The 56156-nt window shown below is 51.6% G+C and carries 57 protein-coding genes and 1 pseudogene (1 of these 58 cut by a window edge); 31 read left to right on the plus strand and 27 right to left on the minus strand.

The genetic code is table 11. The annotated features are described in order from the left end of the window. The 6 genes in view from E5C26_RS02610 to E5C26_RS02635 are tightly spaced (at most 13 nt apart) and all read right to left on the minus strand, a layout consistent with a single transcriptional unit that may run on beyond the window. A protein-coding gene (locus E5C26_RS02610; protein WP_135314929.1) for a primase-helicase zinc-binding domain-containing protein crosses the window boundary here: on the minus strand, nucleotides 1-1640 show its 5' portion. The gene continues 694 nt to the left of window position 1, outside the view; 1640 of the gene's 2334 nt are visible here — the first part of the coding sequence; the start codon lies at nucleotides 1638-1640; its stop codon lies off the left edge, out of view. Between the two features lie 13 nt (nucleotides 1641-1653). After that, on the minus strand, nucleotides 1654-1992 hold the full coding sequence (locus E5C26_RS02615; RefSeq protein WP_135314930.1) for a DUF5375 family protein: 339 nt from the start codon (nucleotides 1990-1992) through the stop codon (nucleotides 1654-1656). Continuing rightward, the gene (locus tag E5C26_RS02620) at nucleotides 1989-2252 is read right to left on the minus strand and encodes a hypothetical protein (protein ID WP_135314931.1); all 264 of its coding nucleotides are present in this window, start codon (nucleotides 2250-2252) and stop codon (nucleotides 1989-1991) included. Before E5C26_RS02620 ends, E5C26_RS02615 begins: the two co-directional genes overlap by 4 nt. Continuing rightward, entirely contained in the window at nucleotides 2249-2797 is a 549-nt protein-coding gene (locus E5C26_RS02625; protein ID WP_071844582.1) for a host cell division inhibitor Icd-like protein, read from the minus strand. The genes E5C26_RS02620 and E5C26_RS02625 overlap by 4 nt, the downstream gene beginning before the upstream one ends. Before the next feature lie 5 nt (nucleotides 2798-2802). Continuing rightward, nucleotides 2803-3048 (minus strand): hypothetical protein, encoded by a 246-nt coding sequence (locus E5C26_RS02630; RefSeq protein WP_046374608.1) that lies wholly within the window; start codon nucleotides 3046-3048, stop codon nucleotides 2803-2805. Continuing rightward, on the minus strand, nucleotides 3045-3305 hold the full coding sequence (locus E5C26_RS02635) for a helix-turn-helix transcriptional regulator (RefSeq protein ID WP_046374609.1): 261 nt from the start codon (nucleotides 3303-3305) through the stop codon (nucleotides 3045-3047). Before E5C26_RS02635 ends, E5C26_RS02630 begins: the two co-directional genes overlap by 4 nt. Nucleotides 3306-3850: 545 nt before the next feature. Between E5C26_RS02635 and E5C26_RS02640 the strand changes: the two genes are divergently transcribed. From E5C26_RS02640 to E5C26_RS02660, 5 genes are all read left to right on the plus strand, one after another. Continuing rightward, complete coding sequence (locus E5C26_RS02640) at nucleotides 3851-4576, plus strand: NAD-dependent aldehyde dehydrogenase (protein WP_135314932.1); 726 nt, start codon at nucleotides 3851-3853, stop codon at nucleotides 4574-4576. Beyond that, nucleotides 4573-4827: an ogr/Delta-like zinc finger family protein gene (locus E5C26_RS02645; protein ID WP_135314933.1), complete on the plus strand. Its 255-nt coding sequence runs from the start codon at nucleotides 4573-4575 to the stop codon at nucleotides 4825-4827. The genes E5C26_RS02640 and E5C26_RS02645 overlap by 4 nt, the downstream gene beginning before the upstream one ends. A 454-nt stretch (nucleotides 4828-5281) precedes the next feature. Further along, nucleotides 5282-7363: an ATP-dependent nuclease gene (locus tag E5C26_RS02650; RefSeq protein ID WP_135314934.1), complete on the plus strand. Its 2082-nt coding sequence runs from the start codon at nucleotides 5282-5284 to the stop codon at nucleotides 7361-7363. Then, a complete protein-coding gene (locus E5C26_RS02655) occupies nucleotides 7356-9026 on the plus strand; it encodes a UvrD-helicase domain-containing protein (RefSeq protein WP_135314935.1) in 1671 nt (556 codons plus the stop codon). The genes E5C26_RS02650 and E5C26_RS02655 overlap by 8 nt, the downstream gene beginning before the upstream one ends. A gap of 427 nt (nucleotides 9027-9453) precedes the next feature. Beyond that, on the plus strand, nucleotides 9454-10218 hold the full coding sequence (locus tag E5C26_RS02660; protein ID WP_167796599.1) for a glycoside hydrolase family protein: 765 nt from the start codon (nucleotides 9454-9456) through the stop codon (nucleotides 10216-10218). Between the two features lie 41 nt (nucleotides 10219-10259). On the opposite strand, the gene E5C26_RS02665 is transcribed toward E5C26_RS02660, so the two are convergent. After that, nucleotides 10260-10961 (minus strand): hypothetical protein, encoded by a 702-nt coding sequence (locus tag E5C26_RS02665; RefSeq protein WP_135314937.1) that lies wholly within the window; start codon nucleotides 10959-10961, stop codon nucleotides 10260-10262. Between the two features lie 145 nt (nucleotides 10962-11106). Next, nucleotides 11107-11583, minus strand: coding sequence for a helix-turn-helix domain-containing protein (locus E5C26_RS02670; RefSeq protein WP_135314938.1), 477 nt, complete (start codon nucleotides 11581-11583; stop codon nucleotides 11107-11109). A gap of 413 nt (nucleotides 11584-11996) precedes the next feature. Between E5C26_RS02670 and E5C26_RS02675 the strand changes: the two genes are divergently transcribed. Both E5C26_RS02675 and E5C26_RS24745 read left to right on the plus strand, forming a co-directional pair. Further along, nucleotides 11997-12632, plus strand: coding sequence for a carbonic anhydrase (locus E5C26_RS02675; RefSeq protein WP_135314939.1), 636 nt, complete (start codon nucleotides 11997-11999; stop codon nucleotides 12630-12632). A gap of 164 nt (nucleotides 12633-12796) precedes the next feature. Next, nucleotides 12797-12883 (plus strand): annotated as a pseudogene (locus tag E5C26_RS24745) (type II toxin-antitoxin system RelE/ParE family toxin); the annotation flags it as partial. A 277-nt stretch (nucleotides 12884-13160) separates the two neighbouring features. Here E5C26_RS24745 and E5C26_RS02685 read toward each other — a convergent pair. Continuing rightward, nucleotides 13161-13541 (minus strand): hypothetical protein, encoded by a 381-nt coding sequence (locus tag E5C26_RS02685; RefSeq protein ID WP_135314940.1) that lies wholly within the window; start codon nucleotides 13539-13541, stop codon nucleotides 13161-13163. A gap of 197 nt (nucleotides 13542-13738) precedes the next feature. Between E5C26_RS02685 and E5C26_RS02690 the strand changes: the two genes are divergently transcribed. The 3 genes from E5C26_RS02690 (at nucleotide 13739) to E5C26_RS02700 (ending at nucleotide 16113) form a co-directional block, all read left to right on the plus strand. Then, nucleotides 13739-14158, plus strand: a complete 420-nt coding sequence (locus tag E5C26_RS02690; protein ID WP_135314941.1) for a putative T6SS immunity periplasmic lipoprotein — start codon at nucleotides 13739-13741, stop codon at nucleotides 14156-14158. A 328-nt stretch (nucleotides 14159-14486) separates the two neighbouring features. Further along, entirely contained in the window at nucleotides 14487-14783 is a 297-nt protein-coding gene (locus E5C26_RS02695) for a helix-turn-helix transcriptional regulator (protein WP_135314942.1), read from the plus strand. 4 nt (nucleotides 14784-14787) lie between these two features. Beyond that, nucleotides 14788-16113, plus strand: a complete 1326-nt coding sequence (locus E5C26_RS02700) for a type II toxin-antitoxin system HipA family toxin (protein WP_135314943.1) — start codon at nucleotides 14788-14790, stop codon at nucleotides 16111-16113. Nucleotides 16114-16368: 255 nt separating this feature from the next. On the opposite strand, the gene E5C26_RS02705 is transcribed toward E5C26_RS02700, so the two are convergent. Continuing rightward, a complete protein-coding gene (locus E5C26_RS02705) occupies nucleotides 16369-17451 on the minus strand; it encodes a DNA cytosine methyltransferase (protein WP_135314944.1) in 1083 nt (360 codons plus the stop codon). A 237-nt stretch (nucleotides 17452-17688) separates the two neighbouring features. On the opposite strand from E5C26_RS02705, the gene E5C26_RS02710 reads away from it, so the two are divergent. Then, nucleotides 17689-18597, plus strand: coding sequence for a NaeI family type II restriction endonuclease (locus E5C26_RS02710; protein ID WP_135314945.1), 909 nt, complete (start codon nucleotides 17689-17691; stop codon nucleotides 18595-18597). 73 nt (nucleotides 18598-18670) lie between these two features. Then, on the plus strand, nucleotides 18671-19132 hold the full coding sequence (locus E5C26_RS02715; protein WP_135314946.1) for a very short patch repair endonuclease: 462 nt from the start codon (nucleotides 18671-18673) through the stop codon (nucleotides 19130-19132). Here the strand turns inward: E5C26_RS02715 and E5C26_RS02720 are convergent, their stop codons facing one another. Both E5C26_RS02720 and E5C26_RS02725 read right to left on the minus strand, forming a co-directional pair. Beyond that, the gene (locus E5C26_RS02720; protein WP_135314947.1) at nucleotides 19133-19825 is read right to left on the minus strand and encodes an HNH endonuclease; all 693 of its coding nucleotides are present in this window, start codon (nucleotides 19823-19825) and stop codon (nucleotides 19133-19135) included. Between the two features lie 267 nt (nucleotides 19826-20092). Then, nucleotides 20093-20419: a hypothetical protein gene (locus E5C26_RS02725; protein WP_135314948.1), complete on the minus strand. Its 327-nt coding sequence runs from the start codon at nucleotides 20417-20419 to the stop codon at nucleotides 20093-20095. A gap of 411 nt (nucleotides 20420-20830) precedes the next feature. On the opposite strand from E5C26_RS02725, the gene E5C26_RS02730 reads away from it, so the two are divergent. From E5C26_RS02730 to E5C26_RS02740, 3 genes are all read left to right on the plus strand, one after another. Further along, nucleotides 20831-21235, plus strand: coding sequence for a putative T6SS immunity periplasmic lipoprotein (locus E5C26_RS02730; RefSeq protein WP_135314949.1), 405 nt, complete (start codon nucleotides 20831-20833; stop codon nucleotides 21233-21235). An 80-nt stretch (nucleotides 21236-21315) separates the two neighbouring features. Further along, entirely contained in the window at nucleotides 21316-21873 is a 558-nt protein-coding gene (locus tag E5C26_RS02735) for a type IV secretion protein Rhs (protein WP_135314950.1), read from the plus strand. Between the two features lie 2 nt (nucleotides 21874-21875). Next, entirely contained in the window at nucleotides 21876-22295 is a 420-nt protein-coding gene (locus tag E5C26_RS02740; protein ID WP_135314951.1) for a putative T6SS immunity periplasmic lipoprotein, read from the plus strand. An 81-nt stretch (nucleotides 22296-22376) separates the two neighbouring features. Here the strand turns inward: E5C26_RS02740 and E5C26_RS02745 are convergent, their stop codons facing one another. Beyond that, a complete protein-coding gene (locus E5C26_RS02745; protein ID WP_135314952.1) occupies nucleotides 22377-23807 on the minus strand; it encodes a 6-phospho-beta-glucosidase in 1431 nt (476 codons plus the stop codon). A gap of 27 nt (nucleotides 23808-23834) precedes the next feature. Continuing rightward, nucleotides 23835-25286, minus strand: a complete 1452-nt coding sequence (gene ascF / locus E5C26_RS02750) for a PTS cellobiose/arbutin/salicin transporter subunit IIBC (protein ID WP_135314953.1) — start codon at nucleotides 25284-25286, stop codon at nucleotides 23835-23837. Between the two features lie 286 nt (nucleotides 25287-25572). Here ascF and E5C26_RS02755 point away from each other — a divergent pair, with 286 nt between their 5' ends. Continuing rightward, nucleotides 25573-26586, plus strand: coding sequence for a LacI family DNA-binding transcriptional regulator (locus tag E5C26_RS02755; protein ID WP_135314954.1), 1014 nt, complete (start codon nucleotides 25573-25575; stop codon nucleotides 26584-26586). A gap of 105 nt (nucleotides 26587-26691) precedes the next feature. Here the strand turns inward: E5C26_RS02755 and E5C26_RS02760 are convergent, their stop codons facing one another. The 8 genes from E5C26_RS02760 to E5C26_RS02795 all read right to left on the minus strand — a co-directional run bounded on the left by E5C26_RS02760 (nucleotide 26692) and on the right by E5C26_RS02795 (nucleotide 36650). Further along, nucleotides 26692-28125 carry a 6-phospho-beta-glucosidase gene (locus tag E5C26_RS02760; protein ID WP_135314955.1) on the minus strand — a complete coding sequence of 478 codons (1434 nt, stop codon included), beginning with the start codon at nucleotides 28123-28125 and terminating at the stop codon, nucleotides 26692-26694. A 23-nt stretch (nucleotides 28126-28148) separates the two neighbouring features. After that, nucleotides 28149-29657: a PTS transporter subunit EIIC gene (locus E5C26_RS02765; protein ID WP_135314956.1), complete on the minus strand. Its 1509-nt coding sequence runs from the start codon at nucleotides 29655-29657 to the stop codon at nucleotides 28149-28151. A gap of 117 nt (nucleotides 29658-29774) precedes the next feature. Then, the gene (locus E5C26_RS02770; protein ID WP_135314957.1) at nucleotides 29775-30533 is read right to left on the minus strand and encodes a MurR/RpiR family transcriptional regulator; all 759 of its coding nucleotides are present in this window, start codon (nucleotides 30531-30533) and stop codon (nucleotides 29775-29777) included. Nucleotides 30534-30833: 300 nt separating this feature from the next. Beyond that, the gene (gene yjiA, locus E5C26_RS02775; protein WP_135314958.1) at nucleotides 30834-31796 is read right to left on the minus strand and encodes a GTPase; all 963 of its coding nucleotides are present in this window, start codon (nucleotides 31794-31796) and stop codon (nucleotides 30834-30836) included. Nucleotides 31797-31808: 12 nt separating this feature from the next. Beyond that, a complete protein-coding gene (locus E5C26_RS02780) occupies nucleotides 31809-32012 on the minus strand; it encodes a YbdD/YjiX family protein (protein ID WP_004953088.1) in 204 nt (67 codons plus the stop codon). A 66-nt stretch (nucleotides 32013-32078) separates the two neighbouring features. Next, complete coding sequence (locus E5C26_RS02785) at nucleotides 32079-34259, minus strand: carbon starvation CstA family protein (RefSeq protein WP_135314959.1); 2181 nt, start codon at nucleotides 34257-34259, stop codon at nucleotides 32079-32081. Between the two features lie 243 nt (nucleotides 34260-34502). Continuing rightward, nucleotides 34503-35213: a trehalose-6-phosphate synthase gene (locus E5C26_RS02790; protein ID WP_135314960.1), complete on the minus strand. Its 711-nt coding sequence runs from the start codon at nucleotides 35211-35213 to the stop codon at nucleotides 34503-34505. A gap of 63 nt (nucleotides 35214-35276) precedes the next feature. Beyond that, nucleotides 35277-36650, minus strand: a complete 1374-nt coding sequence (locus E5C26_RS02795) for a glutamine synthetase family protein (RefSeq protein ID WP_135314961.1) — start codon at nucleotides 36648-36650, stop codon at nucleotides 35277-35279. Between the two features lie 194 nt (nucleotides 36651-36844). Here E5C26_RS02795 and E5C26_RS02800 point away from each other — a divergent pair, with 194 nt between their 5' ends. Further along, complete coding sequence (locus E5C26_RS02800; protein WP_135314962.1) at nucleotides 36845-37183, plus strand: hypothetical protein; 339 nt, start codon at nucleotides 36845-36847, stop codon at nucleotides 37181-37183. 182 nt (nucleotides 37184-37365) lie between these two features. Here E5C26_RS02800 and yncE read toward each other — a convergent pair whose 3' ends face one another. The 4 genes from yncE to E5C26_RS02815 form a co-directional block, all read right to left on the minus strand. Next, nucleotides 37366-38442, minus strand: a complete 1077-nt coding sequence (gene yncE, locus E5C26_RS02805) for a 7-bladed beta-propeller protein YncE (RefSeq protein ID WP_135314963.1) — start codon at nucleotides 38440-38442, stop codon at nucleotides 37366-37368. A 340-nt stretch (nucleotides 38443-38782) separates the two neighbouring features. Further along, nucleotides 38783-39181 carry a hypothetical protein gene (locus tag E5C26_RS24750; RefSeq protein ID WP_135314964.1) on the minus strand — a complete coding sequence of 133 codons (399 nt, stop codon included), beginning with the start codon at nucleotides 39179-39181 and terminating at the stop codon, nucleotides 38783-38785. After that, nucleotides 39181-39324: a hypothetical protein gene (locus E5C26_RS24590; RefSeq protein ID WP_167796591.1), complete on the minus strand. Its 144-nt coding sequence runs from the start codon at nucleotides 39322-39324 to the stop codon at nucleotides 39181-39183. The genes E5C26_RS24750 and E5C26_RS24590 overlap by 1 nt, the downstream gene beginning before the upstream one ends. Further along, nucleotides 39311-40213, minus strand: a complete 903-nt coding sequence (locus E5C26_RS02815; RefSeq protein WP_167796600.1) for a LysR family transcriptional regulator — start codon at nucleotides 40211-40213, stop codon at nucleotides 39311-39313. The genes E5C26_RS24590 and E5C26_RS02815 overlap by 14 nt, the downstream gene beginning before the upstream one ends. A 169-nt stretch (nucleotides 40214-40382) precedes the next feature. Between E5C26_RS02815 and E5C26_RS02820 the strand changes: the two genes are divergently transcribed. The 6 genes from E5C26_RS02820 (at nucleotide 40383) to E5C26_RS02845 (ending at nucleotide 46141) form a co-directional block, all read left to right on the plus strand. Next, the gene (locus E5C26_RS02820; protein WP_135314966.1) at nucleotides 40383-41081 is read left to right on the plus strand and encodes a CoA transferase subunit A; all 699 of its coding nucleotides are present in this window, start codon (nucleotides 40383-40385) and stop codon (nucleotides 41079-41081) included. A 10-nt stretch (nucleotides 41082-41091) separates the two neighbouring features. After that, on the plus strand, nucleotides 41092-41745 hold the full coding sequence (locus E5C26_RS02825) for a CoA transferase subunit B (RefSeq protein ID WP_135314967.1): 654 nt from the start codon (nucleotides 41092-41094) through the stop codon (nucleotides 41743-41745). A 23-nt stretch (nucleotides 41746-41768) separates the two neighbouring features. Further along, the gene (locus E5C26_RS02830; RefSeq protein ID WP_135314968.1) at nucleotides 41769-42950 is read left to right on the plus strand and encodes an acetyl-CoA C-acetyltransferase; all 1182 of its coding nucleotides are present in this window, start codon (nucleotides 41769-41771) and stop codon (nucleotides 42948-42950) included. Nucleotides 42951-42967: 17 nt separating this feature from the next. Continuing rightward, the gene (locus tag E5C26_RS02835; RefSeq protein ID WP_135314969.1) at nucleotides 42968-43891 is read left to right on the plus strand and encodes a 3-hydroxyacyl-CoA dehydrogenase family protein; all 924 of its coding nucleotides are present in this window, start codon (nucleotides 42968-42970) and stop codon (nucleotides 43889-43891) included. A 72-nt stretch (nucleotides 43892-43963) separates the two neighbouring features. Then, the gene (locus E5C26_RS02840; RefSeq protein WP_206194227.1) at nucleotides 43964-45358 is read left to right on the plus strand and encodes a GntP family permease; all 1395 of its coding nucleotides are present in this window, start codon (nucleotides 43964-43966) and stop codon (nucleotides 45356-45358) included. A gap of 12 nt (nucleotides 45359-45370) precedes the next feature. After that, nucleotides 45371-46141, plus strand: coding sequence for a 3-hydroxybutyrate dehydrogenase (locus E5C26_RS02845; RefSeq protein WP_135314971.1), 771 nt, complete (start codon nucleotides 45371-45373; stop codon nucleotides 46139-46141). 23 nt (nucleotides 46142-46164) lie between these two features. Here the strand turns inward: E5C26_RS02845 and E5C26_RS02850 are convergent, their stop codons facing one another. Continuing rightward, complete coding sequence (locus E5C26_RS02850) at nucleotides 46165-46983, minus strand: AraC family transcriptional regulator (RefSeq protein WP_206194229.1); 819 nt, start codon at nucleotides 46981-46983, stop codon at nucleotides 46165-46167. 122 nt (nucleotides 46984-47105) lie between these two features. On the opposite strand from E5C26_RS02850, the gene E5C26_RS02855 reads away from it, so the two are divergent. The 8 genes from E5C26_RS02855 to E5C26_RS02890 all read left to right on the plus strand — a co-directional run bounded on the left by E5C26_RS02855 (nucleotide 47106) and on the right by E5C26_RS02890 (nucleotide 56100). After that, nucleotides 47106-47984: a helix-turn-helix domain-containing protein gene (locus tag E5C26_RS02855; protein ID WP_135314973.1), complete on the plus strand. Its 879-nt coding sequence runs from the start codon at nucleotides 47106-47108 to the stop codon at nucleotides 47982-47984. A gap of 166 nt (nucleotides 47985-48150) precedes the next feature. Further along, complete coding sequence (locus tag E5C26_RS02860; protein WP_135314974.1) at nucleotides 48151-49071, plus strand: L,D-transpeptidase family protein; 921 nt, start codon at nucleotides 48151-48153, stop codon at nucleotides 49069-49071. Between the two features lie 375 nt (nucleotides 49072-49446). Then, the gene (locus E5C26_RS02865; RefSeq protein ID WP_135314975.1) at nucleotides 49447-50451 is read left to right on the plus strand and encodes an Rpn family recombination-promoting nuclease/putative transposase; all 1005 of its coding nucleotides are present in this window, start codon (nucleotides 49447-49449) and stop codon (nucleotides 50449-50451) included. 297 nt (nucleotides 50452-50748) lie between these two features. After that, nucleotides 50749-51156, plus strand: coding sequence for an ExbD/TolR family protein (locus tag E5C26_RS02870; RefSeq protein ID WP_135314976.1), 408 nt, complete (start codon nucleotides 50749-50751; stop codon nucleotides 51154-51156). Between the two features lies 1 nt (nucleotide 51157). Next, nucleotides 51158-51904, plus strand: coding sequence for an energy transducer TonB family protein (locus tag E5C26_RS02875; RefSeq protein WP_135314977.1), 747 nt, complete (start codon nucleotides 51158-51160; stop codon nucleotides 51902-51904). 39 nt (nucleotides 51905-51943) lie between these two features. Further along, the gene (locus tag E5C26_RS02880; RefSeq protein ID WP_135314978.1) at nucleotides 51944-54187 is read left to right on the plus strand and encodes a TonB-dependent receptor family protein; all 2244 of its coding nucleotides are present in this window, start codon (nucleotides 51944-51946) and stop codon (nucleotides 54185-54187) included. A 19-nt stretch (nucleotides 54188-54206) separates the two neighbouring features. Continuing rightward, a complete protein-coding gene (locus tag E5C26_RS02885) occupies nucleotides 54207-54857 on the plus strand; it encodes a MotA/TolQ/ExbB proton channel family protein (protein WP_135315134.1) in 651 nt (216 codons plus the stop codon). Continuing rightward, complete coding sequence (locus E5C26_RS02890) at nucleotides 54850-56100, plus strand: phospholipase D-like domain-containing protein (RefSeq protein WP_135314979.1); 1251 nt, start codon at nucleotides 54850-54852, stop codon at nucleotides 56098-56100. The genes E5C26_RS02885 and E5C26_RS02890 overlap by 8 nt, the downstream gene beginning before the upstream one ends. Nucleotides 56101-56156: the final 56 nt, after the last annotated feature.

Consider the following 56156-nt stretch of genomic DNA (forward strand, 5'->3'; position numbering starts at 1 on the left):
GAGAACCCGACCACGGAGGCGCGTTCCCGTGAGGATTCCAGCGTATCAATGGTGGCCGAGGTGGTGTTGTCTTTCCCCGCCAGCAGGCTGGCTATGGCGGCCATCACGCTTTTGCCACTGCCGCCGGGGCCGGTGACTTCAAGGAACAGTTGCCAGTCATACCGGTTCGCCAGCACCATAAACAGCGCGGCGAGAATGCGCGCCTGCTTGTCGGGTTGCTGCCCGGCGGCGCGCGTCAGCCAGCGCCAGAAGTGCGGGGCGTGGTCGGCCAGATTTTCCCCGGCCTTGGGTAGCGTGTAGTCCACGCTGTTGACGGTACGCAGCCAGTGCGTTTTCTGGTGCGCGCTGAATTGCCCGGTGGTGGTATCAAATACCCCGTTACGAAAGCCAATCAGGTGCCGTGCTGGCGTGCCCATTTGCGGCACCATCAGCCTGAGCGTGTCCAGAATGCTGTTGATACCCGCCGCCGAGAACGGTGCGCGGATTTTCTGGAACAGCGCGGCAATTTCGCGGCTGAGTACCCGGTACGGTAACACCTGCCATGCGCCGTTTTCATAGCGGCACAGGTCTTCACCGACCTGTGGCACGGCCAGCAGATGCTGGTAGTGCTCCGCCAGCAGTTCGGCCTTTTCACTGGCGCTCATGGCTTTCAGGTCGGCATCGCTGAGCGTATCAAACGGGCTGGGTTGCTTGGGCTGGCTGAAGGCCGCCAACTGCGCAAGCGCGGCCAGCTTGCCCTGTTGCAGGTAAACGTCGTTCCAGTCGCCGGTTTCTGACGGCAACGCCGATTTGCCGCCGCTCAGTTGTGCGGCCTCGGCGGCACGGGCCTGCCCGGTGCCGTTCTCGTCATTGTCGGCCGCCAGCAGCAACAGCGCGTCAGGGTAGTGGGTGCGCAACTGCTGCGCCATCGCGGGCAGGATATTGGCGCTAAGGGCAACACAGACGCTTTCTCCGGTCAGGTGATGCACAGTCAGGCCGGTGGCGTAGCCCTCGGTCAGCCAGATAACGGCATTATCCTGCCCCGGCAGGAAGTGGCCGGCGTGTTTTGTTTGCCCCCCGGCCAGCGTGCGTTTGACGCCTGCGGCATTAATTAACTGGACGTTGACGACATCCCCGGTACTGTCGGTCAGGGGGATCAGCAGATCGCCGGGCTGGTAAGTGATACCGCCCACGCGCAGTGACGGCCCCTGTAATGTCAGGGCGTCAGTGTCCGGCCAACCCTTGGCGGTCAGATAGGCATTCCCGACCTGCTTCTGGGCACAGTTGAGTAACTGTCTGGCCTGTTTTGCCGCATGGTGGTGTGCCTGTGCTTTGTCTTGTTGTTCCTGTTGGGGGTTGTATTCGGGCAACGCACTGCCCGACGGCTCACCCAATACCCCGGCCACCTTCACAGCGGCCTCTTTGGCGGTCACGGCCAGCGCCTTTTCGACCAGATTAAGGCCATCGCCACCGCCGCACTGGTTACAAAACCATGTGCCACGGCCCTGCAGATTATCAAAGCGAAAGCGGTCTTTGCCGCCGCAGACCGGGCAGGGCTGCGCCCGGCCCCCGGCAGTGATATGAATACCCAGCGCAGGGAGTAAGACCGGCCAGTGGCCGGTCGCTGCACGTGAGGTGTGAGAAACGCTTAATGCGGTCATTATTTTGCCTCCCTCAGTGCACGGTGGTGTTACAGGTGACGGCCATCCGGCCACAGCACAGCTCATCCATCATCTTTTGGCCGAGCGTGGTCAGACGCGGCGGCGCCACCAGAATATCCGGCTGCACCATGTCACTGAGCATGGTGCAGGCCATGTCCATGCCCACCTCTGCGCCGTGCTGGCGAACAAAGTAGCCCTCAATGTCCATCGCAATCGTCATTTGCAGCTCGTCCAGCGTATAGCCGGGGTTTACCCGATAAAAGGCGCAGGTATCGAGATAGGCATGGGCCAATGCACGGCGGTAAACGGCGGTACGGACTTCAACGGGTAAACAAGACTGTGGGGTGTTCATGCGGCGGAAGCCTCCATGCTGGCGAGAATGTGGGAATCACAGGTTTTGACGACCTGCCCGAGCTGGTCAGTGAGTACCGCGATGACAGACGCAAAGGCGGCTTTCTGGACGGCGTCCGGGCACTGGCCGGTCGATTCGAGGGTGTCCAGCATGTCGAGGAACAGCACGCCGGTAGAATGCGCGTGCTGAAGACGCAGGAAATCAGCATGCGGAATAGGATAGAGGGTTTCACTGTGGAAACGGGCGGCCAGCGTATTCATGCCACCCCCTGCACAGGCAGACGGCCCGCAAACGACAGAATGTAGTCACGCGCCAGCAGGCGGCGGGCGCTGTGCTCGGAATCTGCCACGGTGCGCAGCATGCACGGGGTTGCCGTCAGGGCTGTACGGCGAAGGGCCGCAAACAGGAAACAGAATTTAGGATGAGTCGGGGTGAGGGTTGTAGCCATAATGGCAGCCTCCAAGGTTAGCGTATTATTGCTACCACCGGAGTTCCTACACTCAATGGTGGTAGCCCAGACGGGGGTAGGAATACCGGCAACCTTGGAAACCGGCCAGCCCGAAGGCTGCCCCGCCTGAGCCACCATTGTTTGACTGCTACGGTAGCATAACATCCACCGCGCAAAAAATGAGCGCACTAAGGCCACGACATAAAAAAACACGCGTGGCGCGTGTTCATTTGTCGCCAAGATTAAACACGGGTTCCTACGCCCGGCCGTCGATTGTGCGACAGCGGGGGGACTATAGCGCAGGGCTGGACGTGGGGGCAAGCCGTAAGACGCCCCCGGATGTTCAATCGATCGCATAGTGATCAACAGTCGGTAAGCTGGTCATTGCGGGTATCGGCTCCCGCATCGGTCAAGGGGATCGGCCCGGCGCGGAATAAACGTGGTTCGGCCTGGCTGCTGGCCAGGCGGATCACGCCGTGCTTATCGCTGCGGTGTTCCGGCAAGGCAATATCCGGCTGTTTGCGTTGCAACAGGATGGATTCTGCAACAAACAGCGCGTCGTTGTCATTCAGGGTAAAGTGCTGGCGACCAAAAGTTAACCGCATCATGCTGCTGCCCCCTGATGACGGTTGGCGATGCGTTCAGCCATCCAGTTTTCGATTTCTGATTCGAGCCATGCCACGGTTTTACCGCCAAGGGAGATTTGGGCCGGGAACTGACGGCGGGCCATCATCTCGTACACGGTAGAACGTGACAGCCCGGTGGTGTACAGCACTTCCGGCAGGCGAATGAAGCGGTCGCGTGGCGTGTAATCAACCGGGACGGGCGAGAGTGTGGAAGGGGTCTGAGTGGCAACTGCAAGCATGGAATGCTACCTCGTTTATACCCGGTGGGATCTCACCGGCGCTGTGTGGGTTCGTCTGGCAGCGCCCTATTATGAGAATATTTTGCGGGGTGGCAACAAGGGGATGTTGTGTGATGAACTAAGGAATTGAACGTAAAAACAACGAATTGCATTAAGTTGCACTAACCCACCCCTCCTCGTACTTCCTCACCTTTTGCCCATAGCTTTCAGCAATCAATAAGCAATTTATAAATAGGCAGGAACATCAAAAATAAATCTAACCATGGCTAGCCAGAGAAAAGGTCTTTTTTAGAAATGTGAACAGTAGTGAACACTTGGTGAATAGTTCCAGATAAACTAGTCACTACTTTATCTACTGATTTATATACCTTTTTTATCAAAGTGAACAGTAGTGAATAGTTTTATATAAAACTAAAATCTCGTTGATGGTTTTATCGTCAGTTTTCAGTGCTGTTGTCCTGCGGACAGTCCAACCGGGATGAATGGCGATGTTGTACGGCAGTCAGCAGAATAGCTTCACATTGACTGACACCGGAGATAACCCCATGAGCACAACTGCATTACCCAAGCACATCAACGACAAGCTGCAAGCCCTGCGTGATGCCCGCGCCGCCCACGACAAAAACTATCAGGCACTGACGGACGTCATTACGGGGATCGCCCGCTGTCATCAACAGAAGAAAGACACGGAAGTGGGGAGCCATGAGGCAGAAAGCCAGTGGCGCACCCTGTTTCGCAAACTCCGCGGGGAAATGACCCCAGAGCTGCAAGCGCAGCATCACTGCCGGATTTCCAAACGGGAGCTGGCGAAGGAGTTCGACGGTCTGGTTGAAGAAATGGAGCTGGATAAAATGCAGCTCCACCTCAAATGCGGCGGCACGGCTCCGAAGGTGGTGGCGGCACACAGAACGGCCCTGACGGCTTTTGCCGAACATGCGATGAGCAAGGCGGTGGACGCGCTCAGCGAGGTGTTGCTCAGTCCTGATGTCATCAAGGCTTGTGTACTGGCGAAAGAAGCTTACGGCGTCTATGGGAATGACCCGATGAAAACGATTGAACAGCGTCTGTTAGGAGCACTGAGCGGCCATATTCATGCGGCCACGGCACTACAGGGCATTGAACATCCGGTCTTGGACGATATCGGGCTGACGAAGCCGGAAGAAACCGGGGTATTGCCAGAACTTCAAAACAGCCCAATGCGTCGAATGCAGGTTGCAACAGAGCTGAAAACAAAACGTCAGCGCTTGCAGCAGCAAGGGGCCACATCATGATGCGTTGCCCGCTTTGTACTCATTCGTCTTATACCCGTACCAGCCGTTATGTCACGGAACAGACGAAAGAAGCCTATTACCAGTGCCAAAATATCGTGTGCTCCTGCACCTTTAAAACGGTAGAGAGCGTCGATAAGATTTTATGTCAGCCCATTCAAGCGGAAACGGTGACTAGTGGTGATTTACCGCCGCCGGAAAAAAGGACATTGAACCGTTACCGCCGTTATAGCCGAAATCAAACACTTCACTGATTGAGCAAGCCCTGTTGCAATGTTGAGTTTGCTGCGGGGTTTTACCGTTCCCCCAAGCCCGAAAACAGCCTTTTTTCTGGCTAGCCTGCCTCAAACTGCGCGTGCATGCATAGGGTGCATGATTTCGCATTAATTCCCAGCCCCTCAAAACAGCCGAAACCCCGCGCCACAAGGGCTTACAGGGTCTCTGAGTCATGCATGAAATGTGCATGATAAAGTCAGAGCGCGTAGGCGAGGGAGTATTGCGCGCCATGTGAGATATAGGTGTGTGGTTTGATCTCTAGTTTTTTAAAATCCATTTAAAAGGTGTGTTTACCAAACATTGCGCTTGATTATAGAATAAACAACGATATGTGGTGTAAATCATCCGGACTCCAAGTAACGTGCGGGTTCTATATTACTTTAAATAATTTAAGAAGATATTATTTTTTTTAAAGGTATAAAAGGAGTTTTTATGTATCTCAAGAAAGTAACGATAGGCGGATTTCGCAGCTTTTCGTGCGATAACCCACAAACGATAGAATTTGATAGCGATAAAACAATTCTCATTGGTAATAATGGCGCAGGTAAAAGTGCGATTTTGGATGCTTTGAATAGAATATTCAGTGTTGATAGTACAATGAGAGTTTTAAAATCTTCAGATTTTTATTCTCAACCAGATGAAGCTAATGCTGAAATTAAATCGCTGTTTATTGATGTATGGTTTGGGTTTGATACTATAGATGGGGATTTTGCTGTACCTACTCTAATAGATCAGCTTACATTAGATAGTAATGAAAATGTGATTTTTAGAATAAGGTTGGAGGCTACGCTAAACTATGAGTATTCTGATCTTGGTGATATCGAAGAAAATATATATATAATAACCACTGACGATGAGCTGCCTGATGACGAGAGTAAGGTAAAACTTACTCCATTAATTAGGAATTCGATTCAAGTGCATTATGTACCTGCAAGTAGGGATCCTTTGAAGCAGCTCGCGTACTCATCTACTGCGATTCTTGGCAGGTTGTTAAAAGCGACAAAATGGGATGCGGATGTTAGAAAAAACTATAAAGAGAAAACACAGGAGTTAGTGAGTTTAATAAAAGAAAACTCTTCTCTAGATTTAATTTCAAAGTCGATTGATGAAGGATGGAAAAATTTATACAAAGAAAAAGTGATAGCAAATGCAGAATTGAATTTTCCTTTTAGTACGGTAGATGATTTAGTCAAATTAGTAAAACTATTCCTTAGTCCAAATGAACAAGGGGCTAGTATATCTTCAGAAACGCTGAGTGATGGTCAGCGCTCTTTACTATACCTCGCTATAATACATGCCTTATTCTGTATAGAAAATAAAATAAAAAATAGTAAGCCGGATGATAACGAGCATTCATTCGATTTAACAAGATTGAGACTACCTATATTCAGCTTGGTTTCCCTCGAAGAACCAGAAAACCACCTTTCACCTCATTATCTTGGGCGGATAATTAGGTCATTTTCTGAATATACTATGAAAGACTCATTTCAGATGATCATATCTACACATTCTACTGCAATAATGTCTAGGGTAGAGCCATATCAGGTGAGGCATTGTTCCTTTAGAAATGGCTCCAGTCATGTTAATGTTATTTCATTACCAGAAAAGACAGATGAAGAGTTCAAGTTTATTAATGAGGCGGTGAAAGCATATCCTGAAATTTACTTCTCTAAGTTAGTTATCCTTGTTGAGGGAGATAGTGAGCAAATAATTTTACCAAAAGTTCTTGAGCACTATGATTATAATGTGGATTCAAAGAATATAACTATTGCTCCATTGGGAGGGCGACATGTTAATCATTTCTGGCGTCTGCTAGAATCAATTAAAACGCCATATATAACTCTTCTTGATTTAGACTTGGGAAGAAATGGAGGGGGTTTTGGGAGGGTGAAATATGCTATATCACAACTTTCTAAATATAAAAAAGTGAATTATCTCCATGAGGGTATTTTGGAAAAAATACCGGCATGGAATTCAAGTGATAACCCTATAGATTTTTCATTGGAGTATGACGATAAACAGACCGTTAATCTGGTTGAAAAACTTAAGGAATACAACATATACTTTACCTCTCCTCTGGATATAGATTATCTTATGATCGATGCCTATGGAGATGTTTATTGTAATTGTGACAAGTCAAATAATGAGAATGGTCCTCAAGCTTTAAGAAAAATTAACCTTTTGCAATCTGAAATAGATGGGTGTAAATCTATTTGTGATGTGGTTGAAAAAGGTAAGATAATTGAATGTAAAAGTGAAGAGATTTCAAAAATAAAAGAAGAAATGGTTAAGGCCGTTTTGAAAGATGGGCATGATGGAGCAGGGCATTATGTAAGTGATAGCGATTATCTGAAAAAATTTATTTGGTATAACTATCGATTTTTAGGTAACAAAAGTAAGCCTGCATCGCATATTAGGTTGTTAAATAAGCTATCTATTGATGTTCTTGGCAATAGATTACCATTAGTTCTGAAAGAGATTGCTGAAAAGGCTAAAGGTATTTGTGATGATTAATGTTAATAATATGGTTTGGAAGCCAGATGATTTCATTGTCAAAACTGATGAGCTAAAGGACATTATTTTTGATCAGTCATCATTGTCTATTCTGGCTGGCCCCGGGGCTGGTAAGACAGAGATGTTAGCACAAAAATCTGTATTTTTACTAGATAATGGATTGTGCCCATGGCCGAAAAAAATTCTTTTTCTTACTTTTAAAACAGAAGCTAGTAAAAATGTTAACGATAGAGTTGTAAAGAGAAGTATTAACTCTAGAGATAGATTTGCATCTAGAACATATCACTCATTTGCAAAGTCCATAGTTGATAGGTATAGAATGTCTCTAGATGAAGAGATAAGGCCCGATATAGGGTACGATATTATTTTTAAGGGGGGATCTTCCAAGGACAAAGTTAATATAAATGATATAATACCATTTGCATTGAAAATACTTAAAAAAAATAAAGAAATAGTAAATTTATTTAGGGAAAGTTATTCTCACGTTTTCATGGATGAGTTTCAAGATACAACTTCACTTCAGTATGAGTTGATATCGACAATATTTTTAGGGACAACTACTAAAGTGATCTGCGTAGGTGACTTGAATCAGAGTATTATGCTTTGGGCCAATGCCGACCCGGAAATATACAAGCGTGTAGAGAAAGATTTTAGGCCAGAAAGAAAACTATTGGTAAGTAATTTTAGGGCTGACGAAAGTATAAAGAAATTCCTGGATGTTTTTCTGCCCTTTGTAGTAGAAGGAACATTTTCTTTATCTCGTGCTGAGCCTAATAATAGTTGTGTATTACATAGTTTTACGGATGATATTCAAGAAGCCGATTTTTTGTCTGGGTATATTTCTAATAAAGTTAATTCTGGTTATTTGTTAAAAGAAATTTGTGTATTAACAAAACAAAAATCAGCGGACTATACCAAAAAGCTTTGCGAACGGCTGAATAGTAAGAATATAAATAATATTGTTTATGACAGTTTTCAGGATGCTATTAGTGAGCCGTTAGGTATTATTTTTTCATTGATTCTTGAGTGTATCTTGATACGTTCACCAAAAGCATGGTCTGAATTTATTGAACTATATCAAGAGCTACATGAAATTGATTTAAAAAATGATAAAGATCAGTATAAATTACAAGAGTTTTCAGATTACTTTTCAATCATTAAGAAAGGAATTAATTATCATGATGTTAACGAATTGGTAAAACTGATCCATGTTATTATAAAGAAGATGGACTTCAAAAAAATAAAATCAAAATGGCCGCAGTATAAATCTAAAAAACATGTTGAATTTATCTGGAAAGAGCTGACTAATCAGTTAAATTCTATTTTCCCGTTCGCGCAAACTAGGGAAAGTCTCGTAGAGCGGTTTAGTGGTTCTAACTCCGTTCAAATAATGAATATTCACAAATGTAAAGGATTGGAGTATAAGCTAGTTATATTGTTAGGGTTCGAAGATGATGCATTTTGGTCTTATTCAGATAAGTTATTCGAGCAAAGATGCGTTTTGTATGTTGCTTTTACTAGAGCGAAAGAAGAGATTTTGGTAACACAGTCAAGTGCAAGGTCTTGTATAAGCTCAGGACAAAAAACATTGACAACTAAAAAAATTGATTCAGTTGCCAATTTTATGGTGAATATCTGCGGTATGAAATTTACGCAGCACTAGACTATTGTTAATAGTTATGTCATCAGTAGTATATATTGGTGGGAAAATAGTCAATAAAGTCGTTGCAGATTAATCTCTGAGTTGGTTGGTGGTCAAAATGGTGGTCTGATCATTTTATCTTTTTATTTATTTGTTTTAAAACATGTGATTGTATGCATTTTGCGAGTCCGGCCTTCGCACCATTAGTACAGCGCGAACAAGAAGCCACCGAAAGGTGGTTTTTTTGTGCCTGGGATTTGGCTGCCCGCCTTTATTGTTTAAATACTCTTCTTCTTATCTCATTGTTTTATAAGCAATGAACCTCACCCGATGTTGTGCTATTAACCCAACAACAAGCTGCTCTCTGCCTGTGAATCTTTGCTGTGTTTATATACAGACATGGCATAGGGATGGCCTATTGCCAATCAGGAAGAAGGCAGGGAATAGCATGAAAATTCTTAAGTACGTTTTATGCGAGCGCAATGAAGATTCGATCACAGTAAGAGGGGATCGTGGTGGCGGTAATTTCGGTGATACCACTCATGGTGGTGCAGATAATGGCCGTGACAGTAACTCGGACACTATCAACCGCACTGATAAAACCAATGATACCGAGTTTGCTTCGATTTATGCCGATCTGGAAACTTATGAGGCCAAGATCCCTTACATGTATGTCGATACTAATGGGCATGTTACGGTCGGAATTGGCACCATGCTGCCGTCTGTTGCCGACGCACAACGTTTGGCCTTCAATAAACCCAGCGGGGCTGTTGCGACCGCTGCGGAAATCAAAGCTGAGTTTGAGCGTGTCCAGAGGGCATTTAGCAAAAATAAAGCCGCCACTGCATATCACTCGCCGACGTCTTTGACGTTAACGGAAGACTCAATTAAAGACCTGGTACGTACACATGTGGATGCCGATCGTATTTCACTGCACAACCGTTATAGTGATTTCTACGATTTCAGTCAGGGGATCCAGGTTGCCTTACACGATATGGTCTATCAGTTAGGGAGTGCCGGTTTGGGCAAGTACACCAACTTCAATAAAGCGGTGAACAGCAAAAACTGGACTAAAGCGGCCGATGAGTCGAATCGTAAGGATGCCAATAAAGCGCGTAATGATGCGACTAAAAAGGCATTCACTGATGCTCAGACGGTAAAAGATGCTGCCGAATGGCAGCGTGATCGAGCAGCCCGTAGATCCGAACATTAATGTGCATTACTGACAATACCGCCCCTGTCGGGGCGGTATTTTTATGGGAAGACAATAGCTTCAGTTTCGATACTGTAGCGGCCGTCTTTTTCAGGCTTCAGCAGGAAATAGCGTGTACTTAGATAGGTCGCATTCTGCACGCTGTAGCTTTGTTCCACGACATACACTTTTTCCCCATTAGTCATCGCACTGCCCATCCCTAAGAAATCAATCGCATAGTTGCCGGCAGTGTTATCGGCCAGGTTAAAGACACCGTCTTTTCTATCTACAAAATGGATGGACGTATCGACTGCTTTCAGGGATTTGCCTGCGCGAACCTTTTGATCTCTTAATTTGACGCTTTCGTTGCTAATCGCCTGGTACATCAAAGCGGGTAACCGCTCCGGCAAGCTGACTGGCGTGCCGATAGCCAACTCTTTATGGCCAGCAGTGAATGAGCCAGTCCGTAAACTGTGATTGATCAGGCAGGCACCCAGATTTTGTCGAAGCGTATTAAAATCCATCGCATTCCTGGATTGCTCAACAGGTGGCCCGAACTGTTGATATTTTTGGTAAAAGTCGGCGCAGGATGTGGCTTGCAGCTGCTTGTTTCCCGGCACTTTGAAATAAAACTGATCTGAAAAATCGCTGTCTTTGGCGAAAATAGACCGATCAATCTCTGCAGGGGACAACAAGCCCGCTTCAGCGCTGGAGAACCCGAATATAAAGGGGGCAATCAACCATAACTTCTTCACTTGAGCCATTCCGTGTGCTTCCTTTTCAATGAGATATGTTGATGTGGGGAAAGGGGGTTTGTGTGTTTGCCTGAATTATAGTGACGGATATTGGTTCTGGAGATTCAAGCTTATAATTTATCTCAGTCTGCGCATATACCGATCATTGCCACTGTTAAATCCCTTTTATCGGTTTCTTCATTGGCTTTAGCAGGGATGCCAGATCCGCCGAGGTGGTAGCTGTTGTCTTTCGAGCCGGGGGCAAACGGGCTTTCGCGGTTGTTGTGGCTTGATTATCTGACTCAGCGTTGCTGACGTCGGTCACGGGGATGTTGTGAGCTAGCGTAACCTTAGTGCTCGCATTCTTTATCAGGCGAGCATCCTGTAGCTGTCGACCTAATTCATCTTCGGCGGCCAATTTGTTCAGGTCAGTTTCCAGCCCTAGCACCTGCATGACGGACAGGTAAGCGCCAATCGTTACGCCTGCGCCTCCTGCTTCAAGCGAGCGCAGTGTCATTGCCGTCATGCCTGCACGTTCTGCTACCTGTTTGGCTGTCAGTTTCCGGCGTAGGCGCGCAAGTTTCAGCCGCTCGCCAAAGTCAGCAAGCAACTGGTTTGTGCCAGGAAGTAGAGGTGCTGTTTTTTTAGCCATGGTGATAATATTTTATCTTTCAGTATTAAATATGAACATAATATTAGCATGTTTTCTGATTGTCTGAGGATGATTGCCTTTGCTTTATGGCTTATGATGCTAATATTATTTCCATAAATGTATAAAAATGACAAAATATTATCACTTTTAGTCTTGGGGTTAGACTGCCGTAGGCAGAGGTACAAGGTTTGAATGCAGGTTCCAGTGATATCAGGGAAGTGGTTAAGAAAAGCCATCGAGGTTTGGTTATGGGCTCACCAGAAAACAAACTATCAGGGCACAGATACCGCTGGAGCTTGCTGCACCCTCGTCATTGCAGTTCCCTGAACGCTCATTTTCTGTTTAAGAGATGCTGGACTAACCGGGAGTGATGATTATCATGTTATCGAGACTACAGACCCAGAGAGCGTGCTATGCAACATATCATTGAAGGTTTCCTCAGCTTCCAGAAAGAGATTTTCCCACAGCGTAAGGAACTCTTCCGCAGCCTTGCTTCCAGCCAGAACCCTAAAGCGCTTTTTATTTCGTGTTCTGACAGCCGCCTGGTACCCGAACTGGTGACTCAGCAAGAGCCGGGGCAGCTTTTCGTTATCCGTAACGCGGGCAATATCGTTCCTTCCTTTGGCCCGGAACCGGGTGGGGTGTCGGCGACCATCGAATACGCGGTGGTTGCGCTGGGCGTCACGGATATCGTGATTTGCGGCCATTCGAACTGCGGCGCCATGAAGGCTATAGCGTCTTGCCAGTGCCTTGACCCGATGCCTGCTGTGGCCCACTGGTTGCACTATTCTGACGCCGCAAAAGCGGTGGTAGAGAAGAAAACGTGGGATAACGAAATCGACAAAGTTAACGCCATGGTCGAAGAGAACGTCATAGCCCAGCTAAATAATATTAAGACTCACCCGTCCGTTGCCGTGGGTCTGCGCAACAGCGGCCTGCGTCTGCACGGTTGGGTGTACGACATCGAAAGTGGCGAGATCCGCACGCTAGATAAAAATACGAAGAATTTCGTTTCACTGGCGGATAACCCCGCAGTTCACTTCGAATAAAGTGATGGCTGGCCTTGGCTATGACATTGAATCCACGTTTCGGCGTGGATTTTTTATGGATCGATCTAAATAAACATGTTTGCTTTTTATACTCACTGAAAGCCATAGCAGATCCCTCGATATGGCGAGGGCATGAGACTTCTCTCTACTTTTGTGGAGGCTACGGAATTCCTCAGCAGCGCTACGAACCAAGAGAAGTCAGGAAAGTACTTTTTGGTGACTATGAAGTGCATTATGAAATCTCGGATTGATGGCCTCTTAGTTCCGACGAATTCGAACCAAGTTAGGCGCAGCAGTAGACAGATATCATCACCGGCTATTACCCCTTCAGTTTCCTGACTATTACATTACTAACCTTATGAAGAAGATAAAAAACGGCCAGGGTTCCGATGATGTAAATGAGGCGTTCTGTAACCGTTTCAAAATGGAAGAAGAAGTAGATGCACAGAGCGAGTGCGATAATGAGCATCAATTGAAACAGTACATCGCATAAGAACCCCAAGGCCCGAGTGAATATTCCGGCTTCTTTCATTGTGCATTCTTCTCCAGTAGTTTGAGGATCTTTATAAACTCCCCCTCACCATAACGGTTGCGAACGGTTAATGCTTTAACGAAGGGTTCCATATTCGACTTAATCAGGAAGTAGAGGAAATCCAGGTTACCCGTCTGTCTCAGCTTGTAGTACACAGATGCATTCTCCCTCTCTAACCCCAGCGACTTATAAATACTGTGTTCCAGCAGCCCACCACTGGTAAGGGCAAACCCCACGGAACCGGTGGCCACCTTTGATAAGAATGCCGAACCCCCTGCGGCGATAATTTGATTTGCGATGGTTGCGGCAAGAACGCCGCTCGTAAGCATACGTCCTGCGGTTGACGAGAGTATGTCGCGATAGACTTGGTCTTGCATGTCTTTGGGAATATAGCTGGTACCCGATGGAGCAACAGGCTTCTATCATTGCCGATGACTGGTTTCTGAAGAAGTATGGCTACGCCATTTGGCTGGGGCGATTAACAATGGCGTGAGTTTTCAGGGCGTGACGGATAGAAATATAGATAAAAAGTAAGCGAATACGCGCTCTCAGTTTTTTAAGCAGAGGTAACAGGATGAACCGAATTATTTTCCCAGGAACTCTGGCTTTGTTGCTTACGGGTTGTATGCATATGAACGATCCAAGGCCGAAAAACTACACGGCCAACGTCACTACTGTTGATAATAAGGTCTGTGTGATGGTTCAACCTGAAGGGGATGAACGGCTATCCGACGTTATTATCGAGGAAATCGGTAACGCCAATCATATCTTTGGCAAGAATTTCACCGATAACAAGATGCCTGCGGTGGCATCGGATAAATGCATTCCTGACTTTAACTACAAATTCGAAGACGGAAAGTCTTACGGATTTTCAGTAACTCTACTGTCGCAAGATAAACGGTGCAATGGCATTGAGCCTGCAGCTCGGGTGTTCGGCGTTGGGTTTAACGTGCGGGACGAGGGCGGGGTAATTAGGGTTATGCCCAGAGATTGAGGGGTTATGGCTGCTAGGTAAAGTCCCGCAGTAAAAACTCAGGTCATAATAAAATGAGCGAGGGCATGCTATGAAGAAGCATTCCTGCTTTGCTCGAGCAGTGCCCCAAGAAAAGAAGCGTTAACAAATTCTGCAATCCGGCATAAATATGTGATGCCATAAGCGGTTGGGCTGAAACAATCGTATTGCGATCTCTTTAACAGCCTTTAGGCTGTATTTATAATAAAACACCCTATAAGCTGTATTTTGCATTTACAGCCTGTGGGGTGTAATGTGAATCATACAGCTTATAATCTGTACACAGCGATAAGACAGCGAGCCGCTATCTATGAATACCGTCTATCCGTTAAAAACACTAAGCCAGCTACGTCCTTTACTGGTGGGTTTTCGTAAAGCAAAAGGCCTGACGCAAAAAGACGTGTCTGAGAGGCTGGGCGTAACCCAGCAGACCTATGCACGCCTGGAGTCAAACCCTACATCAGCCAGCATGGAACGTCTGTTTAGGGTGTTTAATGTGCTGGGTATTGAAATGGTGTTTTCATCAGAGCTTACCTCTCCGGGGTGTGAAACCGAGGAAGCCTCTGCCGAACATAAAAAATCACCCGCCAGGCGGGAACAGTGGTGATGATATGCGTCGTTTGCAACAACGGTTAGCTATCTGGATGAACGGTATCCCAGTGGGATATTGGGAAAAGCACAGAGGTGAGGATCGGCTGGAATATCACCCTGACTGGATTACAGATAATCAGGGCAGGCCATTGTCGCTTTCTTTGCCTTTCACGCCGGGGAATCAGCCTTATCGCGGTAGCGTGGTACGCGATTATTTCGATAACCTGCTGCCGGATAGTGAAGGGATCCGCCGACGGCTGGCAATGCGTTATCATGCCGAAAGTCTGGATCCCTTTGATTTACTGGCTGAACTTGGCCGTGACTGTGTGGGCGCCATTCAATTGCTTGCTATTGACGAGCAACCCACCCATATCTTTTCCATCAGGCAGCGCCCGCTTTCAGAAGCGCAAATTGCTGAGATGCTTCGCAATACTGCCGCGGTGTTACCGGGACAACATGGCCAGGATGACGATCTGCGTTTATCTATTGCCGGCGCTCAGGAAAAAACAGCGCTGTTGTGGCATGACAATCAGTGGTGTTTGCCTGAGGGAAATACGCCGACCACGCATATTTTCAAATTAGCGCTGGGGCTGGTGGGAAATATGCGGGCTGATATGAGCACATCCATCGAGAATGAGTGGCTTTGTTCTCTCATTCTTGAACACTATGAAGTGCCTGTCGCAAGAACGGCTATTGCGCAGTTTGAAGATCAAAAGGCACTGATCGTTGAGCGTTTTGACAGGAAGCTATCGAGTGATAGGCAGTGGTGGATCCGTTTGCCACAAGAGGATATGTGTCAGGCTCTGGGCGTTTCACCTCTGAGGAAATATCAGTCAGAGGGTGGCCCTGGCATTACAAATATTATGGAAGTTCTGAGCCGTTCAGATCAGGCTGCAGCAGATCGCAGACACTTTTTCAAAGCGCAGATTATTTTTTGGCTACTGGCTGCCACCGATGGCCATGCAAAGAATTTCAGTCTTGCGCATTTACCACAAAATCGTTACCACATGACGCCACTGTACGATGTGTTATCCGCGTGGCCAGTGATTGGCCTGGGGAATAGCCAGATAGCCTGGCAGAAGTGCAAACTGGCAATGGCCGTTCGCGGGAGCAGTAACCATTACCTTCTTGGCCAGATCCGACGTCGCCACTGGATAAAACACGGTGAAATAACCGGGTTAGGGCAACAGGAGGTTGAATCTATTATTGAAGAGCTCCTTGCGGAAACTCCGAGAGTCATTGAACGTGTCACTGGGTTGCTGCCTGCCTCGTTTCCGCCAGAATTGGCGACACTTATTTTTGATGGCATAAGGCAGCAGTGTGTGCGGTTGGCAGGGAGAAAATAAGATGTGGAGGTAAACTTGACCATCGATGATGATCACGTTGCTTTATATATTCACTTTGGCAATAGAGTATTGCTGCAACTTTTCGCCAAACAGCTACCACTAGCCCAGCAACTGGTAAGGAAATAATTTAAGGTATTTATTATTTCAATGAAGAATTATATTTTATTTAAATGATTTTTATGACACTAATGAATGAGGCGAATATACACAAGAATAACTCCTTATCATGAATTCATTCGTGATAAGGAGTTATAACTACAGTTTAATCAACGTGTTATATACATAATTGGCAATTTCTCGTGCAAAATCAACAGGCACAGCATTACCAATTTGCTTTGCAACTTCAATTTTCGTACCACAAAATTTGAAGTTATCAGGGAACGTCATAATTCTTGCTGCTTCCCTATGAGTAATTGGACGGTGTTTTTCAGGATGTAAATAACGCCCTTTCTCCGGCTTGAAAAATTCAGTTCGAATTGTTACAGATGGACGATCCCACCATAAACGGCCAAAAAGGTCAGTACCACCACTTGGTTTGTTGATCCAACATTGTGGTGTGATCTCAGGAGCATTTCTCATCAGATCGAATCGGTTACCACCTGGTGGTACAGATTTATATCTGCGTAAGCTGACCTCTGTTGGTGTTCGGCCAAAGTGTAAGTTATATGGTGCTGGAATATCTCTTATTTCTAAGCCTTTAGGCTCATCAAGGTCACCTATTACAGACTTTACATCCCGCCAAACAGGTAAATCTACACCTTGTGCTGCTTGCTGTGGATTAATATGTGTCTTAGCTGGTGGGAAATCAGGTAATGAATCCATGGAAAAATGTTTTAGATTGTAACCGATGACAATAGCTCTACGTCTTGTCTGAGGTACACCATAGTCAGCAGTGTTTAAAACATCGTAGACGAGATGAAATCCCATATCTTTCGCGCGGGATTGTATGTCTAAAAATTCATCACTTTTCAACAAGCCCGGCACATTTTCCATGATAAACATCTTTGCGCCAGAGGAAGCTACGATATCCATGTAGGGTTCCCAAAGTGCACGACGGAGGTCACCTTCTCTTTTTTTATTCAGAAGGCTGAAACCTTGACATGGAGGGCCGCCTATAACGATATCTGCCTGTGGTATGGTTTCTTGCTGAGATAACCATTCTTCGATGTTCACTGCGATGCAATGATTACCTGGAAAATTAGCGTTATAGGTATCGCAGGCGTGCTGATTGTTATCAATGGCCAATATCCCTTCAAAATCAGGATGTTCATTGCCGAACATGAAGCCGGCACTTAGGCCGCCAGCCCCGCAAAATAGGTCGATAACTTTATAAGTCATGTTAGAAGCAACCTGCCAACTTGTTGATGAGGAAAGTAACATTCTAACGTTTAGATGAAGAGATCTAAAGCACTTTGTACTGTTTAAATATACATGTCATTTTGCGCAGTAGAAGGTTGAGATAGGTATTCATTTGGATGGCTAATTCAAGCTGATATCTAATAATCAATAATGCTTTATTTTTATAGTAGTTAGAGGGATAATTCATGTATCTAATGTTTTATGATGTAGGGTTATATGAATAATTCGAATGATGAATTAATATCCGATCAAGATATAGATAATGTTATATTGTATTTTTCAAAAATGAAAAATATAGAAGGGAAATTTTCAGAAGCAATTAGGCGTTCATTCGATGAGGTTATCGATGGTCCTAGAACTGGGCGTTTTATTTACAGGCAGTTGGAGAAAACCGAGAAAACATATTTGGGAACTAAAGTTGAAATACTACTTCGTTCAGCGTTTGAGCTTGAGCACGGTAACGTAATGGATTATACGATAAATGGTGTTGAGGTTGATTGTAAATATACAGGTAGCGGTTGGGGATGGTCTATACCTAGAGAGGCGGTTGGACATATTTGCCTTTTGGTAAAAGCTGATGATGAGAAAGGAACGGCTAGTTTAGGTATTATACGTATAAGTAATAATATTTTAAACGAAGGGAAGAACCAAGATGGAAAACGAACGATTTCTGCGGCTTCAAGAAAGCACATAAATTGGATGTTGAAGGATGTAAAAATACCAATTAGTCAGTTGTTTTTAATGGATCCTGTTATCAGAACGGAAATAATGAGAAGAGTCTCCGGTCAACAAAGGCTTAATGAGTTATTTAGAACATTTACAGGAAAAGTCATTGAGCGGGAGACCATTGCTATTGTTGCCTCTGCGAAAGATGACCCCATGAAAAGAGTCCGGGCAAATGGAGGCGCTAGAACTTATTTGGCGAGTGAGGGAATAATTATTCTTGGCCACCAAAATGAGCATCCAAGAATTTGTAGCGAACTCGGATTACCAAAAGTTGAGAAAGGGCAAGTAATATCGATAAGAATAGTTAAAGATAAAGATGGAGAATGTAAAATAGGTAATGATTTTTGGAGAGTGGCGAATGAAGGTGACGATGTTTATCCTGCTCCGGATTCTTATTAAATAGGGAAAGACTGGAGATTATTTTAGATGTAACTGATGCGCGACAGGAGTTATGTAACTTTGGAGTCGATTAATGATATTAGGCACCAGTAAGGATCCTCACAAAAAAGCCAGATCTCTGATCAAGGTTAAGGGAACTGGTATCGAGATGTGGTTAAGACTTCGTCTCCATGCCCGAGGATTCCGTTATCGAGTCAACGTGAAACAACTTCCGGGGAAACCAGATATTGTATTATCAAAGTACAAATGCGTAATATTCGTCAACGGCTGTTTTTGGCACCTACACAATTGTCACTTTTTCCAATGGCCGAAGACTAATCAAGATTGGTGGCGAGTAAAAATTTCTACCAATCGGAAGAGAGATTTGGAGGTTCAAGATAAACTCAGAGAGTTGGGATGGCGAGTAATGATTGTATGGAAATGTGCAATACAGGGGACTACAAAACTTGATGAAGAATTCTTGCTCGATTTAGTTAGCTCTTGGATAAAGAATGGCGGTCCTCTACTGGAAATTACCGGTAAAGAACCTATCTAATTAATTCTCTTTAACTAATCGCATTACTTTTTTGTAAATATCGTCGATTAATACATTTTTATTTTTAGAATAATGTAATGCACGGTGACAATTTGGACATATAGCAACTGTGTTTTCAACAGTATCTGAACCGCCATTAGCCAAATGTTTAAGATGGTGCACTTCAAGATAGGGTTTATTTTTACTGTCTGAAAATGGTGCATGACTTCCGCACGACTCGCAAATCCCTTTAGCTTCCTGTAGTACATAGGCTTTCACCATTGGGTCTCGGATGATAGCAATGGTTTGGCGAACAGCTTTAGCTGGTGAGCTGTTACCTGTCGGTTTATTAGAAATACCTTCATCTAAGTAACTTTCAACCTGATTATCAAAGTTTTTATTTTCTTCATCTAACGAAGGTTTATCATGAATAGAAATGAGTTCTATGATATTTTTTAATTTATTGGAACCAACATGCGATGCTGGTTTTAGCCCTTTTAGCCAGGTCCGGTTCAGCTCAGAATACGCATAGGAGATATTTTGCATTCTGTATTCAAAGGATTTAGGTGAGCGGCCAAATCTTTCACCTAATTTCTTATAGTAGGCTGTTTTTGAAAACGCCTCACCGGCATCATGCTTTTTCTTCATTTCAATGTATGCCAGTACTGAAGCCTCTAAATCTTCGTCGCCCCAGGCATCTCTATCATTAATCATTGTCAGCTAATCATATCGTCAAATGATATCAATTTTATGAATATGATCATGAATTGCAATTTGTTTCATGTAAAATATTTGATATTCATATCAAACATGCCGCATTTTATGATTTCTTGTACCCCAAGACGCTGATATTTCAAACCACTATAATCAAATGATTTTAGATAACCTATTGTTTTTATTATGCACATTACTAATATGCGTGATTTTGGAAACGAGGACAGCACCACTTGTGTGCCGTCCTCATACAACTATCCACTCAAATTAACCAACCAACTCTTTCCCTTCCATCTCACGCAGTGCACGGCCATAAAGGTTGCACAGCGCAGGCACCAAATGAGCCGTCGCATTGAGGTAGTGATTCAGTTGTTCCCACTGGGTGTCATCGGGTTGCGGGTGTTTTTGCATGAGGTTACCAAACAGCATCAGGCCGTGGCAGAGCCCTTCGGCCTGTTCGGCGGAGAGGGCGGCAAGGTCTAGGAGTTGTGCTGAGTCTAAGGTGCTGAGATCGAGCTGGTTGAACAGTTGGCGATAGAAGGTGAGGGTGCTTGGTACTGTTTCAGGTGTGTTGGTTGAGGAGGTGTTTTCCATATCGGTCATTTCCATTGGGGAAGAAATACCGCTACCAGAAGAGACGCTAAACTCGGGGTGGTAGCTCGAGCGGCGTTAGCGTACCGGCCCCAACGGATCCCGGCCTTCTCGAAGGAAGCACCACCCGAGCCACCATTGTTTGGGTGCGCATCGGCATGCCCGAATTTATATCATATTCGGACAGGGTTGGGGGATTCGGAACGCTAACTCCGGCTACGTATTTTGGCGCAGCCCGAAAACTATAACGCTATCGCCAAAATGAAAGAATAACCTGTACGGAATTACAGTTAAATTACTCTTTGGATTGGAATGCAACTCGCAGTTATTCGTAGTAATCTCGGGTATTAAAGTATTATCTATATATTCATTGATTATATATTTAATAACCCAGTTTATGACTGAGGGAATATTATGAAGGGTAAGTTATTGTTCACGACAGTCGGCGTGATTTTGCTAAGTGCTTGCGTGGGTGACCGTCTAGACCGGCGTTATGCGCCTGATATCCCGATAATAGCCCATGCTAAAGATAATGGCGATATCTGCATTTATCCGTTACCGAAAGAAAACGAAAAACCAGATACGGTCTATATCAGCAGTGATGCGGGTGAGAAGTTGATCGAAGTTGCTAATCAGGACTCGAAAAAAGGGATTTGTGTAACTCAAGGCGATTACTCGTTTCAGGAAAACCAGTTGTACAGCATGAGATTGAATTTTATTCCCATAGATAAACGAGAAAACCTGCAGGACGCATCCGGCAGAGTCTTTATTGCCCACTTTAAAGTGAAAAAGCTCAATGGCAGCTATGATTTATTGTGAATGGGTAAATATCTAATCTAGACCCTGTTTAAAGTAATCGCTAATATGCCATTTCCATATGGTCATAGGGAGTTTGACTCATGTTAACGAAAGAGCAGAAAAACCAACAGGTGGAAGAAGGAACGCTACGTTTAATAACGCTTGGTGAGATTTCCATGGCTCGCCAAATTTTTGGTAAATCAATCGTCTACAACCGTGTATGGATCCATTGCGATAGTTACTTACCTTTTGGTCTACAAGGTAAACATGTTGGCATGTCACCCAATGGTGAAATCTATTTCCGCCAAGAGGAGTATTTAGCAGATTTCTCTCAGATAAATAACTATGCTAAACAGCACTTTTTTATCCATGAGCTTGCCCATGTGTGGCAGCATCAACATGGGCAATGGGTGCGGCTGAGAGGGGCTTTTAGCTGGGCGGCTGATTACAACTATAAATTGGATGTGAATAAGACACTCACTAACTACTCTTTAGAGCAACAAGCTTGTATTATCGCAGATTATTGGCTGTTAATACGCTATGGTCATGGTGCTTGGGAATACGGTATCGGGCGTTTTGTTAGGTATATTGGCCCCAAAACCAATGAAATTCGCTCACAGTACGAGCAGGTTTTAGCTAAGTTTTTACGTCAGAGGTAATTATGAAACGGATTTTTATACTTTCGTTACCTTTCCTGCTCGCAGGCTGTCCTTCGATGGGGGATCGGATTCCCGTCGACTACCCCGCAATTGTCACTTTGCGCGATGGTGCAGTGTGTGTGACGGTGATGCCTGAAGGTGATGAGAAGTTAGCAGGCATCTCGATTAATCGGTTGGATGAAGCGCAAAATCGTGACTTCAAATTCTTCGACCCGCTGCGTGAAATCGCGCCCAACCAATGCACCCCCGATGAAGGCTACGTATTTGCTCCAGGGCAGAAGTATCATTTTTCCGTGAAACTGATATCCCCTAAAAAACAACAGGCGGGTGATTTTCCCTTTGCTCGCGAGTTCGTAACCGAATTCTCGGTCAATCAATCGAACGGGATTTTGCAGGTCGAAGCATTGCCGACCTCGCGTTAAGTCCAACACTGGAGCCTGAGGAACTCAGGCTCCGAAAGCCCCGAAGTAAAAGTCAGAGTCAGCTCACTCCCCCCAACCCCATCACCCCAAATCGGCCCCATTACTAGCAATAACAGTTTTGTACCACCAGAAAGACTTCTTGCGCGTGCGGGTGAGGGTGCCATTACCACTGTCATCGCGGTCGACATAAACCAGGCCATAGCGCTTGCTCATTTCCCCGGTCGAAGCCGCCACCAGGTCAATGCAGCCCCAGGTGGTGTAGCCCATCACCGGCACGCCGTCGGCGATGGCGTCGGCCATGGCACGGATGTGTTCGCGCAGGTAGCTGATGCGGTAATCGTCCTCAATCTCGCCGTCGGCATTGAACTGGTCGTGTGCGCCCAGGCCGTTTTCCACCAGGAACAGCGGTTTTTGGTAGCGGTCATACATCATGTTCATGGTAATGCGCAAACCCAGCGGATCGATGCCCCAGCCCCAGTCGCTGCGCGGAATATGCGGGTTGGTCAGGGATTTCACCACGTTGGCGGCGCTGCTGTTGTTGTCGTTCATATCGGCAGAAGCGCAGCGCGAGGCGTAATAGCTGAAGGAAACAAAATCGACGGTGTTCTTCAGGATCTCGTCGTCACCCTCTTCCATCGTGATGCTCACGCCTTTCTCGCGGAAGACCCTGGCAGAGTAGGAAGGGTAGCTGCCGCGGGCCTGCACATCGATAAAGAACAGGTTCTCGCGGTCTTTTTCCAGCGCGGCCCATACGTCTTCCGGCTTGCTGGACCAGGGGTAGAAATTGCCGCCGGCCAGCATGCAGCCCACTTGGTTGGCGGGGTTCACTTCATGCGCAATGCGCGTCGCCAGGGCGCTGGCCACCAGTTCGTGGTGCACCGCCTGGTATTTTACCTGCTCGGGGTTCTCACCGGCTTCAAACACCAGCCCGGCACCGGAAAATGGGCTGTGCAGCACAATGTTGATTTCGTTGAAGGTCAGCCAGTACTTCACCAGGCCATCAAAGGCTTCGAAGCAGGTGCGGGCATAGCGGGTGAAGAACTCCACCATTTTGCGGCTGCGCCAGGAGCCGTATTCGGTCACCAGGTGCATCGGCACGTCGAAGTGGCACAGGGTCACCAGCGGCTCGATGCCGTATTTGCGGCACTCTTCAAACAGGCTGTGGTAGAAGGCGATGCCTTCCGGGTTCGGCGTCAGCTCGTCGCCGTTCGGGTAAATCCGGCTCCAGGCGATGGAGGTGCGGAATACGCTAAAGCCCATCTCTGCCATCAGCGCAATGTCGTCGCGGTAGCGGTGGTAAAAATCAATGGCCTCGTGGCTTGGGTAAAACTCGTCTTCACGCAGGGTAAAGCGCTTCTCCAGGCCCAGTTTCACCGGCATGCGGTTGGGGCCATGCGGGATCATGTCGACCGTGGTCAACCCTTTGCCGCCCTCCAGATAACCACCTTCAGACTGGTTGGCGGCCAGGGCGCCGCCCCATAAAAACCCTTGCGGGAATGTCGAATCAGACATGAAATCCTCTGTAACTTAAATAGTGTTCTATTGGGTATTCGCGGCGTTAACGGTATTCGTCGCGGGGGCCGGGGGCGCGGTTTGGGTTGCTTCGCTTTCCGGGATGTCTTCGAAGCCCAAAAGCAGCGTGAGCACGAACGACAGCACCACGGCCAGCACCATCACGCCGCCGACCCAGACAATGCTCATCGGGTTGGTCGGGTCGAAGAACTGCACGCTGGTGAACAGGCCGGGCGAAGCCATCGAATGGCTGGCCAACCCGCCGATACCGGCGACGGCACCGCAGATAAAGCCGCTGATCAAACTGGCGATCAACGGGCGTTTAAGCCGTACTGCCACGCCATACAGCGCCGGTTCGGAAATGCCCGCCACAATGGCGGAGGCGGCAGCGGCCAGTGCGGTCTGCCGCAGTTCGCGGTTTTTGGTTTTGAACGCCACGGCCAGCGAAGAGCCGCCGAGCGACAGGTTGGCACCAATCTCTGAAGGCATCACCATGCCCTCTTTGCCGGTCTCGGCGATGGTCTGAATGATGGTTGGGGTGAATACGCGGTGCATGCCGGTCATCACCAGCAGCGGCCAAATGGCCCCCATAATGGCGACGGAAAGCCAGCCCAGGTAGCCATGCACGGTGTACACCAGCGCCGAAATCCCGCTGCCGATCCAGATGCCGACCGGGCCGATAAACACAATCGCGATCGGCGCGGCAATCAGCACAATCAGCATCGGCTTAAGGAAGTTCTTGGTCACCGCCGGGGTGATGCGATCGACCCAGCGTTCGATGTACGACAATATCCAGGTCATCACCAGCGCGGGGATCACCGTATAGGTGTATTTCACCGCCGTCACCGGGATGTAGGCGAACTCCACCGCCTGGCCCTGCGCCGCTTTGGCCATCAAGTCGATAAAGTTGGGGTGCAGCAGTACCCCGGCAATGGCGATCGCCAGTGACATGTTGGTTTTGAATTTCAGTGCCGCAGAGGCGGCCACCATCACCGGCAGGAAGAAGAACGCACCGTCGCCAATTACGTTCAGTATCACCAGCGTCGACGAGCCTTTTTCGAACACGCCGAACATATCCAGGATCATCGCCAGCAGTTTCACCATCGAACCGCCGATGATGGCCGGGATCAACGGCGACATGGTGCCGATCAGGGCGTCGAGAATACCGGCGCCAATGCCTTTCAGGGTGATTTTGCGTTTTGCCGGGGTGGTGGCGGGTGTCGCCCCCGGCATGCCGAGCGCCAGTACCGCCTGATAAGCCTTCGACACTTCATTGCCGATGATCACCTGGCACTGCTCGCCGCTGTGCACCACGCCCAATACGCCATCAATGGCTTTCAGCGCCGGGGTGTCGATCAGCGCCTTGTCTTTCACCACGAACCGCAGGCGGGTCATGCAGTGGGTAACGGCTTCGATATTGGTGAGGCCACCCAGCGCCTTCACGATAGCGGGGGAGATCTCTGCGTAATTCTTCGGCATGGAATTATCGTCTCTTTAGATAGGTATTCGGATTGCCCAAAGGCGAACTTTTACTGCCTGGGCGATCCGCCGTTCCATCTGAATGAAACGCCCACAAGAAACCGGTTTCACAAAATCATGATGTGATCTTTGTTTGGTGGCAAGAATTATGATTTTTTGGTTTTTCGTTTCGTGATGTTGATCGCTTTTAAGCCAGCAGCTACGGCAGGCGCTGGCGTGAAAACATTTCAAACCGGGGGCGTCTTGGGTAGACTGCGCAGACTCAATCGACTTTGACGGCGCAGAGATGGCAACAATACTTGAGGTAGCTAACAGGGCGGGCGTGTCGAAAGCGACGGTGTCCCGCGTGTTGTCCGGCAGCGGCTATGTCAGCCCGGAGAAGCGTGAGCTGGTGGACAAAGCCATCGCCGAAACGGGTTACCGGCCCAATCTGCTGGCGCGCAATCTGGCGACCAAAACCACCCAGACCATCGGGCTGGTGGTGACCAATACGCTGTACAGCGGTAACTACTTCAGCGAGCTGATGTTTCAGTCGGCCCGTATTATGGAAGAGCACGGCCGCCAGCTGATTTTGGCGGACGGCAAGCACACCGCCGCAGAAGAAAAGGCCGCCATTGAATACCTGCTGGATATGCGCTGCGACGGCGTGATCATCTACCCGCGTTTTCTGTCGATTAGCGAAATGGACGAGATCATTTCTCAGCACAAGCAGCCGATTTTGGTCATCAACCGTCGGCTCAGGCTTAACGACAGCTACTGCATCTTCAGCGATCAACACGCCGCCAGCGCGACGGCGGTGCAGCAACTGATCGAACGCGGGCATCGTGATATCGCTTTTATCACCGGTTCGCTGGATTCACCTACCGGGCTGGAGCGGCTCTCCGGCTACAAATCCGCGCTGGCGGAGCATGATATTGGTGTTAATGATACGCTGATTGTCGAAGGGAAGTGGAACGCACAAAGCGGCATGGCGGCGGTCGATAAGCTGCTGGCTGGCGGCCACGCTTTTAGCGCGATTGTTGCCAGCAACGACGAAATGGCCATCGGCGCCATCAAGCGGCTGACGGAATGCCAAATCCCGGTGCCGTCCGCCGTGTCGGTGATCGGGTTCGATGATATTCCCTTGGCGCCTTATACCATTCCCTCGCTGTCCAGCATGAAAATGCCGGTGACCGAAATGATTAAGGAAACCATCCATCGGCTGGTCTCGATGCTGGACGGCGGTGAGCTGAGCAAACGCCCAACTTTCCCGGCCAGCCTGATGCTGCGGGATTCAGTCGCGGTGGGGCCGCATCAGTAGGTATAAAGGAATAACGGATAAACTCTGCCGCGGTATAGTAAAAATTACAGGCGCTTAAAAGCTGTAACCCGGCGACATCCTTGTCGCATAATTTATCGTATTTGTTTAAATATCGGTTCCATTACTCGCAATGACGCGGCGGTACCAGTCAAAGCTCTTCTTTTTAGAACGAACAAAAGAACCGCTACCGTCGTCATTTTTATCAACGTAAATAAACCCGTAGCGTTTACTGTATTGACCGGTAGTAAAGGAAACGCAATCGATACATCCCCACGGGGTGTAACCCATGACGTCGACACCATCATCAATGACCGCTTTTTTCATTTGTTCAATATGCGAGCGCAAATAGGCGATACGGTAGTCGTCATTGACTTCACCGTTTTCATCTTTTTTATCAATGGCACCAAATCCATTTTCTACAATAAATAACGGCTTTTCATAACGCTCATAGAGAATATTGAGGACATAGCGCAAACCTACAGGGTCGATCTGCCATCCCCATTCAGAGGCTTTGACATGCGGGTTAGGAACACTGCCCTCAAACCCTGCCAGCGCGGTGCCTGCTCCTTCAGCCTGACTGCTGACCGCATTACTCATGTAATAGCTAAGACCTATATAGTCTGCGCAGCCATCACGCAAGATCTGCTCATCGCCAGCTTCCATCACGATATTGTAGCCTTTGCGTTGCCACTCATTTTGAATGTAAGCAGGATAATGCCCGCGCATATGGACATCACCAAACAGGAATCGCTCGCGCATTGCTTCCTGCGCATACATAACATCATCCGGATGACAGGAATACGGATAAAGCGGCACCATGGCGATCATGCAGCCGATTTGTAATGCGGGATTAATCTCATGACCCAGTTTTACTGCCTGTGCGCTGGCAACAAACTGATGGTGTAACACTTGATACATGCATTCTTCAGGGTTAGGTTCATTGGTATAAATGACACCAGAACAGCAGTAACCGAAAAGTGGGACTTTCCAGTTTCGTTGGTTGTTAATCTCATTGAATGTCATCCAGTATTTAACTTTACTCTCGAAACGTTCAATTATCGTCCGACTGAAATGGACAAAAAAATCAACAACTTTTCTATTTTTCCAACCGCCATACTCCGTCACCAGATAATTCGGCATTTCGAAGTGTGAAAGCGTGATGACAGGTTCAATACCGTATTTGAGTAACTCATCAATGAGATTTTCGTAGAACCGTAATCCTTCTTCATTCGGTTCCATTTCATCACCGCGTGGAAAAATGCGCGACCAGGCAATTGAGGTACGGAAACAGCGAAAACCCATCTCGGCAAATAATGCAACGTCTTCGCGGTAATGATGATAGAAGTCGACAGCATCGTGATTCGCGTAAAGATATCCATCCTGGATCCCATCAGTGATTATACGATCTACTCCATGAGAACCACTGGTGAGAACGTCAACAATACTTGGCCCTTTGCCCGCTTTATCCCATGCGCCTTCAACCTGATGTGCAGCAACTGCACCTCCCCACATGAAATCTTTGCGTAATTTGTTATTCATATTCATTACTCTGGTAAAAATGTTTAGACGGCACTCGGCTGAGCGAGGTTGCGCGATTCAGGTTGTTTATCTTCTTTGAAGCCAGCAACCCAGGTGAACAACACGCCCAGCACAAACGCAACGGCAATCGAGATCAGGAAGCCAATAAACTGCATCATATGGCCTTCTTTGAAGAACACGGGGAGGACAGCAATACCAGGAATACAGTAGCTCCATGAAACCGCGTTAAATGAACCAGCAATGACGCCACCGACAGCACCCGCCAGGCACCCACAAACCATGGGGCGTTTCAGGCGAAGTGCGACACCGTAGATAGCGGGCTCTGTAATACCAAAGAGTGCGGTAACACCTGCAGATAACGCCATACTTTTCAGTTCAGTGTCTTTCGCTTTGAGGTAAACACCCAACACAGCACCGGCCATACCAAAAACAGCCGACGCTTGCAGTCCGGTAAAGGTGTCGTAGCCCAACATGGCATAATTGCCCACCGTTACGGGTGTAATCCCCCAGTGAACCCCAAGTGTGACAAGTGGCATCCACAGCGCACCAACAACAAAACCAGCAATGGCAGGGCTGAGGTGATACAGCGTGTTGTATACGCCGCCAATCGCACCGCCAATGAGATTTCCTACCGGGCCAAATGCGAGGAGCGTCAGTGGCACCATCAGGGCAATACAAAACATCGGGGTGAACAAGTTACGAATGACAACCGGCAGGACTTTTTCGAAAAATCTCTGCACATAGGACATCGCCCAAACCATAAGAATGATCGGGATGATCGATGAGGTATAGCTGAGATATTGAACGGGTAGTCCCAGGAACGTCAGCGGTGCGGCACTCAGCGGGATGCCGGCGATCTCAACTAATACTTTTGAAATTTCAGGGTTTGCTACAGCGGCTTTCATCATGGTCTGCATGGCAGGATCAGCTGAGTTCGCCAGCAAAATTTTATTTGCTGTCAGCATGTTGATGTAATCAGGCGAGACTAAAGCACAGGCTGAAATAACGGCAGTAAAAGGGTTAACGTTAAATTTCTTGGCTGCCGTAAATGCCACCATAACAGGTAGAAAGGTAAAACCAGTCCAGGATACGAAGTTCAGGATGCGGTAGGTCCCGTCCGCGGGATCCATTACTCCTAACGCTGCAAGCAGAGAGATAATGCCCTGTAACACGCCGCAAGCTGCGAGCGGATAAAGGAACGGAGCAAAGATGCTCGAAATGATGTCCATGATACGGTTAACCATGCCGACATTTGGTGCAGCAACCACAATACTTTCATCGATATTCAATAACTTCTGTACTTCACGATATGCATCACTGACATGATTACCAATCACAACCTGCATTTGCCCACTGGACTCTACAGCAGTGATGACGCCTTTTACGCGCTTAAGTGTGGCCATATCACTCTTTGAATAATCCTTAAGCACAAAGCGTAATCTCGTGGCACAATGAGTGATGCTGATCACATTTTCGTCACCACCTAGCAGTCGTACTATCTCTTTTGCGGATTCAGCATAGTTAATTGCCATAGCGTTTTTTCCATTGCCTAAGGGAGTTCAAGCCGGTGAAGCTTGAGTTATTTAAGGCATATTAGAAAAGGGCACAGGCAAAGTCACGCAGTCACAATATTTTAAAATGGTTACCAATTACAAAAATGTCACACCCTGTGACGTGCCTTTTTTTATTTCAATGGCCAATTTACGCCCTATCGATTCAAGAATGAAAAGAACAGGAACCTGTGTCGTAACATCATATTCTTTATCTATGAGAATTCTGGAAACATGATAATTGATATTAAAATCTGCAAGTTTTGCAAGCGTTGAATCTGGATTGCTTGTTATAGCAATAACCTCACATTTGTGGATCACAAATTGTCGGGCAAGTTTAATGATCTCCGGTGTTTCCCCTGATACGGAAAGAATAATAGCCACTGCGCTCTGTAACATATCAGTACCGACAGGATAATAAGGATCATCGATATGATTACTGAATTTACCTACATTTGAAAAAAATCTTGCACCATACCTGCCAAGGGTTCCCGAGCTTCCTGCTCCCACAAAGAACACACGTTCGGCATGTTGTATATGTTTTACCGCATCACTGATTGACTGCTCGTACTCATCATTTCTTATGCTTTTAAAATAACTGATAATCTCTTCAGCACCATTAGGTATTTGCAATATATCATTATTTCCAATATGAATTTTCAGGTACGCTTTTAGCTCTGAATACCCATCAAACCCCATTTTTTTGCAAAATCGCAGAACCGTCGCTGTTGATACCAGCGAGTTATCAGCAAGTTCCCGTATGGTCATATAAATAACTGAATTGAAGTTTTTTAAAATATAATTATTGACCTGGCTTTCGAGTAAATTCAGTGAGGATATTTTTTTTGTATCGAACATGATTTGTCCTTGAAACCGATCGTAGATGATGATCATCCTGTCACAGGTTGTAACGTGGTACACGTTTTTTCACTTGTTGGGGCATTTGAATGCTAAAACTGTTTGTCAGATTTGTGATAGCACACACATTCTCTATACCCTAAATAATAGGCGTTGCATCACGGTGACAAGTTTTGTAACCAAGGGCTTTCAGTAAGTGGTTGGAGTAACAAATCTGTCGGGAACAGATTTGAACGCGACTTGCAGTGACTCTTAAGGGGTGTGGCCCATGGACGGGCCACTTAACTTGATAGGGTTCTCTCAACCCAACTCGGCAAACCGTTGGCGAATGGTGTCCTCCGGCAAATCGACCCCAATAAACACCAGCGTACTGCGACGTTCTTCGTCAGGTAACCACTCGCGGTCCCAGTCGGCGTTATACAGCCGTTGCACGCCCTGGAACAGCAGGCGACGCGGCTCGTCCTGAATCGACAAAATCCCTTTATAACGCAGCAGGCTGTCGGCGTATTCCAGCAGCAGGCCTTCCATCACTTCAGAAACCTGCATCAGCTCCAGCGGCTGGTCGTGGTACACCACAATCGACTGAATGTTGTTTTGCGCCTGCGGAATGCGGCGGAACAGCGGGGCGGGCGGCGTCAGGTTCAGCTTGTCGTTCAGCACAAAGCCTTCGATGTCGAACAGCACGCTTAGATCGATATCGCCGTGCGTCACTGTATAAACCGGGGCGCGGGCGTTCATCTGTTGCAGCCGCTGGGTCAGCGCTTCACAGTCCGGTGCCACGTCGGTTTTGGTCAGCAGAATACGGTCGGCGTAGCCCACCTGCGCCTGCGCGATGCTGAACTGGTGGAGTTGTTGGTCTGCGTGTACGGCGTCCACCAGCGTGATGATGCCGTCCAGCAGGAAGCGTTCGCAGAGGATCTCGTGCGAGAAAAAGGTCTGGGTGATCGGGCCGGGGTCGGCCATGCCGGTGCATTCAATGATCAGCCGATCGAACTCCAGTTGGCCCTGATCGACGCCGTCCAGCAAGTCCAGCAGTGCGTCTGCCAGCTCGTTGGATTTGCTGCAGCAGATGCAGCCGTTGCTCAGGGTGGTGATGCGGCTGGCGCGATCGCCAATCAGTGCGTTGTCGATCGGCACTTCGCCGAACTCGTTTTCAATCACGGCAATCTTGTAGCCGTGTTCGGCGTTAAGAATATGGCGGAGCAGGGTGGTTTTACCGGCACCCAAAAAGCCGGTCAGAATGGTGACTGCGATGGGTTTCATTATGGGTCCTTGTTAACAACAGCGCATACCGCCTTTGCCGTCCCCACCGTAGCGGGCCTGCTGGCGTTCGCGGAAAAACTCTTTATAGGTCATCACCGGCTTGTCCGGGTGGTTGTCTTTCATATGCTGGACATAGGTATCGTAGTCAGGCACGCCGACCAACATGCGCGCCGCCTGCCCGAGATATTTACCCGCCTGGCCGAGATTACCGAACATAGCCTTCTCCCAAAAAATGACCCTGCATAATAGATTTCATTATGCAGGGTATCCGTTAAATCACCATCAGTGCTGCGGTGAAACTTTGACGTCCCCCTCAGTTACGCCGTTGGCAGGCGCTTCTTCAGGCACCGGCACGTAAGGGGTTTCCTGGTCGCTGCGGTTCGGGTTTTTGTGCGCCGCCATGGCGGTTTTCACCCCATAGAAGATGATGCTGTACACCACCAGCAGGAACAGAATGCTCAGCCCGGCGTTGGTGTAGTTGTTCACCACGATATGGTTCATGTTGGCCAACTGCTGGGTGGTCAGCTCGGCGCCGCCTTCGGCAATTTTGCGTTTGTACTCGCCGGCCTGGAAGAAGAAACCTTCCAGCTGCGGGTTGTTGCTAAACAGCTTCAGGCCCAGGGCGTAGGTGGTACAAATCAGCAGCCAGACGGCCGGTACCACGGTGACCCAGATGTATTTGGCGCGCTTCATCTTGATCAGCACCACGGTCCCCAGCACCAGCGCCACGGCGGCCAGCATCTGGTTGGAGATGCCGAACAGCGGCCACAGGCTCTTCACGCCGCCGAGCGGATCGACCACCCCTTGATACAGCAGGTAGCCCCACAGACCCACACAACCGGCGGTGCCGACAATACCGGCCACCAGCGAGTCGGTTTTTTTCAGGAACGGCACGAAGTTGCCCAATAAGTCCTGCAGCATAAAGCGGCCGGAACGGGTGCCTGCGTCCAGTGCGGTCAGGATGAACATCGCTTCAAACAGAATGCCGAAGTGGTACCAGAAGCCCATATTGGCGCCAGGAATGATCTGGTGGAACACGTGGGCGATCCCCACCGCCAGGGTTGGTGCGCCACCGGCGCGGTTCAGCACTGAAGGCTCACCGATGTCTTTGGCGGTCTGCAGGATCTGTTCCGGGCTGATGACGAAGCCCCAGGAGCTGACGGTTGCCGCCGCATGGGCGGACACATCACGCAGTGAGGCCATGATCATCGGTGCATCTTCGGTACCCAAACGGTGCAGATCCGGCATGGTGATGCCCAGAGCCGCCGGAGGGGTGTTCATGGCGAAATACAGGCCCGGCTCGATGATGGAAGCCGCGACCAGCGCCATGATGGCAACAAAGGACTCCATCAACATCGCGCCGTAACCGATAAAGCGCGCGTCTTTTTCATTGGCCAACAGCTTCGGCGTGGTACCTGAGGCGATCAACGCATGGAAGCCGGAAACCGCGCCACAGGCGATGGTAATGAACAGGAACGGGAACACCGAACCTTTCCACACCGGGCCGGTGCCGTCGATAAACTGGGTCACCGCCGGCATTTTCAGCTCAGGGTTGAGGATCACGATGCCAATTGCCAGCCCGACGATCACGCCGATTTTCAGGAAGGTCGCCAGATAATCGCGTGGCGCCAGGATCAGCCACACCGGCAGCAGCGCGGAGATAAACGCATAGCCAATCAGCGTATAGGTGATGGTGGTGTCTTTAAAGGTCAGCGCCGGGCCCCAGAACGGATCGTGGGCAATCACGCCGCCGAACCAGATCGAGAGCACCAGCAGCAGGATGCCAATCACCGAGATCTCACCGACCCGGCCGGGGCGCAGGAAGCGCATGTAGATGCCCATAAACAGGGCAATCGGCACGGTGGAGCAAACGGTGAACACGCCCCATGGGCTTTCCGCCAGCGCTTTCACCACGATCAGGGCCAGCACCGCCAGAATAATGATCATAATCAGAAAGCAGCCAAACAGCGCGATGGTGCCCGGTATCGGCCCCATTTCCTTTTTGATGATCTCACCGAGCGAAGCACCGTTACGGCGTGAGGAGATAAACAGCACTAAAAAGTCCTGCACTGCCCCCGCCAGCACCACGCCGCCCAACAGCCACAGCGTGCCGGGCAAGTAGCCGACCTGCGCCGCCAGCACCGGGCCGACCAGCGGGCCTGCACCGGCAATGGCGGCGAAGTGGTGGCCGAACAGCACGTACTTGTTGGTCGGCACATAGTTCAGGCCGTCGTTGTTGACCACCGCCGGAGTGGCGCGGAAGGCGTCCAGCTTCATCACCTTGGTGGCGATGTACAGGCTGTAATAACGGTAAGCCACCAGATACACCGCCACTGAAGCGACGATGATCCACAGTGCACTGATGTGTTCGCCGCGACGCAGCGCCACCACACCCAGGCAGGAAGCGCCGAGTATCCCCAGCAGCATCCAGGGTATGTGTTTTAAAATCCCCTCTCGGTTCATCGAGATATCCTTAGTTCAAATCTGCAAAAAAATGAGTGAGTTAATCCGCTTATAAGATGTTTAGGCGCGAGGCCCGGATGCGGATAACGGTCGGGTATAGGTATAGGAACAGCTCATCATTGCGGGTCGTGGCAGGGGAAGACATCTGAATTTCAGTCAGCGGTGCTATAGGGAAGCTAAGCGGTCAAAATCCCGGGGTGAACGGTTGGGCGCTGTGCGGCAACGCCAACCGGGCGGCGATGTTCAGTAGATGTTGCGGGCGTTGATCCCGGCCGGGAAGATGCCGGTGGCGAAGATATGGCCGTTAACCTGTAGCTGGTCATCGGGCAGCATCTCGACCGGATATTCATTGGCCAGATAATTGAGGAAGTTATTGCGGTCATCGAGCGACTGAAAGCCGATCAGGTCGTAGAAAAATAGCGACTCGATTAACCCCTGGTGCTCGGGGATCTGCCTGAGCAGCGCCGCCGACGGGAAGGGTAAGTGGAAGAAGAACGCGCAGGGGTTCAACAGCCCCTGTTCTTTCAACGCCTGGCCACAGGGCAGCAACTGATAATCATCAATGCAGATGATGTCGCTCGGGCACACATACTCGCAGGCGATATCGGCGAAGTGCTGGTTGATCTGCCGATAAGCCCGGTAGTTCTCTGGGGTGAAATGCGCTTTCTCCGGGTGATTATGGAACACCGGCCACAGGCCATCGTGGTAGTAGCCCTGATAGTGGAATTTAAATTCTTCGGTGGACAGCGGAAAGGTCACTTGCTGATAGCCGCTGCGGTGCTGATGGCTGACCGGACGCAGCGGTGCGGCACCAAAGTTCTGCACGTCGCCGTTCCAGCCCAGCCACAGGCCTTGCTCATCATCGCTGGCGTCAACGGAAGATAGCGCCTGCGAGGCGCAGGCCAAATCTTTGCCGTCACACTGCTTATTCGAGATCAAAACCAAACGGGACATGTTTTGTTCCTTGTTCAATGATGGGGCGAACATATTCGCCCGATGAATGCAGAACCCGGCGGGTTAAAGCATCCAACTGACTTCGGCAGCGGTGACCTGCCCTTCAAAGCGGCGCAGTTCGGCGGTCTTGCAGGTGTACCACAGGGTGCAAAATGCCGGGCCAAGCAGCTCGCGCAGCGGTTGACAGCGGCGAAACAGCGTAAGTGCCTCCCGCTGGTTGAGTGGCAGTGGTGCGGCGCTGTCGTTTTCGTAGCCGTTGGTGCTCGGGGGCAACGGCAGGGGGTGCTCCAGCCCGTGCAACAGGCCGCCGAGTATGACGGCCACCGCCAGATAAGGATTGGCGTCGGCACCGGCCAGCCGGTATTCGATACGTTGGTTGGCGCTGTCGGCACAGGGCAGGCGTAGCGCGACGGTGCGGTTGTTGTGCCCCCAGGAGGCACGCAGCGGCACATGCATACCGGGGCGGAAACGGCGGAAGGCGTTGACATTCGGTGCCAGGATGGCCATCGAGGCCGGCATCAATGTCAGCATTCCGGCCATCGCCTGTTGCATGTTGTCGCTCAGTTCGCCCGGAGCGCCGGTTAGCAGGTTGTTGCCCTGTTCATCCTGCAGGCTGATATGAAAGTGCAAACCGCTGCCGGCGGATTGCGCGCAGGGTTTGGCCATAAAGCAGGCGTGCTGGTGGTGTTTTTCCGCTATCTGGCGCGTTAGCCGTTTCAGGGCCAGCACCTGGTCGCAGGCTTCCAGCACCCGGGCACTGTGGTGCAGGTTCAGTTCGTACTGACCGGAAGCTGCCTCGGCTATCACGCCGGTTAGCGGCAACGCCTGCAGTCTGGCCTGATGTTCAATGTCATTGAGCAGTGCATGGTGGCGCTCCGGGGCATCGACAGAAAAACTTTGCGTCGGGCACAGGCTGGCATCGGCGGGCTGTTGCTGTGGGTCATGCAGATAAAACTCCAGCTCTGCGGCGATCACCGGGTAATAACCCTTGGCCTGCAGGCGTTTGAGAACCTGTTGCAGCACCACGCGCGGTTCCAGTTCGCAAGCCTCACCTTCGGCATTTTTCATCGTCAGCAGCAATTGGGCGTGGTGCTGTGGGTCACGGGCACAGGGGCGCAAAGTGCCCGCTACCGGCAGGCACAACCGGTCCGGTTCCCCGGCCTGCTGGCCCAGCCCGCTTTCTTCAATGACCTGGCCTGCGAGATCCATGGCGTAAATCGACAGCGGGAAATAACAGCCCTTTTCCAGCGTGAATAACTCGGCGACCGGCAGCCGTTTGCCACGGAATTGACCGTTTAAATCGTTGAGATAAATATCGACGTGTTCAGTATCCGGATAACGTTGTAAATACTGTTCAACTTCTTTTCCAAATGGGCGTGGCTGCGTGGCGCTAATATCCGCCAGCATCGGGTTGAAACCAATAATATTAGAATGCATGAAACATCCGTCTCGTGAGGCCATATTGGCGATGTAATGATGTTATCCGTGCCCCTAAAAACTGTCTGTAAAAACGCCGTAACTTTAATTCCGTCCGGAATAAAAAAACTGTAAATAATGCGTCGCCGTTTGATGGCTGAATAATAAACCGCCGCATATACTGCGAATCATTGGGTTATTCAGGAGAGAAGTTGATGATCAGAGCCTTAATCGTATTTATCGCCGTCATCACGGCGTTCAACGTCGCGGCGTCGTCGGAAGCTGCCTGGGCCAGTGGCGATAAAGCGCTGCAAGCGGCCTGTCTGAAAGCCAGCGGACTGAAAAGTGCCAAAGCCGCCGGCAACATTATTCATTATGGCGACGACGTCGGTTACTCGGCGCTGCTTATCAGCGGCCATTACCCGCAGGCGTTTATGCACAACAAACCGGGCAAAGAGCTGTGCCTTTACCAGCGTGCGACCAAAAAAGCGGTGATCCAGGACGCCGACGGGCTGGTGGGTAAGCACGTCGACTCATTTAATGCCAGTCAGTGAAGCAAAGCCCTGAATAAGTATGTGCAACATTGCTTAGGTGATCATCCCCCTCTCCAGGGGGAGAGGGCCGGGGTAAGGGGCCTTTGCGTTGGTATGTATCCCCTCACCCTAACCCTCTCCCAAAGGAGAGGGGACATTATCACCTTAACTAACAAGCATGAGGCTATAGCCCCCTGTCGGTGTTATTTCAAAGCGATACGGATCACGTCATCCGGCGCCGTGGCCTCTTTTTCACGGCTGGAAGCCTGCTTGACGCTGACGTACAGCGTCTGACCATCCGGTGACAGCGCCAGGCTGTTCGGGTGGGTCGGCGTCTTGATGGTTTGCAGCAGCTTGTAGCTCTTGGCGTCAATCACGCTCACTTCACCCGCCTGGCGATGGGTTACGTAAACCTCATTGCGTGCCGGGTTGAACAGCACCGCCAGCGATTCCGGCACGTCAATTTTGCTCAGAATTTTGCCGTCGCGGGTATCGACAACCAACACCTGCGCCTGCTTGGAGTCGGTGATAAAGGCGCGGTGAGTGGCCGGATCCAGGCTGATGTTCAGGAAGAAGTGTTCTTTGGACTCATCGAGCTTCTTGCGGCTGACGATCTTGTTGGTTTTGGTGTCGATAGTCACCAGTTCGCCGTCGGCGTTGGTCACATACAAGCGGCCGGCAGCGGCATCCAGCGCCAGGCCGGTGCCATATTTACCGGTCTCGGTGATGGTGGTGCGCAGGGTCAGATCCTTGCCGTCGACCACCCAAACCACGCTGGATTCGCCTAACCCGGTGATATACAAGGTATCGGTAGTGGCGTCGGCGACCAGTTCACGCGGCGCTAAAGGTTTTACCGTCTCGGAGCGTTTACGCGTATCCAGTACCAGGCGGCCTTTCACCTCACCGGTTTTGCCGTCGATGGCGGTTACCGAGTTGCTGGTGGTGTTACCGAAGAACAGCGTGCCGGTTTTGTTGTTTATGGCTGCGCCGAAGGGTTTGATATCGTTGTGAATGATCTGGGTGATATCCAGCGTCTGTGGATCCAAACGATAGACTACGCCACCTTTATCCAGCTTGCGGCTTTGCGAAGTAGCCAGATACAGCGCGTTATCGCCCTGGCTGTAAACCATCTCATAAGCGCCTTTCGCGACCGGTTTACGCAGCAGTTCTGGCTCGCCCTGGGCCAGCAGCGGGGCAGAAAACAGCATTGAAGTGAGTAGCAGCAGTGGGAAAGCGGTGCGTGTGCCGAAACGGCGGTTGCGAGTTGTTGCAGAGTTCATAACCTCTCCATGGAGTTAAAAAGCCTGTGGCCGCAGAGCCGTTGCCCTGAGGTCAAGAAAGCTCAACATTGAATTGAAGGTAAAATCCTGCCGGTCGCGTCGTGGCGCACCGGGCTTTGTGTTTGAGAATAGTAATCATTATTTATTGAGAATGGGAGTTATTTCAACACAGGGTGGGGTGAAAATCACAGTGTGGAGGATTGGATGGCGGCCATTTCCCGTTCGAGCACGGTAGCCAGCGCCAGTTCGCAAGCGCCGACTGGGCGAGGGTTGTTGAATATCACTGTGATAAAAAGTGTCAGAACGGGAAGGTGCTTGAGGCTTTCTTCATTATAGATTTCTAACTTTTTGTATTATTTATAAAATAAATAAGAATGCACATAAGAATCAAGATCGCACCCTGAAGCATTAAGAGCCTGAAGTCATTACGGATCCAGCGTTGTAATTTCTTCGATGCGGTAGTTTGTACAAATTCGTAGGCCTTGCTATCCAGGTAGGTGTTGCGGCCTATTTTTATTTTCCGGTTATTTAATAGCCAAAGAAACCACTGGGCCTTAAGTGATACACCGATAAAACCCAGGTTGTCTGCGAAGACGACAAATGGGGGAACGAGCAACTTGTTGCCCACATAATTTTGATAAAATTCACTGAATTCAGCTTTGTTTCGGCGATAGTAAAGAAACTGAATCAGGGCACTGAGCAGTAAAAGTAAAAAGCATATGATGACAACTATTTTCATCACTCACCAAAAATGTAATTAGTAAAATAATCAGAAGCCGCACTACCGGCAGCATAACCGAGCACTACTGCACATGCACCCATACCTATGGCGGTGCCAAACCTTCCGCCTGTAATCCCATCAAACTCTTCATTCAATCCCATTCATCGCCATTTCCCGTTCAATCACTCCGGCCAGCGCCTGGGCTGCCGAAGACAGACGGTGCTGGGCGAGGCGGATCAGGCCGACCCGCCGTTCAATCACCGGGCCGAACAACGGCACACAGGTTGCACCCAACTCGCCCATCTGTTGTTCACACAGCGCCGGTACCGCGCTGGCGCCCAGTCCGTTAGCCACCATGCGGCCGACCGTCACCAACTGGTGACTTTCAAATGCCACCTCCAGCGTTCTGCCGCTTTTGGCCAGCGTTTGCTCCAGCAACAGACGCACCGCAGAAGGGCGCTGCAGGGTAATAAAGTCCAGCGTCAGCAACTCTTTCCAGCTCACCTGCGCCTTGCTCGCCAGCGGTGAATGCTTCGGTACCACCGCCACAAAGCGATCGTTGCACAACGGGGTGAAGTGCAGGGTATCGCTGGGCTCCGGCTCGAAGGCAATGCCCATTTCCACCCGGCCTTCGCGGATCATCTCGAACACCTGCTCGTTAATCACGTCATGCACCGCCACGTTGATCCCGGCGTAGTGATCGCGAAACACTTTCAGGATTGGCGGCAGCGGGTTGGCGGCGAACGAAGGCATGGCAGCGATCGCCACCTTGCCCAGTTGCAGGGTAAAGCGCTGACGCATCGCCTCTTCTGCATTGTCCCAGTCCGCCAATAGTTGGCGCGCCATCGGGAAGAAGCTTTCCCCTTCCGGCGTCAGCGCCACACGTCGGGTGGTACGCAGCAGCAATTGCCCGCCCAACACCTCTTCCAGCCCGCGAATGGCGAGACTCAGCGCCGGCTGCGAAATATTCAGCCGCTCGCTCGCCTGGGCGAAGTTAAGAGTGTGAGCTACCGCTAAAAACGCGCGTAACTGTTTGATGCTCATTTTCATTTCTGAATTATTTAACTCTTTTGAAAACAGTAATTAACAATTTATTAATAAAAATTTTAAATCAATGGGTCACAAAAACAAAATTAACAAATCATTTTTGTGACCTGATGATGCCTTTGCACCGGCAGGGGCATACCGCCCACGGCCACAGAACACTCAGAGGCAGCCAATGGCAGGGCTCGATAAACGCGTCGCAAGCTACCAGGAAGCGCTGGCAGGCCTGACGGACAATATGACGGTGTTGGCGGGCGGTTTCGGCCTGTGCGGCATCCCGGAAAACCTGATTAATGAGATCCGCCGTTTGGGAGTGACCGGCCTGACGGTGGTATCAAACAACTGCGGCATCGACGGCTTTGGCCTTGGCCTGCTGCTGGAGAACCGGCAGATCCGCAAGGTGGTAGCCTCCTACGTTGGCGAGAACGCGCTGTTCGAGCAGCAGGCGCTCAGCGGTGAGCTGGAGGTGGAACTGACGCCACAGGGCTCGCTGGCAGAAAAAATCCGTGCCGGGGGCGCCGGCATCCCGGCGTTCTTCACCGCCACCGGCTACGGCACCCCGGTGGCCGAAGGCAAGGAAGTACGCGAATTCAACGGCCGTCCCTACATCATGGAGCAGGCGATCACCGGCGACTTCGCCATCATCAAGGGCTGGAAAGCCGATCACTTCGGCAATGTCATCTATCGCCACACCGCACAAAATTTTAACCCGCTGATGGCCACCGCCGGGCGGATCACCGTGGTGGAAGTGGAAGAAATTGTCGCGCCAGGAGAACTGGATCCGGCGGCGATCCACACCCCCGGCATCTACGTCGACCGCCTGATCCAGGGCAATTTCGAAAAGCGCATTGAACAGCGCACCCTGCGTACCTGAGGAGAAACCCATGCTTACCCGTGAACAAATGGCGCAGCGCGTGGCGCAAGAACTGCGTGACGGCGACTACGTCAATCTGGGGATCGGCATTCCGACGCTGGTGGCCAACTATGTGCCGCCGGGTATGGACGTGATGCTGCAATCCGAAAATGGCCTGCTGGGTATGGGGGGCTTCCCGACCGAAGAGGAGCTGGATGCCGACATGATCAACGCCGGCAAGCAGACGGTCACCGCCCGTATCGGCGCCTCGATCTTCGATTCGGCGCAGTCGTTCGCCATGATCCGTGGCGGTCATGTCGATCTCACCGTCTTGGGCGCTTTTGAAGTGGATGTCGAGGGCAACATCGCCTCGTGGATGATCCCCGGCAAGCTGGTGAAGGGCATGGGCGGCGCGATGGACCTGGTGGCCGGTGCGGAGAACATCATTGTGGTGATGACCCACGCCTCAAAGAGTGGCGAGTCCAAGCTGTTACCGCGCTGCACGTTGCCGCTGACCGGCGCTTGCTGCATTCGCAAGGTCCTGACCGACCTGGCCTATCTGGAAATTGAAAACGGTGCCTTTGTGCTGCGCGAACGCGCACCCGGCGTCAGCGTGGAAGAAATTGTCGCCAAAACCGCCGGTCGGCTGATCGTACCGGCACAGGTGCCGGAGATGCGCTTCTGATGACGTTATCCAGGGAGAAAACTATGCAACAGGTAGTGATTGTAGCGGCGACTCGCACGCCGATTGGCAGTTTTCAGGGCGCGCTGGCTACGTTGTCGGCGGTGGATTTGGGCACGGTGGTGGTGAAAGCCTTACTGGCGCGCAGCGGGGTTCCGGCGGAGCTGGTGGATGAGGTGATCCTCGGGCAGGTGCTGACGGCCGGTTGTGGCCAGAACCCGGCACGCCAGACCGCATTGAACGCCGGGCTGCCCCATAGCGTGCCGGCGTTGACCATCAACAAAGTCTGCGGCTCCGGGCTGAAGGCGATTCATCTGGCGGTGCAGGCGATCCGCTGCGGCGACGCCGAAGTAATTATCGCCGGAGGTCAGGAAAGCATGAGTCAGTCGCCGTATCTGATGAACGGTGCGCGTGCCGGGCTGCGGCTGGGCCACGCTCAGCTGACTGACAGCGTGATCCAGGACGGCCTGTGGGATGCCTTCAACGATTATCACATGGGCATCACCGCCGAAAATCTGGCGGAGAAATACGCCATCAGTCGCAGCGAGCAGGATGAGTTTGCGCTGCGTTCGCAACAGAAAACCCAGGCTGCGCAACAGGCCGGGCGTTTTGTGCAGGAAATCACTCCGGTCGAAGTAGCCAAACCCAAAGGGGAAGTGCTGCGCGTGGCCTGTGACGAGCAGCCTCGCGGCGACGCCACGCTGGAAAGTCTGGCCCGGCTGCGTCCGGCGTTTCGCAAAGACGGCACGGTGACCGCCGGTAATGCGTCTTCGATAAACGACGGCGCGGCGGCGGTGCTGTTGATGAGCGCGGCGAAGGCCGCCGAGCTGAAATTACCGGTGCTGGCGCGTATTGCCGGCTATGCGGCATCGGGTGTTGATCCGGCGATCATGGGTATTGGCCCGGTACCGGCGGCGCGTCGCTGTCTGGCCAATGCCGGTTGGTCGCTGAGCGAAGTCGATTTAATCGAGGCCAACGAAGCCTTTGCCGCACAGGCGCTGGCTGTCGGCCGCGAACTGGAGTGGGACAGCGCCAGGGTTAATGTTAACGGCGGGGCGATAGCGCTCGGGCATCCGATCGGCGCTTCCGGTTGCCGTATTTTGGTCACGCTGCTGCACGAGATGCAGCGCCGTGAGGTCAACAAGGGGCTGGCGATGCTGTGTATCGGCGGCGGACAGGGCGTGGCGCTGGCGGTTGAGCGCGGCTGATAACCCAGGAGGAAACTATGCGTACATCTGAGACTGTGGTGCTGGGCGCCGGGCTGATGGGGATTGGCATAGCCACCCACTTTGCCCGGCACGGCCACGACGTCCTGCTGTATGACCCGGACTCGCAGCGGTTGGCGGAAGTCCCGGCGGTCGCGGGCAGTATTCTGGCGGAGCTGATCGAGGTTGGGCAGTTTGCGACAGCAGAGCAGGCGGCGGTACTGGCGCGCCTGAGCGTGACCGACGATCTGAACGATGTGGCCCGCGCCCGGCTGTTGATCGAGGCGATCCCGGAGCGCCTGACGCTCAAGCACGCCTTGTACGAACAGCTGGAAGGGTTGATTGCCGACGACGCGGTGATCGCCAGCAACACCAGCGGTCTGCCGCCGGATGAGTTGGCGGTCAGAATGATCCATCCGCAGCGCCTGTTGATCGCCCATTTTTGGAATCCGCCACACCTGATCCCGCTGGTGGAGATCGTACCCGGCAGCGCCACCGATCCCCGTTATCTGGCGGCGGTGCAGGAATTACTCAGTGGTATGGCGCTGGAAGCGGTGCTGCTGGATCGTGCCGCACCGGGGTTCGTTGGCAACCGACTGCAGTTTGCGTTACTGCGCGAGGCGCTGCACATCGTACAAAGCGGCATCGCCAGCCCGCAGGTGGTGGATCAGGTAATGCGCGCCTCGCTGGGGCGGCGTTACGCGATGGTCGGGCCGCTGGAGGCCGCCGATATGACCGGTCTGGAGACGGTGGCGGATATTGCCAGTCACTTGCTGCCGGAGCTGGCGACCGATGACAGCATGATGGCGCTGGTGGAAAGTCAGCTCCGCCAGGGCAATACCGGCCAACGCAGCGGCCAGGGGTTTTATCACTGGGATGAAGCACGCAGGGAACGCATTCAACAGCGGCGGGCGCATCAGCTGCGTTTTGCCCTGAAACCTTAACCGCACCCAACAACAATAATGAGTTGCTCAACATGGCTGGCGCTGTTCAGACATCAAGAGCAATAGGGAGTGATGATGAGCGTTTTGATTGCCCTGGCAGCACTGGGAGTCCTGATGCTGGCCGCCTATCGCGGCTACAGCGTTATTTTATTTGCCCCGATAGCCGCGCTGGGCGCGGTGTTGTTGACCGATCCCGGCGCGGTCGCCCCGACCTTCACCGGGCTGTTTATGGAAAAGATGGTCGGCTTCGTCAAACTCTACTTCCCGGTGTTTCTGCTGGGGGCGGTGTTTGGCAAACTGATTGAACTGTCTGGTTTTTCCCGCTCGATTGTGGCAGCGGCGATTAACATTCTCGGCCGTCGCCACGCTATCCCGGTGATTGTGCTGGTCTGTGCGCTGCTGACCTACGGCGGCGTTTCGCTGTTTGTGGTGGCGTTCGCGGTCTATCCTTTCGCCGCCGAGCTGTTTCGCCAGAGCGGTATCCCCAAACGGCTGATCCCGGCGACGGTGGCGCTCGGCGCGTTTTCCTTCACCATGGATGCGTTGCCCGGCACGCCACAGATCCAGAACATCATTCCGACCAGTTTCTTTGGCACCAACGCCTGGGCGGCACCCTGGCTGGGGTTGATTGGCTCGCTGTTTATCATTGCGGTCGGTCTGTTTTATCTCGAACGCCAGCGGCGTAAGGCGCAGGCGCGGGGCGAAGGCTACGGCACCGAACTGCTCAATGAACCGGAAACCCCGGACAACATCAATTTACCCAACCCGCTGATCGCCATTATGCCGCTGATCCTGGTGGGTTTGCTGAATCTGGGATTCACCCACTGGATCCCGCAGTGGTATGGCGTAAGCCACGAATTGACTCTGCCAGGGCTGGCCAAGCCGATCACCACCGAGATCGGCAAGATCACCGCCATCTGGGCGGTGGAGGCAGCGCTGGTATCGGGTATTCTGCTGGTGCTGATTTTTGGCTTCCGTAACGTTCGCGGGCGACTGGCGGAAGGCAGTAAAACGGCGGTCGGCGGCGCGATTCTGGCGGCGATGAACACCGCTTCGGAATACGGCTTTGGCGCGGTGATCGCGGCATTGCCGGGGTTTTTGGTGCTGTCGAAGGCGCTGGCGGCCATTCCCAATCCGCTGGTGAACGAGGCGGTCAGCGTCACGCTGTTGGCGGGCATCACCGGTTCGGCCTCCGGTGGCATGAGCATCGCGCTGGCGGCGATGTCCGAATCCTTTATCGCCGCCGCCCACGCTGCACATATCCCACTGGAAGTGCTACACCGGGTGGCCTCAATGGCCAGCGGCGGCATGGACACCTTGCCGCATAACGGTGCGGTGATCACCCTGCTGGCGATCACCGGCCTTAGCCATCGGCAGGCTTATGGCGGCATCTTCGCCATCACCCTGATTAAGAGCGCCGCAGTGCTGTTTGTGATTGGCGTGTTCTACCTGACCGGCATTGTTTAAAGGAGCAACGACATGAATTTACAAGGCAAAACGGCACTGGTGACCGGTTCGACCAGCGGTATCGGCCTCGGGCTGGCCGCCAGCCTGGCGGGCGCGGGCGCCCAGGTGATCCTCAATGGGTTTGGCGATGTAGAACAGGCGAAGGCACATATCGCGGGGTTGGGCGCAGCGCCCGGCTACCACGGCGCGGATCTCAGCGATCCGCAACAGATCGCCGATCTGATGCGCTATGCCGAGCTGGAGTTTGGCGGCACCGACATTTTGGTCAATAACGCCGGTATTCAACATGTTTCCCCCCTGGAGTCATTTCCGGCCGATAAATGGAACGCGATTATCGCGATTAATCTGTCGTCGGTGTTCCACACCAGCCGCCTGGCACTGCCGGGCATGCGAGAGCGCGGTTGGGGGCGGATTATCAACGTCGCCTCGGTGCATGGGTTGGTGGCGTCCAAAGACAAGGGGGCCTATGTGGCGGCCAAGCATGGCGTGATAGGGCTGACCAAAACCATCGCGCTGGAAACCGCCCGCAGCGCCATTACCTGTAACGCCATCTGCCCCGGTTGGGTGCTGACGCCGCTGGTGCAGCAGCAAATTGACCAGCGGATTGCCGCCGGAACCGATCCACAGCAGGCTCGCGATGATCTGCTGGCGGAGAAACAGCCTTCGCTGGAGTTTGTGACGCCGGAGCAGTTGGGCGAACTGGCGCTATTTTTGTGCAGCGACGCTGCGGTGCAGGTGCGCGGTGCCGCCTGGAATATGGATGGCGGCTGGCTGGCGCAGTAACTTTTATCTATCGCCGCTCGGTATTACATGACGATCCCGGACCCTTGTGTCCTGTCCGCCGCGTTTTTCTCCGCCAGATAACGCGCCGGCGGTTTGCCCACCGCTTTCCTGAACATGGTGACAAAGCCGCTGGCGCTCTCGTAGCCCAGATCCAGTGCCACCCGCTGCACGCTGTCGCCTTTGGTCAGCCGTTGCAGCGCCAGCACCACATGCAATTGCCGCCGCCAGTGACCAAAGCTCATGCCCATTTGCTGTTGCAGGGTACGGTTGAGCGAACGCTCGCTCATGCCGATACGCTGCGCCCATTGGCTGAGTGTTGCTTTATCCGCCGGGTTGGCCAGCAGGCGTTCGGTTAACTGGCGAATGCGCGCGTCATTGGAAACCGGCAGGTGCAGGTTCTCAACCGGCGCCTTGACCAACTGATCCAGTAACACGCCGGCTAACCGACCTTCTGGTCCTTGTTCGTCATAGAGTTGATCGAACCCGCTGGCCTGGAACAGCAGTTCACGCAGCAGCGGGGATACTGCCAGCGTACAGCAGTGGGTCGGCAACCCGGCGATAGCATCCTGATCGACAAACAGGCAGTAGCATTCGCTGGCACTGGCCCCCTGAGCGTTATGCAGCACATTGCTGGGCATCCATAGTGCGCACTGTGGCGGCACCAGCCACAGGCCGTTTTCAACCTCACAGCGGATCATGCCGCGCACCGTATAAATCAGCTGTGCCTTGCGGTGCCGATGATGGGTGATTTCCCAGTCGCTGCTGATGGTGGAGCCCTGTACGGCAAAAATCGCCCGGGGCAGTTGATCGATATCGAAGCGTGGCTCGGTGAGGAAGGTCATGAGAATCGTTCTCAGTTTGGCGCAATTGAAAAACATTATGTCCTGATTGTGCAATGTGGTCTAGCAGCGCGACCGATACAGTGAGCGCTGGTTTTAGCCCTCTCAGCAGATAAGGTGGCGCTATGTATCAACAACAGGTCATTACGGCACTGCTGGCCTGGATCGAGCAAAACCTCGACCAGCCGCTGACGCTCGACGATATTGCGGCCAAATCAGGTTATTCCAAATGGCACCTGCAGCGGTTATTCAAAGAGTTAACCGGCGAAATTCTGGGGACTTACGCCCGGCGCAGAAGGCTGACGGCCGCCGCACGCGAACTGCGGCTCACCAGCCACGGCGTGGCCTTTATTGCCGACAAGTATCAGTTTGATTCCCAGCAGACTTTCACCCGCTGTTTCAAAAAGCAGTTCGGTATGCCGCCAGCCGGTTATCGCCGCAATACCGACTGGTCAGGGCAGGGGATGCAGCCTCCGCTGCGGCTGATGGATGCGCCATTGCCACAAGCGGAGATCATTACGCTGCCGGCAATGCAATTGATTGGTCGCACTCAGCACCGCAGTTGTACGCTGGGGCAGCTGCTGCATTCGAAAAACGAGCTGCGTCAGCACGCCTGGCGGCAGATGATGCCGAAGGAAGCCGAAACCTCGGCGGTGGTCTATGGCCTCACCAGCCTGGAGGCCGACAGCAGGCTACGCGGCGGGCAACGGATGGCTTATACCCTGGCGTTGGCGAACGAGCACGCCGAAGGCGAAAAGGTACTGATTGAGCAGGGCGACTACGCCAGCTTTACCTATCAGGGGCAGGTTGAAGAGTTACAAAACTTTATCGCCCGCCTGTATGACACTGCGATGCCCATGATGAAAGCAGTACGGCGGCCAGGTAAGGATATCGAGCGTTTTTATCCCACGTCGGGTGGCATTTGTAGCGCCGCCGGAACAGCGATCCGCTGTGAATATCTGATCCCTATCCGCCTGATGTCACCATCCATCGCCGCGCCTTAGCGGCGGTTTTCACAGTTATTCCTCTTCGTGCTGCACCAGGTTACAAAAAAGTTCGATATTGCGCCGGTAATGTTTCACACTTAGGTCGATGTGCACATATAATGCGCATCCGGTCATTCATGGCCGAAATAACCTATAACTGCCAGTGGCCACAACCAACACGAAGATGAAAATGAGCATTCGCGCGTTACTAACCCTGTTTACGGCACTGGTGGTATTTAGCCAAGCTGCCTTCGCCGTTGTCTATCCAATACCAGCCAAAGACAGCCGTCTGGTGGGTGAGAACATCCAAATCACCGTACCGGAAGACAGCAAGCTGCCGCTGGAGAGCTTTGCCGCTCAATACCAGATGGGCCTGAGCAATATGCTGGAAGCCAACCCGGGTGTGGATCCGTTCCTGCCGAAGCCAGGCAGCACCCTGACCATCCCTCAGCAGTTGATCCTGCCTGACGCTCCGCGTGAAGGCATCATCATCAACAGCGCCGAGATGCGTCTGTACTACTACCCGAAAGGCACCAACACGGTGATCGTGCTGCCAATCGGTATCGGCCAATTGGGTAAAGATACCCCGCTGAACTGGACCACCACGGTACAGCGCAAGAAAGATGGCCCGACCTGGACGCCAACCGCCAAGATGCGCGCAGAATACGCCGCTGACGGCGAGATCCTGCCGGCGGTATTCCCGGCCGGTCCTGACAACCCTATGGGTCTGTACGCACTGTACGTCGGTCGTCTGTATGCCATTCACGGTACCAACGCCAACTTCGGTATCGGTCTGCGCGTGAGCCACGGCTGCGTACGTCTGCGTGCTGACGACATCAAGTTCCTGTTCGACAACGTGCCGGTCGGGACTCGTGTGCAGTTTATCAACGAGCCGATCAAAGCCAGCGTCGAGCCGGACGGTTCCCGTTACCTGGAAGTGCACAACCCGCTTTCCGCTAACGAAGAACAGTTGAAGTCGAAAGATCCGGTGCCGCTGACCATCTCTGCGCCAGTAGGCAAAGTGATGATGGATCCAGCCGTTAACCAGAGCGAAGTGGACGCGGCAATGAAAGCCCGTTCCGGCATGCCGGTTAAAGTGAACTGATTACATCAGTGCTGCAAAAAAGACGCCTGCGGGCGTCTTTTTACTTTGTGGAGCGGAATACTCGATAATAGGGCTGTGAAGATATCGATATTATCTTATACGGATACTTTAACATTGACGTATTCATTCTTTAAATATAATTGAAGTGGCCGTTATTAATATATTAAAAGATGTTATCATAATACTGAATAACTCCATTGGAAATATAAGTCATATAAAGTTGTCCTTACTATAAATAATTTTTTATTTACCCACCCTGTTGTTTTAATTGTGCTTTATTTCTATTTCAATGATCGGGTTACTGTTCTCGATAATATAAGCCGACCGTTGCTTGTGATAGTGTGAAGTTAAATAACACTCAAAGGCTATCAGGGAATGAAAAAGAAAAACAAAACGCCAACGCCACACGATGCGGCATTTCGTCAGTTTTTGACGCAGCCGGAGATTGCCCGCGATTTTATGGAGCTCCATCTTCCGCCAGAACTGCGTGCCATCTGCGACCTCGGTACGTTGAAACTGGAATCCGGTTCTTTTGTTGAAGATGACCTTCGCCAGTATTTCAGTGATGTGCTCTACAGCCTGAAAACCACGACTGGGGATGATGGTTATATCCACGTCCTTATTGAGCATCAGTCTACCCCCGATAAACACATGGCTTTCAGGCTAATCCGGTATGCAATAGCGGCCATGCAGAGACATTTGGATGCCGGTCACAAAAAACTGCCGTTGGTGATACCTGTCCTGTTTTATACCGGCAAACGCACTCCTTATCCTTATTCCACCAACTGGCTGCGGGAGTTTTACGATCCGGAACTGGCGGGAAAACTCTATACAGCCGAATTTCCGCTGGTCGATGTGACGGTTATCCCTGATAACGAGATCATGGGCCATCGCAGCATGGCCGCACTGACCTTGCTGCAGAAACATATTCGGCAGCGAGACCTGGCAGAGCTGACTGACAAACTGGCCACCATCCTGCTGAGTGGCTATCTGTCTTCGCCACAGGTGATTTCGCTGGTACACTATATTCTTCTGGCCGGAGAAGCGTCCGATGCTGAAGACTTTGTACGCGAATTGGCACTGCGGGTACCGCAACATGAGGATGAACTAATGACTATTGCACAACAGCTTGAGCAGAAGGGCATCGAGAAAGGTATCGAAAAAGGTATCGAGCAGGGCATTGAGCAGGGCATTGAGCAGGGCATCGAAAAGGGTATTGAGCTTGGTGAACAGCGCGGTATTGAGAAAGGGCGCCAGGAAGGCGTACTTGAAGGTAAGCTTGCTGTTGCCCGCGCCATGCTGGCGAACGGTATCGACCACGACTCGGTAATGAAAATGACCGGTTTGACGGCCGACGACCTGGCACAAATCCGCCATTAATTGTGTGAAGCCCTCCTCCGAAGTCCTGATGCAAAAGCACGGTCTGAAGATCTTGTTATAAAGTGTCAGGATAATCACAACTTACCTGCCTATGCATTAACCGCCATAAGTTCCTCCTCCGTCATTATTCCATTAAAAATCATATCTAATTAATCAGTTATATAACCTCTCCGATCTGTTTTTATTTGAAAAAATTATCTCAAATTATGTTCACTGTGAAAATAAGATCACACAAGCGTAACAAAAGGTAAACATAGGCTCTCTATATTGGCTGCTTTGCTTTTGGGAGGGAGTGCCATGCGTAACTGGAACGAGCCGAAGAAGAACAAAGCGCACATCGAATTGATCCCGATGATCGACGTGATGATGTTTTTGCTGGTGTTTTTTGTGTTGATTAGCCTGAACGTGATCCCGGCCCTCGGGCTGAAAACTCAGCTGCCGTCCGCCGGCAGTGCCCAACAATTGAAGCCGCAGAAGAAAGCGATCATTACGCTGGGCGCAGAGGATCAATTGCAGCTCGACGGCCAACCGGTCGCGCTCGGTGCTCTGGTCAACACGCTAAAACAGCAGCAGCAAGAGAACCAAACCACCACCATTATCGTCAACAGCGACAAGGGCGTCGCGGTAGAGCGGCTGGTGGCAGTGATGGATAACTTGCGCCAGGGCGGCTTCTATTCCGTCTCTATCGCCACACGGAAGCTGTGACATGTATCTGCTCTATCGTTCACGTCACCTTTTCAGTTGGTTACCGGCGCTGATCGTCGTGGGCTGTGTGCTGTTTGCCAGCCAGCAGGCGGTGCTGAAAATTCAGCCGCGCTACGACGAAACGGCCATGGAACTGGCGTTGGTCGAGCCTGAACCTGCACCGGAACCTCAACCGGAAACACCACCGGAGCCGCAACCCGAACCCCCACCACCAGAACCGGAACCTGTTCCCGAGCCTGTGGTGCCGGCCCCGGAGCCGATTATCGAAGCCAAGCCGGTACCCAAACCACAGCCGAAACCCAAGCCAAAACCGGTGAAAGAAAAAGCCAGGCCGGTGGAGAAGGCTAAACCTGTCGCGGCCTCTACAGCACCGAAAGCGCTGGTCAGCAAGCCGGTGGCACCACCGGCTCCGGCAGCCCCGGCGGCGCCGAAAGTGAATGCGCAGGCGATAGAAAACGGTTACCTGCAGGCGCTGCGCCGTGAACTCGAGCAGCGCAAGCGTTACCCGAGCGGTCGACAGGCATCGCTCGAACGGCCACAGGGCAACGTCGAAGTCTGGCTGGAGGTCGATCGCAGCGGTCGGGTGCTCTCGTCCGGCATCGCCAATAAAGCAGCCAGCATGCTGCTCAACCGTGCGGCGCTGAGCAGTCTGCAAAGCATCAGCCAGGTGAAGCCGTTCCCAAGCGAGGCTTTCAACGGGCAAACAACAAAACGATTTTCAGCCACGTTCAATTATCAGGCGCCTTGACGCCTGGGATAACAGTTTGATTTTTATGGGAAGGGAACAATGAAATCTTTCAATCGGTCTGGGCTTTATCTGGCGGTAATGTCGGCGATATTGCCGGGGGCGGCACTGGCGGCGGACTCAACCGACGTCGGTACCATCAGCGTAAAAGGGCAGTCGCTGGGCGGCGGCATGATGGTGCAGGACGATAGCGCCAAGGGGCGTTCGACCGTCACCAAAGAGGCGATGGATAAAATGCCGGCGGCGGCCAACGCCATCGACAAACTGAAATATACCCCGGGCCTGAACGTCAACAGCAACGACGCCAGCGGCCTGAGCGGCGTCGATTACACCATGCGCGGCATGAACTCCGATCAAATCGGCCTGTCGATGGACGGCATCCCGATTAACGATTCCGGCAACTATGCGGTCTACCCAAACCTGCTGGGCGACTCGGAAAACCTGGAGGAGGTGTTCGTTACCCAGGGTTCTTCTGAGGTCGACGGCCCGCATATCGGTTCCAGCGGCGGCAACATTGGCCTGGTGACGCGCCGTCCGGCGAAAGATTTCGGCGGCTTTGTGAAACAGACGCTGGGCAGCAACAACCTGAGCAAAACCTTTGCCCGTCTGGAGACCGGTGAGTACAACGGCTTCAGCAACTGGATCTCCTATTCGCATACCGAGGCGAAAAAGTGGCGTGGCGAAGGGCGTGAATATTCAGACAAGTTTGAAATGAACTCGTTGTATGAAGACGGCAACGGCAACAGCAGCAACCTGATCATGAAGTACAACAATCAGGACAACGTCAACTACAGCACCCTGAGCAAGGCACAGTTCGAAAATGACGGCCGTGATACCGATTACGCCACCACGCCGGAATACAACAGCAAGGGCCAGTTGACCAAGTACTACAAACTTAACCGTAACCCGTTTGAAACCTTCACGCTGTCGTTCAGCCAGAAGCTGCAACTGCGCGACAACCTGGCGCTGACCCTGCAACCTTATTACTACTGGGGTAATGGCGGCAGCTTTACCAGTCAGACGGCATCGGTGTTGTCCAATACGTCGGATAAGGCCGGGCAGTACGACCTGAGCAATCTGCAGTCCAACACCTATTACCGTCCTTCCTGGACCCAGACCTGGCGGCCGGGTATTACCACCAAGCTGAAGTGGGACATCAACGATCAGCACAGTCTGGATATCGGCTACTGGTACGAACGCGCACGTCAGTCGCAGACCCAGCCGTTCATAGGCATCAAGGATGACGGCAACCCGGCACAGATTTCAGGCAAGCCGGGCGGCAGCGACCAGGTGAAGGACGCCAATGGCAACACCGTTCAGGGGCGTAACCAATACACCATCACCCCGGCGCAAAAAGTGTGGCTGCAGGACACCTGGTTCGCCACCCCGGACTGGACCTTCGTTGGCGGGCTGGCCTACCAGTACGTCGAGCGTAAGGGGGATAACAAGGGCAGCCTGTACAACGTGCCGGAAAAGCGTGATGCCAAATACCATGAATTCCTGCCGAATTTCAGCGCCAGCTACAAGCTGAATCAGGAAAACCAGGTGTTCTACAACCTGACGCGCAACATGCGTACTCCGCCGAACTACGTGCTGTACAACGTGGGGGATTCAATCAGTACCAAACCTGAACTGAGCTGGAACCACGAGCTGGGCTGGCGTTTCCAGCAGCAAGATATGCTGATGAGTGCCACGCTGTTCTTTATGCGCTACAGCGATCGTCAAATCTCCACCACCAACTCGTCCGGCGATTACGAGATGATGAACATTGGCAATGTGGAGAACAAAGGGCTGGAGCTGGAGTGGAGCGGTCAGCTGCCGCATAACTTCAACTACTACACCTCGTACACCTACACCCAGTCCAAGCAGAAGAGCGACATTGTCAGTAACGGCGGCCAGCCGCTGCCGACCAGTGGCAAGGAGGTGCCGAATGTGCCGAAAAACCTGCTGAATATGACGCTGGGTTATGACGATGGCCTGTATTACAGCAGCGTCAGCGGCAAATACGTCAGTTCGTTCTACGGCGACCTGACCAACGACGAGAAGATCGGCGGTCGTACGGTGTTTGATCTGGCGGCAGGGGTGCATCTGCCGGTGGACAAGAAAATCGTCAAGAGTGCGGCGTTGCGCTTTGGTATCAGCAACCTGTTTGACAAGGAGTACCTGACCTCGGTGCGCAGCACCACCTTTAACGCAGCGCCTTATGGCGGCGTGAAGGCCAGTACGCCGTACTACAACGTCGGGGAAGAACGTACCTTCAGCGTCTCGCTGGAAGCCACCTTTTAACTAATCCGGGATCCGAATGATGAATGCCAATTTGATGCACGACATTATTTTCTACGTGATGTACGCGGCACTGGCGATTGCGCTGGTGATTATTATCGAACGTGCGCTGTATTTCGCTTATACCCAACGCCAGGCCCGCAAACTGGAGCAGGCGTTGACGCTGGACGTACATCGCACCGCCGATCTTCCGGATGAGCTGACCCAGCGCAACAGCCTGCCGCTGGCGGTGATTTCACCGGTGCTGGAACAAAAGCACCGTGCCGGCGACCGCGAAGCGATCGGTGATTTGATCGACGCCCAGTACCTGCTGAGCAAACCGTTGATGGCGCGTGGCCTGTGGCTGCTGGAAACCATCGTGACCGCCGCACCGCTGTTGGGGCTGCTGGGTACGGTGATGGGGATTATCGAAACCTTTAAGGCGCTGGCCGCCTCCGGGGTCTCCGAGCCGAGCCTGGTTTCTGCCGGTATGGGGACCGCGTTGTACGCCACCGGGCTGGGGATCGCCATTGCGTTGCTGTGCCTGGTGGGTAACAACTATCTGCAAAGCCGTATGGAACGCATTAACGAGCTGCTGAAAGTGCTGCTGATCCGCGCCGGTGCGCCAGCCAGTCGCCCGGAAAACGGCAACCGCGAGCAATGGGTTGACAGTGAGGCACCGCGCTATGCCTAATGGCCTGCAACTACGGCGGCCGCTGGGCCGCCTTTACACGGCGTTATGGGGTGGCTGTCTGTTGATGTTGAGCCAGAGTGCGACGGCGCGTTTTGATATTCCCGGCTATGAGCTGGTGTATACCGCGCCGGTGGAAACCGCTTTGCAGGCGGATGACCTGCGTAACACCGCCGAAGTGTGGCAACAGATGTTCGACGCGGCGAAAACCCGTATCGATCTGGGCCAGTTCTATGTGGCGAACCAACAGGGTTCGCTGCTCGATGGCGTGCTGCAACATTTGAAGGCGGCGGGCGAGCGCGGGGTGAAAATCCGTTTTCTGATGGAAGAGAAGGGCGTGCGCATCTCGACCCCAGAAACGCTGGAACAGCTTAAGGCGATCCCGAATCTGGAACTGCGCATTATTCCTTATCAGCGGCTGAGCGGCGGTATTTTGCATGCCAAATACCTGCTGGTGGACGGCGAACAGGCGTTTGTCGGCAGCCAGAACTTCGACTGGCGTGCGCTGGCGCATATCCATGAAACCGGACTGCGCATCAGCGATGCCGGGGTGGTCGGGCAGATCCAGGCCATATTCGAACAGGACTGGCAAGCGCAGGCGTTGCTGGCGGCGGATAAACCGGTGCCGCAATTGCCTTATCAGCCAAAGGCCGAAACGCCGCAGGGTAATTATCTGGTTGCCAGCCCGCGTGCCTACAATCCGGCCGGGGTGATTGATTCGCAGGTGGAGTTGCCGCGCTTGCTGGCTACGGCCAAACAACGAGTACGGGTGCAGGTGATGGACTACGCGCCATTGTCTTATGGACCAGAACACAGTCGGCCTTATTACGCGGTGATCGACAATGCCCTGCGCAGCGCTGCCGCCCGTGGCGTGCAGGTTGAGCTGATGGTGGCCAACTGGAGTACCAAAAAACCGGATATCGCCTGGCTGAAAAGCCTGGCACTGGTGCCGAACGTGCAGATAAAAATTGTCACTATTCCCCCGGCCAGCAGTGGGTTTATCCCGTTTGCCCGGGTGATCCACAGCAAGATGATGACTATTGACGGCGCAACGGCGTGGATTGGCACCAGCAACTGGACCGGCGGCTATCTGGATAATTCGCGCAATCTGGAACTGGTGCTGCACAGCCCGGCGATGAGCCAGCGGGTGGATAAGCTCTATAGCCAGCTATGGGACAGCGTTTACGCCGAACCGATCAAGCTCGATTATGACTACCCAGCCCCCAAACCGGGCGGCGAGTCCTGAGCTCGTCGATAAATCCTCGTCAAAACTAAACCGGTAGGGGTCGAACATGTTCGGCC

The organism is Serratia proteamaculans, assembly GCF_004684015.1.
Classification (GTDB): Bacteria; Pseudomonadota; Gammaproteobacteria; order Enterobacterales; family Enterobacteriaceae; genus Serratia; species Serratia proteamaculans_F.

Excerpts from the sequence above, each read along its gene's own strand:
- E5C26_RS02825 (WP_135314967.1), top strand. The coding sequence starts at position 41,092 with ATGCTTACCCGTGAACAAATGGCGCAGCGCGTGGCGCAAGAACTGCGT.
- E5C26_RS02640 (WP_135314932.1), top strand. The coding sequence starts at position 3,851 with ATGAGCACAACTGCATTACCCAAGCACATCAACGACAAGCTGCAAGCC.
- E5C26_RS02830 (WP_135314968.1), top strand. The coding sequence starts at position 41,769 with ATGCAACAGGTAGTGATTGTAGCGGCGACTCGCACGCCGATTGGCAGT.
- E5C26_RS02630 (WP_046374608.1), bottom strand. The coding sequence starts at position 3,048 with ATGATGCGGTTAACTTTTGGTCGCCAGCACTTTACCCTGAATGACAAC.
- E5C26_RS24750 (WP_135314964.1), bottom strand. The coding sequence starts at position 39,181 with ATGAAAATAGTTGTCATCATATGCTTTTTACTTTTACTGCTCAGTGCC.
- E5C26_RS02670 (WP_135314938.1), bottom strand. The coding sequence starts at position 11,583 with ATGGCTAAAAAAACAGCACCTCTACTTCCTGGCACAAACCAGTTGCTT.
- E5C26_RS02820 (WP_135314966.1), top strand. The coding sequence starts at position 40,383 with ATGGCAGGGCTCGATAAACGCGTCGCAAGCTACCAGGAAGCGCTGGCA.
- E5C26_RS02615 (WP_135314930.1), bottom strand. The coding sequence starts at position 1,992 with ATGAACACCCCACAGTCTTGTTTACCCGTTGAAGTCCGTACCGCCGTT.
- E5C26_RS02855 (WP_135314973.1), top strand. The coding sequence starts at position 47,106 with ATGTATCAACAACAGGTCATTACGGCACTGCTGGCCTGGATCGAGCAA.
- E5C26_RS02870 (WP_135314976.1), top strand. The coding sequence starts at position 50,749 with ATGCGTAACTGGAACGAGCCGAAGAAGAACAAAGCGCACATCGAATTG.
- E5C26_RS02875 (WP_135314977.1), top strand. The coding sequence starts at position 51,158 with ATGTATCTGCTCTATCGTTCACGTCACCTTTTCAGTTGGTTACCGGCG.
- E5C26_RS24590 (WP_167796591.1), bottom strand. The coding sequence starts at position 39,324 with ATGGGATTGAATGAAGAGTTTGATGGGATTACAGGCGGAAGGTTTGGC.
- E5C26_RS02715 (WP_135314946.1), top strand. The coding sequence starts at position 18,671 with ATGATATTAGGCACCAGTAAGGATCCTCACAAAAAAGCCAGATCTCTG.
- E5C26_RS02665 (WP_135314937.1), bottom strand. The coding sequence starts at position 10,961 with ATGGCTCAAGTGAAGAAGTTATGGTTGATTGCCCCCTTTATATTCGGG.
- E5C26_RS02890 (WP_135314979.1), top strand. The coding sequence starts at position 54,850 with ATGCCTAATGGCCTGCAACTACGGCGGCCGCTGGGCCGCCTTTACACG.
- E5C26_RS02780 (WP_004953088.1), bottom strand. The coding sequence starts at position 32,012 with ATGTTCGGTAATCTCGGCCAGGCGGGTAAATATCTCGGGCAGGCGGCG.
- E5C26_RS02690 (WP_135314941.1), top strand. The coding sequence starts at position 13,739 with ATGAACCGAATTATTTTCCCAGGAACTCTGGCTTTGTTGCTTACGGGT.
- E5C26_RS02625 (WP_071844582.1), bottom strand. The coding sequence starts at position 2,797 with ATGCGATCGATTGAACATCCGGGGGCGTCTTACGGCTTGCCCCCACGT.
- E5C26_RS02655 (WP_135314935.1), top strand. The coding sequence starts at position 7,356 with ATGATTAATGTTAATAATATGGTTTGGAAGCCAGATGATTTCATTGTC.
- E5C26_RS02790 (WP_135314960.1), bottom strand. The coding sequence starts at position 35,213 with ATGTCCCGTTTGGTTTTGATCTCGAATAAGCAGTGTGACGGCAAAGAT.
- E5C26_RS02800 (WP_135314962.1), top strand. The coding sequence starts at position 36,845 with ATGATCAGAGCCTTAATCGTATTTATCGCCGTCATCACGGCGTTCAAC.
- E5C26_RS02845 (WP_135314971.1), top strand. The coding sequence starts at position 45,371 with ATGAATTTACAAGGCAAAACGGCACTGGTGACCGGTTCGACCAGCGGT.
- E5C26_RS02880 (WP_135314978.1), top strand. The coding sequence starts at position 51,944 with ATGAAATCTTTCAATCGGTCTGGGCTTTATCTGGCGGTAATGTCGGCG.
- E5C26_RS02650 (WP_135314934.1), top strand. The coding sequence starts at position 5,282 with ATGTATCTCAAGAAAGTAACGATAGGCGGATTTCGCAGCTTTTCGTGC.
- E5C26_RS02725 (WP_135314948.1), bottom strand. The coding sequence starts at position 20,419 with ATGGAAAACACCTCCTCAACCAACACACCTGAAACAGTACCAAGCACC.
- E5C26_RS02705 (WP_135314944.1), bottom strand. The coding sequence starts at position 17,451 with ATGACTTATAAAGTTATCGACCTATTTTGCGGGGCTGGCGGCCTAAGT.
- E5C26_RS02700 (WP_135314943.1), top strand. The coding sequence starts at position 14,788 with ATGCGTCGTTTGCAACAACGGTTAGCTATCTGGATGAACGGTATCCCA.
- E5C26_RS02635 (WP_046374609.1), bottom strand. The coding sequence starts at position 3,305 with ATGCTTGCAGTTGCCACTCAGACCCCTTCCACACTCTCGCCCGTCCCG.
- E5C26_RS02885 (WP_135315134.1), top strand. The coding sequence starts at position 54,207 with ATGAATGCCAATTTGATGCACGACATTATTTTCTACGTGATGTACGCG.
- E5C26_RS02850 (WP_206194229.1), bottom strand. The coding sequence starts at position 46,983 with ATGACCTTCCTCACCGAGCCACGCTTCGATATCGATCAACTGCCCCGG.
- E5C26_RS02755 (WP_135314954.1), top strand. The coding sequence starts at position 25,573 with ATGGCAACAATACTTGAGGTAGCTAACAGGGCGGGCGTGTCGAAAGCG.
- E5C26_RS02685 (WP_135314940.1), bottom strand. The coding sequence starts at position 13,541 with ATGCAAGACCAAGTCTATCGCGACATACTCTCGTCAACCGCAGGACGT.
- E5C26_RS02785 (WP_135314959.1), bottom strand. The coding sequence starts at position 34,259 with ATGAACCGAGAGGGGATTTTAAAACACATACCCTGGATGCTGCTGGGG.
- E5C26_RS02660 (WP_167796599.1), top strand. The coding sequence starts at position 9,454 with ATGAAAATTCTTAAGTACGTTTTATGCGAGCGCAATGAAGATTCGATC.
- E5C26_RS02840 (WP_206194227.1), top strand. The coding sequence starts at position 43,964 with ATGATGAGCGTTTTGATTGCCCTGGCAGCACTGGGAGTCCTGATGCTG.
- E5C26_RS02770 (WP_135314957.1), bottom strand. The coding sequence starts at position 30,533 with ATGTTCGATACAAAAAAAATATCCTCACTGAATTTACTCGAAAGCCAG.
- E5C26_RS02745 (WP_135314952.1), bottom strand. The coding sequence starts at position 23,807 with ATGTCTGATTCGACATTCCCGCAAGGGTTTTTATGGGGCGGCGCCCTG.
- ascF (WP_135314953.1), bottom strand. The coding sequence starts at position 25,286 with ATGCCGAAGAATTACGCAGAGATCTCCCCCGCTATCGTGAAGGCGCTG.
- E5C26_RS02675 (WP_135314939.1), top strand. The coding sequence starts at position 11,997 with ATGCAACATATCATTGAAGGTTTCCTCAGCTTCCAGAAAGAGATTTTC.
- E5C26_RS02710 (WP_135314945.1), top strand. The coding sequence starts at position 17,689 with ATGAATAATTCGAATGATGAATTAATATCCGATCAAGATATAGATAAT.
- E5C26_RS02760 (WP_135314955.1), bottom strand. The coding sequence starts at position 28,125 with ATGAATAACAAATTACGCAAAGATTTCATGTGGGGAGGTGCAGTTGCT.
- E5C26_RS02735 (WP_135314950.1), top strand. The coding sequence starts at position 21,316 with ATGTTAACGAAAGAGCAGAAAAACCAACAGGTGGAAGAAGGAACGCTA.
- yjiA (WP_135314958.1), bottom strand. The coding sequence starts at position 31,796 with ATGAAACCCATCGCAGTCACCATTCTGACCGGCTTTTTGGGTGCCGGT.
- E5C26_RS02740 (WP_135314951.1), top strand. The coding sequence starts at position 21,876 with ATGAAACGGATTTTTATACTTTCGTTACCTTTCCTGCTCGCAGGCTGT.
- E5C26_RS02645 (WP_135314933.1), top strand. The coding sequence starts at position 4,573 with ATGATGCGTTGCCCGCTTTGTACTCATTCGTCTTATACCCGTACCAGC.
- E5C26_RS02620 (WP_135314931.1), bottom strand. The coding sequence starts at position 2,252 with ATGAATACGCTGGCCGCCCGTTTCCACAGTGAAACCCTCTATCCTATT.
- E5C26_RS02730 (WP_135314949.1), top strand. The coding sequence starts at position 20,831 with ATGAAGGGTAAGTTATTGTTCACGACAGTCGGCGTGATTTTGCTAAGT.
- E5C26_RS02720 (WP_135314947.1), bottom strand. The coding sequence starts at position 19,825 with ATGATTAATGATAGAGATGCCTGGGGCGACGAAGATTTAGAGGCTTCA.
- E5C26_RS02815 (WP_167796600.1), bottom strand. The coding sequence starts at position 40,213 with ATGAAAATGAGCATCAAACAGTTACGCGCGTTTTTAGCGGTAGCTCAC.
- E5C26_RS02865 (WP_135314975.1), top strand. The coding sequence starts at position 49,447 with ATGAAAAAGAAAAACAAAACGCCAACGCCACACGATGCGGCATTTCGT.
- E5C26_RS02765 (WP_135314956.1), bottom strand. The coding sequence starts at position 29,657 with ATGGCAATTAACTATGCTGAATCCGCAAAAGAGATAGTACGACTGCTA.
- E5C26_RS02835 (WP_135314969.1), top strand. The coding sequence starts at position 42,968 with ATGCGTACATCTGAGACTGTGGTGCTGGGCGCCGGGCTGATGGGGATT.
- yncE (WP_135314963.1), bottom strand. The coding sequence starts at position 38,442 with ATGAACTCTGCAACAACTCGCAACCGCCGTTTCGGCACACGCACCGCT.
- E5C26_RS02695 (WP_135314942.1), top strand. The coding sequence starts at position 14,487 with ATGAATACCGTCTATCCGTTAAAAACACTAAGCCAGCTACGTCCTTTA.
- E5C26_RS02795 (WP_135314961.1), bottom strand. The coding sequence starts at position 36,650 with ATGCATTCTAATATTATTGGTTTCAACCCGATGCTGGCGGATATTAGC.
- E5C26_RS02860 (WP_135314974.1), top strand. The coding sequence starts at position 48,151 with ATGAAAATGAGCATTCGCGCGTTACTAACCCTGTTTACGGCACTGGTG.